Annotated in this window: 50 protein-coding genes and 1 CRISPR repeat array (2 of these 51 cut by a window edge); of the genes, 32 read left to right on the forward strand and 18 right to left on the reverse strand. The window is 53.7% G+C overall.

From position 1 onward, the window contains the following. Positions 1 to 516, reverse strand: the 5' portion of a protein-coding gene (gene prpB, locus ACW44H_RS12360; protein WP_457504770.1) for a methylisocitrate lyase. It extends 375 nt beyond the left edge of the window; 516 of the gene's 891 nt are visible here — the first part of the coding sequence; the start codon lies at positions 514 to 516; its stop codon lies beyond the left edge, outside the window. 35 nt (positions 517 to 551) lie between these two features. Then, on the reverse strand, positions 552 to 1325 hold the full coding sequence (locus tag ACW44H_RS12365; protein ID WP_457504772.1) for a GntR family transcriptional regulator: 774 nt from the start codon (positions 1323 to 1325) through the stop codon (positions 552 to 554). Positions 1326 to 1579: 254 nt separating this feature from the next. Between ACW44H_RS12365 and pabB the strand changes: the two genes are divergently transcribed. Both pabB and ACW44H_RS12375 read left to right on the forward strand, forming a co-directional pair. Beyond that, positions 1580 to 2935, forward strand: coding sequence for an aminodeoxychorismate synthase component I (pabB, locus tag ACW44H_RS12370; RefSeq protein ID WP_457504774.1), 1356 nt, complete (start codon positions 1580 to 1582; stop codon positions 2933 to 2935). Positions 2936 to 3050: 115 nt separating this feature from the next. After that, a complete protein-coding gene (locus ACW44H_RS12375; protein WP_457504775.1) occupies positions 3051 to 3671 on the forward strand; it encodes a phosphoadenosine phosphosulfate reductase domain-containing protein in 621 nt (206 codons plus the stop codon). Between the two features lie 3 nt (positions 3672 to 3674). Here the strand turns inward: ACW44H_RS12375 and cysB are convergent, their stop codons facing one another. Then, on the reverse strand, positions 3675 to 4649 hold the full coding sequence (gene cysB / locus ACW44H_RS12380; protein WP_113270892.1) for an HTH-type transcriptional regulator CysB: 975 nt from the start codon (positions 4647 to 4649) through the stop codon (positions 3675 to 3677). A gap of 381 nt (positions 4650 to 5030) precedes the next feature. Here cysB and trxA point away from each other — a divergent pair, with 381 nt between their 5' ends. Then, entirely contained in the window at positions 5031 to 5354 is a 324-nt protein-coding gene (trxA, locus tag ACW44H_RS12385; RefSeq protein ID WP_113270891.1) for a thioredoxin, read from the forward strand. Between the two features lie 71 nt (positions 5355 to 5425). Here the strand turns inward: trxA and ACW44H_RS12390 are convergent, their stop codons facing one another. Continuing rightward, a complete protein-coding gene (locus ACW44H_RS12390) occupies positions 5426 to 6523 on the reverse strand; it encodes an AI-2E family transporter (protein ID WP_113270890.1) in 1098 nt (365 codons plus the stop codon). 190 nt (positions 6524 to 6713) lie between these two features. On the opposite strand from ACW44H_RS12390, the gene ACW44H_RS12395 reads away from it, so the two are divergent. Beyond that, the gene (locus ACW44H_RS12395; RefSeq protein ID WP_457504777.1) at positions 6714 to 7556 is read left to right on the forward strand and encodes an SIMPL domain-containing protein; all 843 of its coding nucleotides are present in this window, start codon (positions 6714 to 6716) and stop codon (positions 7554 to 7556) included. Here ACW44H_RS12395 and serS read toward each other — a convergent pair. Beyond that, the gene (serS, locus tag ACW44H_RS12400; RefSeq protein ID WP_457504779.1) at positions 7501 to 8778 is read right to left on the reverse strand and encodes a serine--tRNA ligase; all 1278 of its coding nucleotides are present in this window, start codon (positions 8776 to 8778) and stop codon (positions 7501 to 7503) included. The genes ACW44H_RS12395 and serS overlap by 56 nt on opposite strands. 208 nt (positions 8779 to 8986) lie before the next feature. Here serS and cas3 point away from each other — a divergent pair, with 208 nt between their 5' ends. The 12 genes from cas3 to ACW44H_RS12460 all read left to right on the forward strand — a co-directional run bounded on the left by cas3 (position 8987) and on the right by ACW44H_RS12460 (position 28573). Then, positions 8987 to 11239 (forward strand): CRISPR-associated helicase Cas3', encoded by a 2253-nt coding sequence (gene cas3, locus ACW44H_RS12405; protein ID WP_457504781.1) that lies wholly within the window; start codon positions 8987 to 8989, stop codon positions 11237 to 11239. A 26-nt stretch (positions 11240 to 11265) separates the two neighbouring features. Next, positions 11266 to 11934: a type I-C CRISPR-associated protein Cas5c gene (cas5c, locus tag ACW44H_RS12410; RefSeq protein WP_457504782.1), complete on the forward strand. Its 669-nt coding sequence runs from the start codon at positions 11266 to 11268 to the stop codon at positions 11932 to 11934. Next, a complete protein-coding gene (cas8c, locus tag ACW44H_RS12415; RefSeq protein WP_457504783.1) occupies positions 11931 to 13754 on the forward strand; it encodes a type I-C CRISPR-associated protein Cas8c/Csd1 in 1824 nt (607 codons plus the stop codon). Before cas5c ends, cas8c begins: the two co-directional genes overlap by 4 nt. Then, a complete protein-coding gene (gene cas7c / locus ACW44H_RS12420; RefSeq protein ID WP_457504785.1) occupies positions 13751 to 14620 on the forward strand; it encodes a type I-C CRISPR-associated protein Cas7/Csd2 in 870 nt (289 codons plus the stop codon). The genes cas8c and cas7c overlap by 4 nt, the downstream gene beginning before the upstream one ends. Positions 14621 to 14630: 10 nt before the next feature. After that, the gene (cas4, locus tag ACW44H_RS12425; RefSeq protein WP_113270884.1) at positions 14631 to 15269 is read left to right on the forward strand and encodes a CRISPR-associated protein Cas4; all 639 of its coding nucleotides are present in this window, start codon (positions 14631 to 14633) and stop codon (positions 15267 to 15269) included. A 5-nt stretch (positions 15270 to 15274) separates the two neighbouring features. Then, on the forward strand, positions 15275 to 16315 hold the full coding sequence (gene cas1c, locus ACW44H_RS12430; RefSeq protein ID WP_457504787.1) for a type I-C CRISPR-associated endonuclease Cas1c: 1041 nt from the start codon (positions 15275 to 15277) through the stop codon (positions 16313 to 16315). An 18-nt stretch (positions 16316 to 16333) separates the two neighbouring features. Further along, positions 16334 to 16624, forward strand: a complete 291-nt coding sequence (gene cas2, locus ACW44H_RS12435) for a CRISPR-associated endonuclease Cas2 (RefSeq protein ID WP_113270882.1) — start codon at positions 16334 to 16336, stop codon at positions 16622 to 16624. Positions 16625 to 16812: 188 nt separating this feature from the next. Then, a CRISPR array of direct repeats spans positions 16813 to 19216; the repeat unit is 33 nt; unit sequence GTCGCGCCCTGCCCGGGGCGTGCGGATAGAAAC. A 230-nt stretch (positions 19217 to 19446) separates the two neighbouring features. Further along, positions 19447 to 20283, forward strand: a complete 837-nt coding sequence (locus ACW44H_RS12440; protein WP_457504790.1) for an Rpn family recombination-promoting nuclease/putative transposase — start codon at positions 19447 to 19449, stop codon at positions 20281 to 20283. 169 nt (positions 20284 to 20452) lie between these two features. Beyond that, on the forward strand, positions 20453 to 21043 hold the full coding sequence (locus ACW44H_RS12445; protein WP_457504791.1) for a DUF4202 domain-containing protein: 591 nt from the start codon (positions 20453 to 20455) through the stop codon (positions 21041 to 21043). 102 nt (positions 21044 to 21145) lie between these two features. Further along, a complete protein-coding gene (gene ydiJ / locus ACW44H_RS12450; RefSeq protein ID WP_457504792.1) occupies positions 21146 to 24247 on the forward strand; it encodes a D-2-hydroxyglutarate dehydrogenase YdiJ in 3102 nt (1033 codons plus the stop codon). 103 nt (positions 24248 to 24350) lie between these two features. After that, on the forward strand, positions 24351 to 25412 hold the full coding sequence (locus tag ACW44H_RS12455; RefSeq protein WP_457504794.1) for an efflux RND transporter periplasmic adaptor subunit: 1062 nt from the start codon (positions 24351 to 24353) through the stop codon (positions 25410 to 25412). Positions 25413 to 25429: 17 nt separating this feature from the next. Beyond that, positions 25430 to 28573 (forward strand): efflux RND transporter permease subunit, encoded by a 3144-nt coding sequence (locus tag ACW44H_RS12460; RefSeq protein WP_457504795.1) that lies wholly within the window; start codon positions 25430 to 25432, stop codon positions 28571 to 28573. Positions 28574 to 28601: 28 nt separating this feature from the next. On the opposite strand, the gene trpC is transcribed toward ACW44H_RS12460, so the two are convergent. From trpC to ACW44H_RS12480, 4 genes are all read right to left on the reverse strand, one after another. Continuing rightward, positions 28602 to 29405 (reverse strand): indole-3-glycerol phosphate synthase TrpC, encoded by an 804-nt coding sequence (gene trpC, locus ACW44H_RS12465; RefSeq protein ID WP_447046054.1) that lies wholly within the window; start codon positions 29403 to 29405, stop codon positions 28602 to 28604. A 41-nt stretch (positions 29406 to 29446) separates the two neighbouring features. Then, entirely contained in the window at positions 29447 to 30463 is a 1017-nt protein-coding gene (trpD, locus tag ACW44H_RS12470; RefSeq protein ID WP_457504797.1) for an anthranilate phosphoribosyltransferase, read from the reverse strand. 36 nt (positions 30464 to 30499) lie between these two features. Beyond that, positions 30500 to 31090, reverse strand: a complete 591-nt coding sequence (locus ACW44H_RS12475; RefSeq protein ID WP_457504799.1) for an anthranilate synthase component II — start codon at positions 31088 to 31090, stop codon at positions 30500 to 30502. A gap of 256 nt (positions 31091 to 31346) precedes the next feature. Continuing rightward, the gene (locus ACW44H_RS12480; protein ID WP_457504800.1) at positions 31347 to 31520 is read right to left on the reverse strand and encodes a hypothetical protein; all 174 of its coding nucleotides are present in this window, start codon (positions 31518 to 31520) and stop codon (positions 31347 to 31349) included. 262 nt (positions 31521 to 31782) lie between these two features. Here ACW44H_RS12480 and ACW44H_RS12485 point away from each other — a divergent pair, with 262 nt between their 5' ends. After that, entirely contained in the window at positions 31783 to 32697 is a 915-nt protein-coding gene (locus tag ACW44H_RS12485) for a metal ABC transporter substrate-binding protein (RefSeq protein WP_457504801.1), read from the forward strand. Positions 32698 to 32711: 14 nt separating this feature from the next. Here ACW44H_RS12485 and trpE read toward each other — a convergent pair whose 3' ends face one another. Together trpE and ACW44H_RS12495 are read right to left on the reverse strand one after the other, a co-directional pair. Then, entirely contained in the window at positions 32712 to 34199 is a 1488-nt protein-coding gene (gene trpE / locus ACW44H_RS12490; protein ID WP_113271177.1) for an anthranilate synthase component I, read from the reverse strand. Positions 34200 to 34201: 2 nt separating this feature from the next. Beyond that, positions 34202 to 34921: a phosphoglycolate phosphatase gene (locus tag ACW44H_RS12495; protein ID WP_457504803.1), complete on the reverse strand. Its 720-nt coding sequence runs from the start codon at positions 34919 to 34921 to the stop codon at positions 34202 to 34204. Positions 34922 to 35085: 164 nt separating this feature from the next. On the opposite strand from ACW44H_RS12495, the gene ACW44H_RS12500 reads away from it, so the two are divergent. Next, the gene (locus ACW44H_RS12500) at positions 35086 to 36384 is read left to right on the forward strand and encodes an NAD(P)/FAD-dependent oxidoreductase (protein ID WP_457504805.1); all 1299 of its coding nucleotides are present in this window, start codon (positions 35086 to 35088) and stop codon (positions 36382 to 36384) included. A 13-nt stretch (positions 36385 to 36397) separates the two neighbouring features. Here ACW44H_RS12500 and rpe read toward each other — a convergent pair whose 3' ends face one another. Next, positions 36398 to 37093, reverse strand: coding sequence for a ribulose-phosphate 3-epimerase (gene rpe / locus ACW44H_RS12505; protein WP_113271163.1), 696 nt, complete (start codon positions 37091 to 37093; stop codon positions 36398 to 36400). A gap of 248 nt (positions 37094 to 37341) precedes the next feature. Here rpe and cysP point away from each other — a divergent pair, with 248 nt between their 5' ends. Genes cysP through ACW44H_RS12525 form a run of 4 tightly spaced genes read left to right on the forward strand, consistent with a single transcriptional unit; the run spans position 37342 to position 41151 of the window. Next, complete coding sequence (gene cysP / locus ACW44H_RS12510) at positions 37342 to 38352, forward strand: thiosulfate ABC transporter substrate-binding protein CysP (protein ID WP_457504807.1); 1011 nt, start codon at positions 37342 to 37344, stop codon at positions 38350 to 38352. 26 nt (positions 38353 to 38378) lie between these two features. Further along, positions 38379 to 39233, forward strand: a complete 855-nt coding sequence (gene cysT / locus ACW44H_RS12515; protein WP_447046063.1) for a sulfate ABC transporter permease subunit CysT — start codon at positions 38379 to 38381, stop codon at positions 39231 to 39233. Next, complete coding sequence (gene cysW / locus ACW44H_RS12520; RefSeq protein WP_457504808.1) at positions 39233 to 40060, forward strand: sulfate ABC transporter permease subunit CysW; 828 nt, start codon at positions 39233 to 39235, stop codon at positions 40058 to 40060. The genes cysT and cysW overlap by 1 nt, the downstream gene beginning before the upstream one ends. Continuing rightward, a complete protein-coding gene (locus tag ACW44H_RS12525) occupies positions 40057 to 41151 on the forward strand; it encodes a sulfate/molybdate ABC transporter ATP-binding protein (RefSeq protein WP_457504810.1) in 1095 nt (364 codons plus the stop codon). Before cysW ends, ACW44H_RS12525 begins: the two co-directional genes overlap by 4 nt. Before the next feature lie 57 nt (positions 41152 to 41208). On the opposite strand, the gene ACW44H_RS12530 is transcribed toward ACW44H_RS12525, so the two are convergent. Beyond that, a complete protein-coding gene (locus tag ACW44H_RS12530; protein WP_457504812.1) occupies positions 41209 to 41826 on the reverse strand; it encodes an alpha-ketoglutarate-dependent dioxygenase AlkB family protein in 618 nt (205 codons plus the stop codon). A 146-nt stretch (positions 41827 to 41972) separates the two neighbouring features. Here ACW44H_RS12530 and ACW44H_RS12535 point away from each other — a divergent pair, with 146 nt between their 5' ends. Together ACW44H_RS12535 and ACW44H_RS12540 are read left to right on the forward strand one after the other, a co-directional pair. Beyond that, positions 41973 to 42875 carry a DMT family transporter gene (locus ACW44H_RS12535; protein ID WP_457504813.1) on the forward strand — a complete coding sequence of 301 codons (903 nt, stop codon included), beginning with the start codon at positions 41973 to 41975 and terminating at the stop codon, positions 42873 to 42875. A 150-nt stretch (positions 42876 to 43025) separates the two neighbouring features. Further along, positions 43026 to 43619, forward strand: a complete 594-nt coding sequence (locus ACW44H_RS12540) for a YajG family lipoprotein (RefSeq protein ID WP_113271158.1) — start codon at positions 43026 to 43028, stop codon at positions 43617 to 43619. A 73-nt stretch (positions 43620 to 43692) separates the two neighbouring features. Here ACW44H_RS12540 and ACW44H_RS12545 read toward each other — a convergent pair whose 3' ends face one another. The 3 genes from ACW44H_RS12545 to ACW44H_RS12555 form a co-directional block, all read right to left on the reverse strand. Beyond that, positions 43693 to 44325 (reverse strand): thiopurine S-methyltransferase, encoded by a 633-nt coding sequence (locus ACW44H_RS12545; protein WP_457504815.1) that lies wholly within the window; start codon positions 44323 to 44325, stop codon positions 43693 to 43695. A 55-nt stretch (positions 44326 to 44380) separates the two neighbouring features. Beyond that, positions 44381 to 45016, reverse strand: coding sequence for a TIGR04211 family SH3 domain-containing protein (locus ACW44H_RS12550; RefSeq protein ID WP_457504817.1), 636 nt, complete (start codon positions 45014 to 45016; stop codon positions 44381 to 44383). Positions 45017 to 45102: 86 nt separating this feature from the next. Further along, on the reverse strand, positions 45103 to 45432 hold the full coding sequence (locus ACW44H_RS12555; RefSeq protein ID WP_113271155.1) for a DUF1820 family protein: 330 nt from the start codon (positions 45430 to 45432) through the stop codon (positions 45103 to 45105). 518 nt (positions 45433 to 45950) lie between these two features. Here ACW44H_RS12555 and ACW44H_RS12560 point away from each other — a divergent pair. After that, complete coding sequence (locus ACW44H_RS12560; protein WP_457504818.1) at positions 45951 to 47993, forward strand: hypothetical protein; 2043 nt, start codon at positions 45951 to 45953, stop codon at positions 47991 to 47993. 30 nt (positions 47994 to 48023) lie between these two features. Continuing rightward, complete coding sequence (locus ACW44H_RS12565) at positions 48024 to 48782, forward strand: TlyA family RNA methyltransferase (RefSeq protein WP_457504820.1); 759 nt, start codon at positions 48024 to 48026, stop codon at positions 48780 to 48782. Here ACW44H_RS12565 and mscK read toward each other — a convergent pair. Beyond that, a complete protein-coding gene (gene mscK / locus ACW44H_RS12570; RefSeq protein ID WP_457504821.1) occupies positions 48779 to 52087 on the reverse strand; it encodes a mechanosensitive channel MscK in 3309 nt (1102 codons plus the stop codon). The two genes, ACW44H_RS12565 and mscK, sit on opposite strands and share 4 nt — an antisense overlap. A gap of 205 nt (positions 52088 to 52292) precedes the next feature. Between mscK and ACW44H_RS12575 the strand changes: the two genes are divergently transcribed. The 4 genes from ACW44H_RS12575 to ACW44H_RS12590 all read left to right on the forward strand — a co-directional run bounded on the left by ACW44H_RS12575 (position 52293) and on the right by ACW44H_RS12590 (position 54423). Next, positions 52293 to 53324, forward strand: coding sequence for a phospholipase A (locus ACW44H_RS12575; RefSeq protein ID WP_457504823.1), 1032 nt, complete (start codon positions 52293 to 52295; stop codon positions 53322 to 53324). Between the two features lie 76 nt (positions 53325 to 53400). Continuing rightward, on the forward strand, positions 53401 to 53733 hold the full coding sequence (locus ACW44H_RS12580; RefSeq protein WP_113271151.1) for a DUF883 family protein: 333 nt from the start codon (positions 53401 to 53403) through the stop codon (positions 53731 to 53733). Continuing rightward, positions 53733 to 54137: a phage holin family protein gene (locus ACW44H_RS12585; RefSeq protein WP_457504824.1), complete on the forward strand. Its 405-nt coding sequence runs from the start codon at positions 53733 to 53735 to the stop codon at positions 54135 to 54137. The genes ACW44H_RS12580 and ACW44H_RS12585 overlap by 1 nt, the downstream gene beginning before the upstream one ends. Beyond that, positions 54112 to 54423 (forward strand): hypothetical protein, encoded by a 312-nt coding sequence (locus ACW44H_RS12590; protein WP_457504825.1) that lies wholly within the window; start codon positions 54112 to 54114, stop codon positions 54421 to 54423. The genes ACW44H_RS12585 and ACW44H_RS12590 overlap by 26 nt, the downstream gene beginning before the upstream one ends. A 34-nt stretch (positions 54424 to 54457) precedes the next feature. Here ACW44H_RS12590 and ACW44H_RS12595 read toward each other — a convergent pair whose 3' ends face one another. Continuing rightward, positions 54458 to 55645 carry an NAD(P)/FAD-dependent oxidoreductase gene (locus tag ACW44H_RS12595; RefSeq protein WP_457504827.1) on the reverse strand — a complete coding sequence of 396 codons (1188 nt, stop codon included), beginning with the start codon at positions 55643 to 55645 and terminating at the stop codon, positions 54458 to 54460. A gap of 146 nt (positions 55646 to 55791) precedes the next feature. On the opposite strand from ACW44H_RS12595, the gene ACW44H_RS12600 reads away from it, so the two are divergent. Together ACW44H_RS12600 and ACW44H_RS12605 are read left to right on the forward strand one after the other, a co-directional pair. Beyond that, entirely contained in the window at positions 55792 to 56868 is a 1077-nt protein-coding gene (locus ACW44H_RS12600) for an efflux RND transporter periplasmic adaptor subunit (RefSeq protein WP_457504828.1), read from the forward strand. Continuing rightward, positions 56868 to 57671 carry the beginning of an efflux RND transporter permease subunit gene (locus tag ACW44H_RS12605; protein WP_457504830.1) on the forward strand. Its footprint extends 2331 nt past the window's final position, so only the first 804 of its 3135 coding nucleotides appear in the window; it begins with the start codon at positions 56868 to 56870; its stop codon lies beyond the right edge, outside the window. The genes ACW44H_RS12600 and ACW44H_RS12605 overlap by 1 nt, the downstream gene beginning before the upstream one ends.

Below are 57671 nucleotides of genomic sequence, written 5' to 3' on the forward strand. Positions count from 1 at the left end.
GCGTTCAATGGCCGCATCAAGCCCCTCTTTTTGGAAAGCGTCAGTGCGGGCAATTAAATAGAAATCGGGGTCGATCTTGGCATCTGCTGCCGCTTTAATGCGATCCACCATTTCTTGCTGGGTAACAATCGCCTTGTTGGGACGATGGCCACAACGCTTTTGGGCGACTTGATCTTCCATATGCACCGCCGCCACGCCGGCACGCTGCATCTCTTTAACGGTGCGGGCGATATTAAAGGCGCCGCCCCAGCCGGTATCGATATCCACCAGCAGCGGCAGCTCGGTGGCACCGCAGATACGGTGGGCATCTTCGACGACGTCATTCATGGTCGTCATGCCCAGATCCGGCAAGCCGAAGGAAGCGTTGGCAACACCGCCGCCGGAAAGATAAATTGCCTGGTGGCCCACTTTTTCGGCCATCAGCGCAGTGTACGCATTTATAGTGCCTAAGATCGGCAGTGGCCGGTTCGCCTCTAGCGCAGCCCGAAAACGCGCACCGGGAGTCATCTGGGACATGAGGAGTTACTCCTGTTGTTAATTTTAGTTATGTTTTAACTTTCTGATGTTAAAGCTGTCTGTGCGAGGGTCGCCGCATAGCGGTCCGCCACATTGGCACGTGAGGCGCTAACATGGCGTCGCATCAATAGCTCGGCTAACTCTGCGTCTCCCGCTTCGATGGCATCCACAATACGGTGGTGTTCCACAAAAGCACGCTGCGGTCGTGTGCCGCTGGCACTAAACTGGGTGCGATAAAGACGCACAAGGTAGTAAAGATCGTCGCATAGCAGGTTCATCAACATCTTGTTATGACTGCCCTGAACGATGCAGTAATGAAAATCGAGATCACCTTCACGCTGGTAGTAGGCTTCGCCACGCTTCAGGTCCGCTTGGCCTTCATGCAGTGCCAATACATCACGCAACCCTTGAATTTCATTGGGCGACATGTGCTCTGCAGCCAGCCGGGCAGCCATGCTCTCTAAGGCTTCACGCAGGTCAAAGAGCTCTAAAAGCTCTTTCATGGAAAGCTGAACCACCCTCGCGCCCACATGAGGAACGCGTTCAATTAATCGGTGCGCTTCAAGGCGTCGCATCGCTTCGCGCAGCGGCCCTCGTGAAATACCGTAGGTTTTAGATAGTCCGGGCTCGGTAATTTTACTGCCGGGAGCGAGTTCGCCGCGCACGATGGCATCCTGCAACTGATGAAATACCCGCTCTGCGAGCGTGCGTACTTCGGGCACAGCTGTCTCAGGGGGGGTAGCCTCACCCCCCTCTGTTTCAGATAAAACATTGGCGGCTGTTAGCGAGTTAGAAGCAAGTGTTGCCATGATTAATTGTCGACAATTGGAAAGTAAGCAAACTCTAGCGCGTGCCAATTGAGCCGTCAACTAACCTCGTTTACCGATTTTATACGCCTTTCGTTGTACTCGCAGGCGAAATCCGCCTTAGCCTGTCAACAATTAGCCCTTAATGGTAGGTAGTCCTCTAGCGGTACGTGAGAAAGGCGTCAAAGGTTAGCGCTGGTGTCATTGTCTACGCCCCTCTAAAATGGCTCGCCCTTACCTGGCCAGGCATTTGCTTAATGAACAAGGCGTTGACGATAACTCCCTTGCCCTACTCACCCGACCCCCTGGGAGTATTCGCTTGCCTGCGCGCCAGACCCGGCGCGGTATTGCTTGACAGTGGCCGCCCGGTTGCTACCGGCCGCTTTGACATCATCAGTAGCGACCCCATTGCCATGTTGGAAGTGTTCAGTGATGGCAATGCCCAGCTCTTGTCGGACCAGCTCAGCCCCCCGCTGTCTTTATCCAACGATGCATTTGCGCTTCAGCAATGGTTACTGGACCAGCTTGATATCCCAAACGAACCCAGTGAACTGCCCTTTCTAGGCGGACTAATTGGTTATTGGGGCTATGATTTAGGCCGCGAATCACAAGCTATCTCCAGCCTTCAAGCGAGAGCCGTTTTATTACCTCACGCACGGCTAGGGCTTTATGACTGGTGTATTTCCCTTGATCACGTGACCCAGCAGGCATGGTTAATCGCCACACCGGAACGCCGTGAGCAGGTAGAGGACTGGCTGACCCAGGCGCCAGTAGAAACTAGCTCTTTTACTTTAAATAGCGCCTTCAAAGCCGAGCTTAGCCATGCCCAATACATCAACCGCTTTAACGTTGTGCAATGTTACATTCGGGAAGGCGACTGCTATCAGATCAATTTGGCTCAGCGCTTCTATGCCGACTATCAGGGGGATGAATGGCAGGCGTATTTAAGGTTACGTCAAGCAACCCCCACGCCCTTTTCAGGTTTTATGGCCTGGGATGACAAGGCCGTTCTCTCTCTCTCGCCAGAACGCTTTATTCAATGCCGCAACGGCGAGGTTGAAACACGGCCCATCAAGGGCACTCGCCCCCGCGGGGCGACACTTGAAGAAGACCAGGCGCTAGCGGAGCAGTTATTGAACAGCCGAAAAGATCGCGCTGAGAATGTGATGATCGTTGATTTACTACGCAACGATCTTGGGCGAGTGTGCCAGCCTGGCTCCATTACCGTGCCGCAACTGTGCCGATTAGAAAGCTATCCGAACGTGCATCACCTGGTTAGCGTGGTAAAAGGGATACTCGCCGACAGCTATACGCCACTGGCACTTCTCAAGGCGGCATTTCCCGGCGGCTCAATTACTGGCGCACCCAAAATTCGCGCCATGCAGATTATTGATGAATTAGAACCCTGCCAGCGCAGTGTCTATTGCGGCAGCCTGGGCTATGTCGATGTACGCGGCAGCATGGATACGTCAATTGCTATTCGCACCATGGTTGCCGAAGCGGGAAGATTGCATGTGTGGGGCGGCGGAGGCTTGGTGGCAGACTCTCAAGCGGACGAAGAGTACACCGAGACATTGGATAAAATCCGCCATCTCATCAGCGCTTTGGAATAAGCGGCGTAAATTATAAGTCAAAAAGGAATATAAAAGCCTAACCAAACGGTATTGGGGGAACATGGCTTGGGTTTGGTAGCCTAGGGCTGACTTTTACCTATTAATAGGAGGCGACATGTCCTCAGCGCTTGAAGCGATAAACCGCGACTTTGCTAATAATCCCCAAGGCCTAGTTGAATGGGCGCTGGCCCAGGGTTCACGCCCAATTTGTACTACTAACTTTCGCCCCTTTGAGGCGGTCATTCTCCACATGGTTAGCCAAGTGCGCCCGGACATTCCCATTGTTTGGATGGACAGCGGTTACAACACCGAGGCAACCTATCAGTTCGCCGACGAGGTGATACAACAGCTGAATCTGAATATCGTGAGCTTTGTGCCCCGGCGCACCCGCGCCCACCGCGAAGCGCTGGATGGCCCCATGCCTGGGATAGACGACCCACGCCATGCGGCCTTTACGCAGGAGGTTAAGCTTGAACCCTTCGAGCGTGCATTGCGTGAAATGCAGCCCGATGTCTGGTTCACCGCGCTACGCGCCGAAGACACGCCGGAGCGCGCCAAAATGCAGCCGGTTAGCCGCAACACCGACGGGCTTCTAAAAGTAGCGCCACTTCTGCAGTGGAGCGCTAAGGAGATGTACCAGTATTTACAAGCGCATAACCTGCCTAACAATTTCGACTATTTTGACCCCACCAAGGTAGAAGAAAAGCGCGAATGCGGTCTGCATTTACAACACTAACGATTAATACTCAGGCAGGTCCAGATCATCGAACAGAGACTGCTCATGACGCGGGCCTGCCGTTAGCGCTTCATCTACACGGTCGCGCGTTAAGTGGGGTGCAAAGCGCTCCAGGAAGTCATACATATAGCCGCGCATAAAGGTGCCACGGCGAATACCGATTTTGGTTGTAGAACTGGCAAACAAATGACTGGCCTCCAGTGCCACCAAATCATCGTCGAGTGCCTCATCGACGGCCATATGGGCCACAATACCAACCCCCATGCCCAACCTCACGTAGGTTTTAATCACGTCCGCATCGGCGGCCGTCAGTACCACGTTAGGCGTTAACCCCTTGGCTTTAAAGGCGTCATCTAACTGAGAACGACCGGTAAATCCAAAGACATAGGTCACTATAGGGTGTTCACCGAGTGCCTCAAGGGTTAACGGGCCTTGATGCGTTGCTAAAGGATGCCCCTTAGGTACCAGTACGCAACGGTTCCAGCGATAGCACGGCAATAGCACCAAGTCGGTAAATAACTCTAACGACTCAGTCGCAATGGCAAAATCCGCCTGTCCTTCACTGACCATTTGAGCGATCTGCTTTGGCGTGCCCTGCTGCATATGCAGCGCCACATCAGGATATTTTAAGGTAAATTCGCTAATAATAGGCGGCAGCGCATAGCGGGCTTGAGTATGGGTCGTGGCAATGGCCAAACTGCCACGGCGTTCGTCGCTATGCTCCTGGGCTACTTGTTTAATATTATCGGTTAGGCGCAGCACTTGCCCTGCCAGATCGATAATGGATTGTCCGGCTGGCGTTACGCGGGTGAGATGCTTGCCACTGCGGGCAAAAATCTCAACGCCAAGCTCATCTTCCAATAACCGAATTTGTTTGGAGATCCCCGGCTGTGAGGTAAATAAACTTTGCGCTGTGGCTGAGACGTTCAAGTTATGACGATTGACTTCCCAGATATAGCGTAGCTGTTGTAGCTTCATATCCTCACCTTATTTATTGTCTATTCAGGTTCATGCAAACCACGCAAGCCGCACTTTGACGTACCACCATGTGTAGCTAATACAATGTGTCTGAAAGGCTGTGTTAGCGATACGGCAGCCCCAGCACTAAATAGAATAAAAATCACACTAACAATACTTTTATATTATAAAAAAATCTCCCTACCAGCATCCAGTAATTTCTGCTATTCAGTTAAATCACCACGCGTGAAATTTGCCAGCAACCTTCGCGCCCGCTAACATCTGCCCACGCTTATCGCGATAGACATGAGGCGCGGTGATAGAGCGCTAATTAATCGCGTAATGACCGTTGCTCCATTTGAGGCAACGAAACAGTAAGAGCAACGCAAACGGGAGAAGCAAATGGCTAATAATGTTGATGTCACCAACGCCAATTTTGAGCAAGAAGTCCTCAACGCTGAACAGCCTGTGCTAATGAAATTCTGGGCGCCTTGGTGTGGCCCGTGCAAAGTCATGGCCCCGGTCGTTGATGAAGTGGCTGCTGAACGCCAGGACAACCTGAAAGTGGTTAGCGTCAACGTAGATGACGCACCTGAAATTGCTGCCGAACAAGGGGTACGCGGCGTCCCGACTGTAATGCTGTTCAAATCCGGCACCAAAGTCGCTTCATTGGTTGGTGCACAATCTAAATCTCAACTGACGCAGTTCATCGAACAAAACGCTTGATGAATGCAGCTAACCTGCAAAAGCCGCCGACTCTGTCGGCGGTAATATTTTCACTACTTCCTATCTTAACTTCAGCGCTTCCACGGCGGCAGTTTTGGATCGCTCGCCGGGCTCCTTTTTAAGCGTTGCCTTCCAGGCCCCAACAACCGAGCAATCCAACGCGTCTGCGGGTGGCTATCCAGAGCAATCTTCAGCGTCATCGTGAGCACCACTGAAAGCAGCATCCCCGCCGCACCAAAGATCCATCCCCACACTACCAGTGATAGAAACGCCACAAACGTCGAGAGCCCGAGCGCTTGCCCCATGACTCTTGGCTCAATCAGATTGCCAAGTACAAAGTTGATCACTAGATAAGCAGAAGCCAGTAGCAGCGCCTGAAAAGGGCCGCCATCTTGTGCAATCAGCAGTAACAACACGGGGGGTATCGCGGCTAACGCTGAACCAATATTGGGAATAAAATTGAGTGCAAAGGCTAATACGCCCCACAGCAAAGGAAACTCCACGCCTACGATCATGCAAGAGAGCCAAACGAGCGCCCCTGTTGCCAGACTGATCATGGTTTTAACGGCCAAATAGCGCTTCAATGTTAAACTAAATTCACTGAATCGCTTTAAGCTAGGTGCGGGGTTTTCAAGTGCACGAGAGATTTTTTCGCGCACGTTAAGCGTCTCGAACAGCATGAAGATAACCAGCAGGCCGACAATAATGCTCTGCATGAAGAAGTTACCAAGCTGGCCCAATAGCGCTGGCATCCACGAGCCTTCATCCTCGCCTTCAAATAGTGAATTGATCTGGTCAGGATTTATCGCCAATCCGCGTGAAGACAGCGCATTAAGCAAGTCCCAATATTGCTCATAAAGCCGCGACTCGATTTCCGGCAACGCCGTCAAAAAAGTACTAAAACTATTAACTACCAGTAGGCCAATAAGCGATATAAACGCCAGTAATACCATCAACGTCAGAAATGCCGACACCCGCATGCTCAAGCCGCAGCGATGCAACCACTGCACGGGTGAGGTGCACACGACCGCAATAAATATTGCCAGCAGCAACGGCACTAGCAAGTCAGCGCCGACTTTCATTCCAGCAATAATCACCACCAGCGCGGCGAGTGCCAAGGTGGCATTGAGTGGAATACTGCGGTAATCCTCGTCCGACAATTTCGACATAATCCTTCCCTAGCGTGTTATCCATCTATAATGGCTGCATTCGTCATATTGCACAAACCGTGCAAACAATAAGCAACTGTTTTAGGTCTACTCTTTAGTGCTGAACTTTATTTTCCTCTACGCTTCCAAACAAAGTCTTCTTATTCATCTACATGGCGGCGCTTAGCCTCCATTATCAAGGAAGTAACTTATGCCAACGACTCTGCTTTGTGCTCAACGACTACGATACGGCCTGCTAGGTGGCGCCCTTCTGGCACTGCTCAGTGCTCCTCTAGCTCAAGCTTCACCTTCGCACCAAGCGCCGCCCAGCCTGCACGTTCAAGCGCAGTCGTGGGTTGAGGTAGAGCCCGACAAAGCCACCTTGAATGCACGTCTCTGGGAAAACACCCCTGCCCTATCCACCATGGAAGAGAGCGATAGTAGCGCACTTAGTGAGGCGCGCGAGCGTTTAGAAACCCGCGCCAGCGAATTAATCGAAGAAATGGAAGCCACGGGCCTTGAACGCAATGCCATCAATGCGGGGTCGCTGAATGTCTACCCCGAACATGTTCAAGGTCAGCGCAACGACGATGGTGAACACGAAACCCTCCAGCGCACACGCCTGGAGCGACCGATTACCGTCGAACTCACTGACCTTGATCAACTAAGCGAAGTGCTAGACGCCCTGATTGCAGCGGGTGTTAACTCGCTGGACGGCGTGCAATTCGACCTGCAAGACCGCGATGCAGCCACTGACGAAGCCTTGGTCAAAGCGCTGGAAAAAGCCCAGCACAAGGCAAACCTGATGGCTGACAGCCTGGATGCCGAACTAGGCCATGTACAGCGTATCGAAGAAACACAATCGCCCATTTTCCAACCACGCATGATGTCAATGCGGGCAGAGAGCGATGCCGCTGGCGCCAGCCAGTCCGGTGTTAGCAGTGATTACAACCCCGGCACCATTCGTATCGATGCCGGGGTCAGCGTTGAATGGGCGCTTAAAGGGACAGACGCTCCACACCGCCCAGGTAACGACGTAGCGGCTCAGGAATAGTCACCGAGCCATCCGCCTGCTGGTGGTTTTCAAGCACCGCCAGCAGGCAGCGGCCTACCGCCAGGCCCGAACCGTTCAAGGTATGCAGCAAATGTGGCTTTTTTGAATCCGGGTGGCGGAAACGCGCCTGCATGCGCCGCGCCTGGAAATCTTCACAGTTGGAAACCGACGAGATCTCGCGATACGTCTCCTGGCTAGGCAGCCACACTTCCAAGTCGTAGGTTTTCGTGGCTCCAAAACCCATATCCCCGGTGCACAGCGTCACCACACGATACGGCAGTTCAAGCGCCTGCAGAATTGCCTCCGCATGGCCACGCATTTCCTCCAGTGCTTCGTAACTCTTCTCTGGCTCGACGATTTGCACCATCTCGACCTTATCGAACTGATGCTGACGGATCATGCCGCGAGTATCGCGGCCATGTGAGCCCGCCTCAGAGCGGAAACAGGGGGTATGTGCGGTAAGCTTCATTGGCAGCGCCGACAGTTCAACGATTTCATCGCGCACGAAGTTGGTAAGAGGCACTTCCGAAGTGGGAATCAGATGGTACTCACGCTCATCGTCCAGCTTGAACAGATCTTCGCCGAACTTCGGTAGCTGACCGGTACCCATGAGCGAGTCGCGGTTGACCATATACGGCACGTAGCACTCTTCGTAACCGTGCTGCTCGGTTTGGGTATCCAGCATAAACTGCGCCAGCGCCCGGTGAAGGCGCGCAATCGGACCACGCATTACCGCAAAGCGAGCGCCGGTGATCTTGGCCGCCAGCTCGAAATCGAGATACCCCGACTTCTTACCCAGATCGACATGATCCAGCACCTCGAAATCAAATTCCCGCGGCGTGCCCCAGCGGTGCAGTTCGACATTATCGGCTTCTTTTTCGCCTTCCGGCACACTTGCATGGGGCAAGTTAGGAATACCACTAATGGCGTCGTCCCACTCCTCCTGCACCTCAGCCAGTTCGACTTTCGCTTTGTCCAGGCGATCACCCAAATCGCTGACTTCATCCAACAGCGGCTGAATGTCTTCACCGTTGCTCTTGGCTTTACCAATCGCTTTGGAGCGCATATTACGCTCATTCTGCAGTTGCTCGGTTTGAGTTTGTAGCTCGCGGCGGCGCGACTCCAGCGCCTGCAGCCCCGCTTTATCAAGCACAAAGCCCCGGCGGGCCAGTTGTTGAGCAACCGTGTCAAGATCACCGCGCAGCAGTTTCGGATCGAGCATGAATCCTGTCCCTTGGCCTGAAAACAATAAGAGCAACGCGCCAACGCACGTGCATAAAGGCACCTATTGTAGGCAAAAGCGCGTGTGGGGGCTATGGGTGGCCTCAGGGTCTAAGCAATGGCTTACACGGTTCAAGCATTTAGCTATAGAAAAAGGGGACACTTTAAGGCTAAGGTGACTAAATAATTAATCATGTTGAGCCATGCAAATGCCACCTAAATCGTCGCACTTTTACGCTCACTCGATCCCAGAAACAGACAAGCAAGCCTGGCAAACACTAGACGATCACTTACAGTGTGTCGCCGAAATGGCGGCAACACGCGCTGATCGCTTTGGTATGACAGATGCTGGATATACTGCGGGTCTTTTACATGATTTAGGTAAATACAGCGCGCCTTTTCAACGGCGGCTGGAAGGCTCTCCGGAACGTGTCGATCATTCAACTGCAGGCGCTATTGTCGCTAAACAACGCTTCAAAGGAGGGATCGGTGACCTACTGGCCTACTGTATTGCGGGCCATCATGCGGGGCTTGCCAATGGCCGTGATTCAGGCGAACGCTCCCCGCTTAGTGAACGCCTTAAAGCAGATATCCCTGGGATAGATAACGCTTGGCAAGATGCGCTTACGCTTCCACAGGAGTTACGTCCTCCTGGCACGTTTACCCAACGTCCAGAACGGGGGTTCTTTCAACTCGCGTTTCTCACCAGAATGCTATTTTCATGCTTAGTCGATGCAGACTACATTGATACCGAAACCTTCTACGCCCAGCATGAAAGCGGCCTAGCACAGCAACGCGGTGGCGGCGCTTCGCTACCGCATCTTCGCGCAGCACTGAATCAACACTTAGCAACCTTCGACACCGAAACAGGCATTAACCAATTACGTGGGCATATCCTACGTGAAGTACGTAATAAAGCAGGAATGACACCCGGCTGTTTCAGCCTCACGGTGCCCACCGGCGGTGGCAAAACGCTAGCCTCCCTCGCCTTCGCGCTGGATCACGCCATCACCCATGGCATGGATCGCGTTATCTACGTTATTCCCTTTACCAGCATCGTCGAGCAGAACGCTGCGGTGTTTCGGAAGGCGTTGGGTAAGTATGGCGCTGATGCAGTGCTCGAAAACCACAGCACCTTTGATGCTGAAAAATCGTCAAAAGGCGACAAGGATAGTCTTGATAAACTCAGACGCGACAGTGAGAACTGGGACGCACCCATTATCGTAACAACATCTGTGCAATTCCTTGAAAGCCTCTTTGCCGCTAAAACATCACGCTGCCGCAAATTACATAATATTGCCCGTAGCGTCGTCATTCTGGATGAAGCACAGACAATGCCCCTGCCCTTGCTGCGCCCAAGCGTTGCCGCACTGGATGAACTCGCGCTGAATTATCACACAAGCATTGTGCTCTGCACCGCTACCCAACCAGCCCTTATTGAAACCGATGATGCAGAGCATAGCTTCGCGGGTGGGTTTAAAGGCGTAGAGGAGCTAGCTCCCGATCCCAAAAAACTATACCGAGAACTAAAGCGGGTGACAGTACGGCATACCGGCAGCTTAGATGACGCTCAATTACGCGACGAACTGTTAGACGTCGAACAGGTACTGTGCATTGTCAATAATCGCCGCCATGCCAGAGCCCTTTACGAATCCATTGCCGAGCAACCAGGCGCTTTTCACCTCACTACCGCCATGTGTGCCGTTCATCGACGGCAGGTCTTACATCATATTCGTGAAACGCTTGAAAAAGGCAAGCCATGCCGCGTTGTATCTACGTCGTTAATAGAAGCTGGCGTCGATGTAGACTTTCCAAGGGTGCTTCGCGCCGAGGCGGGGCTAGACTCTATCGCCCAAGCTGCTGGGCGCTGTAACCGTGAAGGCAGACGAACCGTTGAAGAAAGCGAAGTGCGTATTTTTGCCACGGCGAATGAAGAGTGGGCACCACCACCCGAGCTAAAACAATTCGCCCAAGCCACCTGTGAAGTGCTACGCCAACACGGTCACGACCCGCTTTCGCTGGAAGCGATAGAGGCGTATTTCACGCTACTTTACTGGCAGCAAGGGCCTGACCAACTCGACAAGCACCAACTGCTCTCGCTGATTGAAAAAGGGCGGCTTGACGGTCTGCCCTTTGAAACCCTCGAACAGAAATTTCGCCTCATCGACAACAATCAACGGAGTGTCATTATTCCCAGAGACGATGACGCACGCAAAGCGATTAAAGATCTCGCCTTTGCCACAAGCCCTGGCGGCATCGCCCGAAAACTGCAGCTCTATACAGTGCAAGTGCCTCATAACGGCTTTAGAGCCTTAGAAAAAGTCGGTGCCATTGCGCCTATCGAGCCGGATAAATTTAATGACCAATTCATGCTACTGGTCAATGAAGACCTCTACGATGACGCGCTAGGGTTGAACTGGAGCGACCCAACCTTTATGCGGGCAGAAAGCTTACAGTGGTAAACATACAATATTATTAGGGAGCAATTATGTCATACGGGGTTCGGCTACATATCTGGGGTGATAGGGCCTGTTTTACGCGGCCAGAGATGAAAGTAGAGCGTGTATCCTATGATGTGATTACACCCTCGGCGGCACGTGGCATTCTGGAAGCCATCCACTGGAAACCCGCCATTCGCTGGTGTGTAGACCGTATTCACGTGCTCAAGCCAATTCAATTTGAGTCGCTGCGGCGCAATGAAGTCGGCGGCAAGCTCTCAGCTGCCTCTGTAACCAAGGCCATGAAAACGGGGCGCGTTGATGATGTGGCCTATTTTGTTGACCAGAACCGCCAACAGCGCGCCGCCACTATTTTACGCAATGTTGCTTACGTTATTGAGGCTCACTTTGAATTTACCCCACGTGCGGATGATAGCGATACGCCCGGCAAACACCTGGATATTTTCAATCGCCGCGCCCGCCAAGGTCAATGCTTTCACACCCCCTGTATGGGCACCCGCGAGTTCCCGGCGAATTTTGAGCTAATTGAGCCAGAACAGCCTCTCCCCTCTTTTGATCCAACATTAACCGGTGAGAAAGACCTTGGCTATATGCTGCACGATATTGATTTTGCAAACGGCAAAACATCGCGATTTTTCCGCGCTAAGATGCAAGATGGCGTGATTGAAGTGCCTCCTTTCCAGGAGGCACTCGCATGATACTGACCGCCCTCAATGACTACTATCAGCGGCTCTCCAAAGAAAACAAAGTACCGCAGCCCGGTTTTAGTACCGAGCAAATAAGCTATGAAATTCTTATAAACCAGTCAGGCACACCCATTCAGGTTAATTTTATAGGGTCATCAGAAGGGAGTAGGCAAATACCACGACCTTTAAAAGTACCTCAATCATTTAAGCGGCCAGGTACAACCCCAAAGCCTTTTTTTCTTTGGGATAAAACCTCTTACTTGCTAGGAGTCAAAAAAAACAAAGATGCCACTGAGGATATGCCGCAGCATATTATTTCTGAAAAAGAGCACCAAGCGTTTAAAAAACTTCATCAAGAGTTATTAAAGAACACTGAAAATGAGCGTCTACGTGCATTTGTTGCATTCCTTGCACACTGGAAACCAGAAATGTTCGAAGATGGCTTATTTTCATCCGACATGTTAGATAAAAACTTTGTTATGCGTCTGGATGGAGACAAATATCATATTCATGCGACAGAAGCCGCTGAAGATATTCAGAAAAATTTGGTTCTTGGAAACGACGTACCTAAAGGTCTTTGCCTAGTCACTGGCAAATGGGCTCCTATTGCACGTCTTCATGCTTCTATCAAAAATATCGAAGGTGCCCATACGGCTGGTGCATCTATCGTGACCTTCAATAAAGATGCCTTCGAGTCCTATGGAAAAAAGCAAGGCGAGAATGCTCCGGTTTCTGAAGATGCAGCCTTTGGCTACACGACTGCTCTCAACTATCTTTTAAGGCGATCACCTAGCAACCAACAACGCCTACAAATAGCCGATACCACAGTAGTTTTCTGGGCAACTGCGCAAACATCAAAGGCAGCCAAAGCGGCGGAAAGCTTCTTCGCAATACTCAACCAACCTCCCAGCGATGAACAGGAAGCTACCAAGCTAGGCTCTTTGCTTGCTCAAGTGGCTGATGGCCGCCCATTAAAGGATGTTGCACCAGAACTGGAACCCGAAACACAATTTTGCGTGCTTGGGCTTACGCCCTCTGGCCCCAGGCTATCAATTCGTTTTTGGCTGGTAGATAGCCTGGAACGGTTAACAAAGCATTATGCCCAACATTATAGGGATCTAAACATTCAGCCTGCGCCATGGAAGGGAATTGCCCCAAGCGTTTGGTGGTTAACCCTGCAAACAGCGCCTATTCATGGCGCACGACCAAAATCAGAAGATGTACTGCCACAGCTTGCTGGCGAAATGATGCGCGCCATTATCACTGGGCAGCGCTATCCCCGACCGCTACTTACCAGTGTTGTTATGCGTTTTCGCAGTGATGGCAATATCAACGGCTTACGCGTCGCACTTTGCAAAGCGGTGTTAGCCCGAGAGGCTCGCTTAACCACGCACTTAAACTCGAACAAACAGGAGGTTTCCGTGAGTCTTGATAAAAGCTCCACTCATCCAGGTTACTTATTGGGCCGCTTATTTGCCGAATTAGAAAACGCCCAACGCGGCGCACTTGGTAGAGAGTTAAATGCCACCATTAAGGATCGCTACTACGGTGCCGCCTCCGCTACGCCCGCCAGCGTTTTTCCTATGCTGCTGCGCAATGTGCAGAACCACCTTTCATCCATGCGTAAAAAAGACAAAGGCGGTATTGCATACACTATTGAAAGCGAAATCAGCCAAATTATTGATGGGCTAGGCGATACCTTCCCAAGTAGTCTGCGCATCGAAGAGCAAGGCCGTTTTGCCATTGGTTACTACCACCAATCACAAACGCGATTCGCTAAAAAAGACAACACGAATAGCGATGAACAATCTGAACAGGGAGACACAGAATGAGCGCTATTGCTAACCGTTACGAATTTGTCCTTTTATTTGATGTCACCAACGGCAACCCCAACGGCGACCCTGATGCAGGCAACTTGCCACGGCTCGACCCAGAAACAAACCAGGGGCTTATCACGGATGTTTGCCTAAAACGTAAAATTCGCAATTACGTGGCACTCGAAAAAGAGCAAGACGCTGGCTATGCCATCTATATGCAAGAAAAGTCAGTGCTCAACAACCAGCATAAAAAAGCCTATGAAGCGCTGAATATTAAACCTGAATCTAAAAAGCTTCCCAAGGAAGCGGAAAAAGCGCGCCAAGTAACCGAATGGATGTGCAATAACTTTTTCGACGTGCGCACCTTCGGCGCAGTCATGACAACTGAAGTAAACTCCGGCCAAGTACGGGGCCCTGTCCAGGTGGCCTTTGCCAGCTCTATCGATCCCGTCATACCCATGGAAGTCTCCATTACCCGTATGGCAGTTACCAACGAAAAGGATCTTGAAAAAGAGCGCACCATGGGGCGCAAGCACATCATTCCTTATGGCCTATACCGCGTACATGGCTACGTCTCTGCAAAACTAGCTGAACGTACCGGTTTTTCAGAAGACGATTTAGCTCTTTTATGGCGCTCTCTAATCAATATGTTTGAACACGACCGCTCTGCCGCGCGTGGTGAGATGTCCACCCGAAAACTTGTTGTTTTCAAGCATGATCACCCTATGGGTAACGCGCCCGCCCATGTGCTCTTCGATAGTGTTCAAGTGAAGCGTGTTGAGGGGAAAGAAGATACACCGGCACGCCACTACAGCGACTATCAAGTCAACATCGCCAGCGAGTCACTGCCGTCTGGTGTGACGGTAGAAGAACATCTATAGGTGAAACGCCATGGAAGAAGAGGCACGCCCTATTCCGCTTTCGGCCCTGCAGCATACGCTGTTCTGCCCGCGCCAATGCGCGCTGATCCATGTAGAGCAGCAATGGGCCGAAAACCGTTATACCGCTGAAGGCCGTTTATTACATGAACGCGCTGACCAGTTGGGGCATCAGCGTCGCCGGGGCGTACACACTTCCATGGCCTTGCCTTTGGCAAGTGAAGAGCTGGGCTTGAGCGGTATTGCCGATGTTGTAGAGTTTGATGAACGTCAATCACCTTTGACTGTCCGGCCTATTGAGTACAAACGCGGACGACCTAAAGCGCACCGAGCGGATGAGGTGCAGCTTTGCGCTCAGGCGCTCTGCCTGGAAGAGATGCTAGATATCCATATCGACTCTGGTGCCCTATTTTATGGCAAAACACGACGGCGCAAAGACGTCGTCTTTGATGCCACGCTACGCACGTTAACTCATCGTATTATTGAGCAAACCCGCGCTATTTTTGATGAGCAGCAGACGCCACAAGCTATTTACGACGCCAAAAAGTGTGATCACTGCTCCCTTGTCGATATTTGCCAACCTCAAGTGTTTAGCAAGCAGCGCTCCGCAAGCCAATGGCTTACCCGCCAACTTGATGCCCTGGATGAGTAACGCCAATGCGACGACAGTTAAATTCACTGTACATCACCACCGAAGGTGCTTGGCTTAAAAAAGAAGGCGCCAATATTGTCATGCAGGTAGAAGGGAAAGAGCGCGCCAGGCTTCCCATTCATATGCTGGAATCCCTTGTATGCTTTGGCCGTGTGCTTGTGTCTCCACCGTTAATGGGATTCTGCGCTGAACAAGGCGTTACCATCACCCACCTGTCACCGAACGGGAAATTCTTGGCGCGTATTGAAGGCCCCGTCTCTGGCAATGTATTACTCAGGCGCACTCAATATCGTGTCAGTGATAACGAAGCTTCCTGTTCGAGCCTAGTCAGTAGCCTTTTGATTGGTAAAGTCCATAACCAGCGCGCTGTTCTCGCCCGGGGCATTCGCGATTACGGCAGCAAGATGCCACCTCATGATCGCCAGCGTCTGGAAGCGGCTCGTGACCGGCTAAGTCGCATCGCACGTAATTTACTGCAACCTGCCACAACCAATGAGCTACGGGGCCTAGAAGGAGAAGCCGCCCAAGTATATTTCAGCGTCTTCAATTTATTAGTGCGTCAAGAAGGTGATGCCTTTGAGTTTAAGGGCCGCAATCGACGCCCGCCGAGAGACCGCATTAATGCGTTATTGTCGTTTTTGTATACGCTGCTCACCCACGACTGCCGTTCAGCACTAGAGAGCGTCGGCTTAGACCCTGCCGTGGGCTTTTTACACCGGGATCGCCCAGGCCGCCCAAGCCTTGCGCTTGACCTCGCAGAAGAGTTTCGCCCTTTGTTGGGTGATCGACTAGCCCTGTCGCTCATCAATCGCCGTCAGTTACGCGAAAAAGACTTTAACATTACTGAAAGCAATGGCGTCGTTATGACAGATGATGCCCGCAAGCTGGTGCTGACTGCTTACCAGGAGCGAAAGCGTGAAGAGCTGTTGCATACGTTTATTGATGAAAAAGCCCCTATAGGCATGCTGCCCATACTGCAATCTCAATTAATAGCACGTCATCTGCGGGGTGACTTAGATGCTTACCCACCTTTCCTTTGGAAATAGCATACTGGGGGCAATATCATGATGGTACTGGTCAGTTACGATGTCAGCACCTCTTCAGAGGGCGGTGAAGGCAGGCTGCGGCGAGTAGCAAAAGCGTGTCGAGATGTAGGGCAGCGAGTACAATTTTCCGTGTTTGAAATTGAAGTAGATCCCGATCAATGGGTACGCTTTCGTCAACGCTTGATCGACTTGATTGATGACGAGGTGGACAGCTTACGCTTTTACTTCTTAGGCCGAAATTGGAAAAACCGCATCGAACATATTGGTGCCAAGCCCGCCTTAGATATGAATGGCCCTTTAGTTTTTTAATGTTCCTCTTGTTTGCGAACCCTAAGTGTCTTGCCAAATCCCGTCAGGTTCGCAGCTCTTTAATAAATTGATTTTAATAATAAATTCTTTCGTCTACTCCTTTGCACCCAGCAAAATCGGTTAATGCTCTGTGTTTCGCAAAAGCATGTCTTTTTGCTTTTATTTTTCATGATGTTATAAACAGAACGGTCGCGCCCTGCCCGGGGCGTGCGGATAGAAACCCTGTCAGCATGCAGTTCGACAATGAGTGGATCGTCGCGCCCTGCCCGGGGCGTGCGGATAGAAACAGTTCTTGCGCCTGCGTCGTCGTGCTGGCATGGGGTCGCGCCCTGCCCGGGGCGTGCGGATAGAAACGATGCGCTTACGCTTGGGGTTGTCCAGCACGTAGCGTCGCGCCCTGCCCGGGGCGTGCGGATAGAAACGTTGCCAACGAGCTTGAACCGCTTCAAGCGACCATGTCGCGCCCTGCCCGGGGCGTGCGGATAGAAACCAGCTCTACCTGGATCGCCGCCGCCGGTACAAAAACGTCGCGCCCTGCCCGGGGCGTGCGGATAGAAACCTGTACTTGATGACCACGCTCGTACTTGTTGCGGGTCGCGCCCTGCCCGGGGCGTGCGGATAGAAACTCGTCTACGCCCGCCATCAGCGTTTTAATCTGACGTCGCGCCCTGCCCGGGGCGTGCGGATAGAAACGTTCAATGCATCAATCATAACATCTGTTTGGTCATGTCGCGCCCTGCCCGGGGCGTGCGGATAGAAACTTTGATCTATGGGAAGATGCCAAGCAAACGCTAGGGTCGCGCCCTGCCCGGGGCGTGCGGATAGAAACGCTAGCCACTTGTTACAGTAAGGCCGGGAGAGTGCCGTCGCGCCCTGCCCGGGGCGTGCGGATAGAAACACCGGGTCATGGAACAGCGCAGCGGCATTGACAGCGTCGCGCCCTGCCCGGGGCGTGCGGATAGAAACAAGCAGCGTAATGATGCCCGAAAAGAATCAGCAGCGGTCGCGCCCTGCCCGGGGCGTGCGGATAGAAACGTTTGCCCATATTGCCCTGCATGATATAGCGCAAGTCGCGCCCTGCCCGGGGCGTGCGGATAGAAACCTGCCGAGGAGTTCAAGGCCGCCGCTGCGGATAAGTCGCGCCCTGCCCGGGGCGTGCGGATAGAAACAAGAAGTTGGTGGTGCCGATGCCATTCTTGATGATGTCGCGCCCTGCCCGGGGCGTGCGGATAGAAACAATACTGTTCTGGACCGCCGCGCTCATATCGCCCACGTCGCGCCCTGCCCGGGGCGTGCGGATAGAAACTTTACTGGTGAGCGTGTTAGCCAGCATTACCGTGGGTCGCGCCCTGCCCGGGGCGTGCGGATAGAAACGCCTACACCCGCCCGGTATCGCCAATAGTTAAACGTCGCGCCCTGCCCGGGGCGTGCGGATAGAAACTCGAGCGCGGCCTCGATCAGGTCGAGCATCCGGCGTCGCGCCCTGCCCGGGGCGTGCGGATAGAAACGCCGTGGATCCGGTAGAGGTGTAGGTGTTTGAACCGTCGCGCCCTGCCCGGGGCGTGCGGATAGAAACACTCACAGGCGAACGATAGTGGCGGCGATAGCGGTCGCGCCCTGCCCGGGGCGTGCGGATAGAAACTCAAGCGTGGCTATCTCACTGGCTGAAACTAGCGTCGCGCCCTGCCCGGGGCGTGCGGATAGAAACAACATGAAGCGGATTCACGCCCTGATAGTGAGCGGTCGCGCCCTGCCCGGGGCGTGCGGATAGAAACGATTCCTGATTAATCACTGGCGCCTCTTCGCGATGGTCGCGCCCTGCCCGGGGCGTGCGGATAGAAACAGCGTGGGTAGATCGACTTGCACCACACGGCCAGGGTCGCGCCCTGCCCGGGGCGTGCGGATAGAAACAATCGTGCGCGTGCGCAAAGCCACCGCCCTGAACGTCGCGCCCTGCCCGGGGCGTGCGGATAGAAACCACATTATCCACCAGGGTAAGCTTTATAGCGGCCGGGTCGCGCCCTGCCCGGGGCGTGCGGATAGAAACTCTAACAGGGCGGCAAGGTGTGTGCTGCCCGTCCGGTCGCGCCCCGCCCGGGGCGTGCGGATAGAAACGCCTCTTTCTTTGAGTCGAACGTGTGCCCGTGAATGTCGCGCCCCGCACAGGGCGTGCGGATAGAAACCATGGGGAGCGCGTAGAGCTAAATGATGAGACTGCGTCGCGCCCCGCCCGGGGCGTGCGGATAGAAACACCTACAAATCGGATATCTGGCAACGCTGCACTGAGTCGCGCCCCGCCCGGGGCGTGCGGATAGAAACAAGATCACGCCAACGCTTAATAACAGCCATACGTGCGTCGCGCCCCGCCCGGGGCGTGCGGATAGAAACAAATGCCGCCAGCATGTGCTTGTCGATGATCGACTGTCGCGCCCCGCACGGGGCGTGCGGATAGAAACTGTCCGGGTATCAGCATTAGACGCCCACCTCGAAAGTCGCGCCCCGCACGGGGCGTGCGGATAGAAACCATGGGGAGCGCGTAGAGCTAAATGATGAGACTGCGTCGCGCCCCGCACGGGGCGTGCGGATAGAAAGTTGGCGCGATGGTTAGCGATCTTTGCCAGCGTTTTGTCGCGCCCCACACGGGCGTGCGGATAGAAACTCATGCAATCGCTGCGCTCGCCAGCATCCTGGTAGGCCGCGCCACGCTAGGGGCGTGCGGTTATAAAAATGACCTAAGTTGGCTAGGCTAAAGACTCTCATTAAGTCGCATAACGCCTGCCATTTTTTCTTAATCAAATTTTATCAATCAAACAAGGTGATTTATGGCTGAACTACTCGATCCTACTAACGACTATGTGTTTAAACGACTCTTCGCAGAAGCACCTGAGCTACTTGTCAATTTGATTAACGATCTCCGTCCTGACCTGCCCGATATAGCTTCAGTAGAGATTTTAAATCCCAATATTGAACCGAGCGAGCTAACGGGAAAATACATCATTCTTGATGTGCTTGCGCGTGATGGTAGTGGTCACTGCTATAATGTGGAAATACAGGTACGCCGTTATGGCGCATGGCACAAGCGTGGATTATTTTATCTTACCCGCATGCTTGGTTCTCAACTCAACATAGGTGAGGATTATCGAGAATTAAGGGCTTCAGTAGGCCTGCATTTATTAGATTTTGATCTATTTACAGATACCGAGGAACAACGCGAACAAGCCATATGGCGATTTGAAATGCGCGATGAATGCCAACCCAATGTTTCGCTCGGGAACATTCTTCAAATGAATTTGATCGAACTTAGTAAGGCTGATCGTTTAGGGCTCCCATCCGACCCACTTGCGGCATGGATCACCTTTTTCAAACATTGGCAGGAGGAATTGACCATGGCTAATATTGCCCACGAGCCTGTAAAAAAGGCAATGAACCGTATCAAACAACTCAGTGCCGATGAAGAAACCCGCCGCCTCGCTTTTGTCCGTGAACGCGCCTTGCGTGATGAGGTTTCTTTTATCAACGACGCAGAGCAGCGTGGAATCGAAAAAGGCCGTGAGAACGTCGCTCAGAAGCTCATTGAGATGAATGTGCTAACTGATGACCAAATTGCCACTGCGTCAGGCTTGACTACTGCAGAGGTTAAAGCCCTGCGCAATGGCTAGTTTCCAGGCCAGCGGTGAAGCGGCCGGCCGCAGTAGGTCTCTAGTTATGTAATTTTCAAAATTGCATTGTCCATAAGCGTTACGTGTACCTACTTCCATACTGTAGTTGTGATTCCTACGTTTTCTCGGCAACCTAGTCCTTATTCACTCGACGCCGAGCACTGCCACCATGCCTACTGCCTTTGATCAAACGCTCGCGGCCATTGACGCCCTGCATGCTGAGGATCCGCGCGCCACTAACCTCGCCGATGGCACATCCATGCCCCAGGAACTGGCCTACGCCCAGCGCATGAGTGAGTGGCTAGAGCGTGTCCATGATGCTCCGGATGAGGTACTGCGCCTCGCCGTGCGTGCCCAGCACTTGCAGCGCTGGCTAGTGCCCCGTGATGAGTATCCCGAAGGGCGTGTGGGTTATTTGACCTGGCGACGCGACCAGGGCAAGCGAGCGGGCGAAACTACTGCCCAGTTAATGCGCGATGCGGGCTATGCAGCCGAAGAGGCCGACCGCGCAGCGACGATAATTGGCAAAAAAGGCCTGGGCCGCGATCCTGACGTTCAAGCGCTGGAAGATTGCGCCTGTCTGGTATTTCTGGAGAACTACTTTGCCGACTTCTCGCGTAAGATCGAACACGACCACATGGTGCGTATTGTGCAGATGACGTGGCGCAAAATGTCACCCCGCGCCCACGAGCTAGCCCTCGCACTGCCGATGTCGGACGCCTCCTTAGCGCTGGTCAAAGAAGCGCTGGGCGCAGAGTAAGCGACAGCGTAAAGCGTGACGGTGAGATGCAGCCAGACAGCCGCTGCGGTAAAGTAGCGGTCTTCTTTTATTGCGCCCCCGGCACTGACGGCTTGATCAACTATGATTGCATCCTTGGACACCCGTACCGCCCCGTTTGAACGTTTGGGCAAAGACTACGTGCGATTTCTACAAGCTCTCAAAACCCGCGGATTTGAGGGCGAAATAGCGCCTGACTATGCCAACCGCACGGTGCTGGCAACGGATAACTCGATTTACCAGCGTTTGCCCCAGGCGGCGGTTTATCCCAAGCATGCTGAAGATCTCGAACGGCTAACCCGACTGGCTGCGCAAACTACCCATCGCGCGATCGTACTAACACCGCGTGGCGGCGGCACGGGCACTAATGGGCAGTCGCTAACCGACGGCATCGTGGTGGATGTTTCCCGCTATATGAACCGGATTTTAGAGATCGATGTGGAGAAACGCCGTGTGCGGGTTCAAGCCGGCGTGGTGAAAGACCAGCTCAACGCTGCGCTCAAACCCCATGGGTTGTTCTTCGCCCCTGACCTTTCGACCTCCAATCGCGCCACCATTGGCGGCATGATCTCGACCGACGCCAGCGGCCAGGGCAGCTGTGAATACGGCAAGACCCGTAACCATGTGCTGGAACTGGATACCGTTCTGCTCGGTGGAAAGCATCTGCATAGCCGTGCGCTGACCCCGGAGGAGGAGCAGGCTGAACGTCAGCAAGAGGGCATTCTTGGTCGCGTCCATACCACCGCTGCCGAGATTATCGATCAACAGCGTGCATTGATTGAGACTACCTTTCCGCCGCTCAATCGCTGCTTGACCGGCTATGACTTGGCCCACCTGCGCAATGATCAAGGCCAGCTTGATCTCAATAGCTTGCTGTGCGGTTCGGAAGGCTCGCTGGGCTTTTTGAACGAAGCCGTGCTCAACGTACTGCCGATTCCCAAGCACGCCACCCTGGTCAACGTTCGTTACACCAGCTTTATGGACGCCCTCCGGGATGCCAAGGCGCTGATGGCGTCCAGCGCTCGTCCAACGTCCATCGAAACGGTGGATGACACTGTCCTCAAGCTCGCCATGGAGGATTTCGTATGGGATAGCGTGGCGGCCTTCTTCCCCGCTCACGCGAGTACCCCCATTGGCGGTATCAACCTGATCGAGTTCAATGACGATGACGAGGCTACCCTAGCTGAGCGGGTGAAGGCATTTACCGACCATCTCAGCCAGGATGCCAGCGTCGAACGCCTGGGCTACACCCTGGCGGAAGGGCGCGGTCAGATTCAAAAAGTCTATGCCATGCGTAAACGCTCGGTTGGCCTGCTTGGCAACGTGCAAGGCGAGAAGCGCCCCCTGCCATTCGTGGAAGACACCGCAGTGCCGCCGGAACATCTGGCAGATTTCATCGCCGAGTTCCGCGCTGCCCTGGACGCCCGCGGGCTCTCCTACGGAATGTTTGGGCACGTAGATGCAGGCGTACTCCATGTGCGCCCCGCTATCGATATGAAAGACCCCGAACAGGAAAAACTGATTCGCGCGGTATCCGATGAGGTCGCGGCACTCACCCAAAAATATGGCGGGCTGCTTTGGGGCGAACACGGCAAAGGCGTGCGCTCTGAATACGCGCCGACGTTTTTCGGCGAGCTCTACCCTAGCCTACAGCGGGTAAAAGCAGCATTTGACCCTTACAACCAGTTGAATCCCGGTAAAATCGCGACCCCTGCTGAAGAAGACCAACTGATTGCCAAAGATAGCGATCCTGATTTATTAACGGTCGATGGCGTTCCGATGCGCGGACAGTTTGATCGCACCATTGATGAACGTGCCTGGCAGGCGTATGACGCAGCTGTCTACTGTAACGGTAACGGCACCTGCTACAACTACGATGTTGACGACCCCATGTGCCCATCGTGGAAAGCGACCCGGGATCGCCGCCACTCGCCCAAAGGCCGCGCCAGCCTTATTCGCGAGTGGCTGCGCCTGCAATCACAGGCAGGGATCGATGTGGTGGAAGAGTCGCGCAAGAAAAAGGCCGAAGGCGGCTGGGGCTTTATCAAAAGCTTTCCGCGGCGTGTGGTCAACACACTGAGTCGCAAACAGCATCATGACTACTCCCACGAAGTATATGATGCCATGGCGGGCTGTCTGGCGTGCAAATCCTGCGCGGGGCAGTGCCCGGTGAAAGTTAACGTTCCCCAGTTCCGTTCGCAGTTTTTAGAGGTTTACCACGGCCGCTACCTTCGCCCGCTGCGCGACTACGTGATTGGCGGCACCGAGTTTATGGTGCCCACCCTGGCCAAAGCCGCACCGCTGTATAACGCAGTCATTGGTCAGCGCTGGGTAGAGCAGCTGATGCGCCGCACCTTGGGTATGAGCGATTCACCGGCGCTTTCACGGTCCAGCGTCAAAAAGCAGCTCAACGCCTGGGGCGTCGCCGAGGCAACGCCGCTCTCGCTGGCCCTGTTAACCGAACAGCAGCGCGCCAACAGCGTGATTATTGTGCAGGATGCTTTCACCACCCATTTTGAAGCCAAACTGGTGATGGACGTGGTGGAACTGCTCTCGCGTCTCAATCTACGCGTATTTGTGATGCACTATTCGGCGAACGGCAAACCGCTCCAGGTGCAAGGTTTCTTGGGCGCCTTCGAGCGTACCGCCGCCAAGCAGGCCGAACGGCTGCGCACCTTGGCCCGCTTTGATATCCCCATGGTGGGCATTGATCCGGCGATGACGCTCACCTACCGTCAGGAGTACGTCAAAGCCCTGGGCAATGAAGCAGTGCCGGAAGTTCTCATGCTCCAAGAGTGGCTCGCCACGCGTATTAATACCCTGGCGCCTAGCGCATTAACGCTCCCCGACCCTGGCTTTAAACTGCTTTCCCACTGCACGGAAAAAACCAACGCCCCCGGCAGCCCCAAAGCGTGGCAGCAGGTATTTGCCGCGTTTGGTTTAGAGCTTGAATTGGTGGTCACTGGCTGCTGCGGCATGTCCGGCACCTACGGCCACGAGACCCGCAACGCCGCCACCTCAAAAACGATCTACGCCCAGTCCTGGCAGCCCCAGGTGGAAGCAAAGGAAAACGCAGGCAAGCTACTGGCGACCGGCTACTCCTGCCGCAGCCAGGTGAAGCGTTATTCTGAACAAGTTCTGCTGCACCCTTTGCAGGCGCTACTCATTACCCTAAAACACGGCTAAAGTTTGTACAAACACTAAACCTTGTATAACGTTGAGGGAGCTAACGGCGTGCAGTGCAGAAAGCTGTCACGCTGTTTATTGACTGTTATTTTCAGGAGCTGCCTTGTTATCTCTACTTTCCTCCTTGACTCGCCTAGGCGCAGGTGCTGTTTTAACCCTGAGCCTGGCGGCCATGGCTGTCGCTCAGGAAAACCGTGTTGAGACACAGACAGTGGCCAACGCACCGCGAATAGAAATACTGCCTCTCACGGGCAGTGTTACCGCTCTGCGTACCTCACAACTTTCGAGCGCGGAAGCAGGCTTGGTCAGTGAGCTGGCGGTTGAAATGGGCGACAACGTCACCCAAGGCGAGCCGTTGCTATCGCTCGATACCCGCGATATCACCTTAGAAAACCAGCGCGCCCGCGCCGATCTGGCCCAGGCAGAAGCTGAGCGCGACGAAGCTCAACGGTTGGTTAACGAGGCGAATCAGCTCTCGGCGCAAAACTTTGCTGCCAGCGATCGGCGCCAACGTGAAAGCAGGCTGGCCGCCGCACAGGCCACGCTTGAAGCGCGCCGCGCAGACTATGCACTCACTCAGCTGCAGTTAGAGCGTCATCAAATACGTGCCCCCTTTGACGGTATGGTTACCCAACGAGAGAGCAACGTTGGCGAGTGGGTCAACCCAGGTGATGCCCTGCTCACGCTGGTTGACTTAGCGTCGCTTAGGCTCGATTTTTCGGTACCGCTGTCGGCTTACCAACGCTTTGAAGGTTCCACCTTAGCGGTGCGCCTGGAAGGCGATGAGCAGTGGCACACGGCACGCACCTTGGCACGTATTCCTCTGGACGCCAGTTCACGGCAGTTTTTACTTCGCGCCGTGACAGATACTCCGCTTGAGATGTTGCCGGGCATGGCCGTCGAGGGGCGGTTACAGGTTAACGGCGAGAGCGGGCCCAGCGTACCGCGGGATGCACTGATTCGCCGCCCCGATGGCAGCGTCAGCGTTTGGCTCGCCCGCCAAACCGACGATACTTGGCAAGCCTTTGAGCAACGCGTTGAAATCGGCAGCAGCCATCAGGGAGAAGTGGCTGTGAATGAGGGGCTATCAGCGGGAGACCGCGTCATCGTCGTCGGTAATGAGCGCCTCGAAGAAGGGCAGAACGTGACCCTAAGCGACGACTAAAGGAGCACCCCTCACCTATGTTTGCCGCCATTATTCGTCACGGCATTTTGGTCAGTGTGATTACCCTGATCCTGCTGATTTTAGGCATCGCGGCCATCTGGCGGATCCCGGTGCAGATGATTCCCGACCTTGAAACCCGCGTGGTGGGCATTGAGACCCAGTGGCCGGGCGCGACGCCGCAGGATATCGAAAAAGATATCTTGATCGAGCAGGAGGAATTCCTGCGCAACGTGCCCAACCTTCAGCGCATGGAGTCCACTGCCAGCAGCGGTAGCGCCGAAATCGAGCTGGAGTTCCCGTTTGGGGTCGATCTCACCGAGACCTTGATTCGGGTTAACAACGCGCTAAGCCAAGTGCCCTCCTACCCCAACAACGTCGACCAGCCCCGCATCGTCGCCAACTCCTTTTCCGCCAACGCCTTTATGTACTTTAACGTTGGCCCCCGGGAGGGCAACCCACGCCAGCTCGATATGCCCGCCATGCGTGACTACCTGGAGGACAATGTCAGACCGCGGCTGGAGAGTGTGGCGGGTGTTTCGGAAGTCACGGTGTCCGGTGGTGCCGAGCGGCAAATGCAGCTACTGATCGACCCTGAGGCACTGGCCGCCCGTGAACTAAGTATCCCCGATATTCAGGCCGCGCTTCAGGCACGCAACCAGGATGTGTCCGGTGGTAATCTGGAGAGCGGCAAACGCCGCTACCTGCTGCGCACCGTCGGTCGGTTTGAAGACGTTGAAAGCCTTGAAGCGCTCATTCTTAAGCGCGAGGGGGACGCCGTGACCCGGCTTGGCGATATCGCCAAGGTGCAACAATCCTACGCCGAACTGACCTCCCGGGCTTACAGCTCGGATGGTCAGCCGGTATTGAGCGTGCAGGTGCGCCGGGAGCCGGGTGCCAATGTGATCGATATCAAGCGCGCGATGCTGGATGAAGTCGCGGCGCTGAACGAAGGGCTCCTGGCAGAACAAGGCATGCGCATGACGCTTTCCAGCGATGACGTGCGTTATGTCGAATCATCGATTGCTAACGTGTGGGTCAACTTGGGCCTCGGTGCACTGTTTGCCACTCTGGTGATGTACGCGTTTTTGCGCTCGGCACGCGCCACCATGGCCGGGATCATCGGCATCCCTATCTGCACCATCGCGGCTTTTCTTGGCCTGCTGCTGGCGGGTCGTACGCTCAACGTCATTTCGCTGGCGGGCGTCGCTTTCGCCATTGGCATGACGATAGACAACACCATCGTGGTGCTGGAGAGCGTAGAAACCCAGCGCCGCCGTGGTTTGGCGCGCTTTGAAGCAGCGCTCGAGGGTGTCAAGCAAGTATGGCCGGCGGTGCTCGCCTCAACGCTGACCACTATCTTGGTATTTGTGCCGATCTTCTTTATTCAGCAGGAAGCCGGTCAGCTCTATTCGGATATTGCGGTAGCCATCTCCACCTCGATTATCATTTCGATGGTGGTGGCGATAACGGTCATTCCCACCCTCGGCGCGCATATCGACTTTCGCGGTAAAGAGAGCGCTTCAACGGCAGCGCCGCGCTGGGTACGTGGCTGCCTATGGGTGGTGAATTGCATGATTCACACTGCGTTCCGGCGGTTAATGGCCATCGTGCTAGGCATTGCCGGTGGCATTGGGATTTTTGTGTGGCTGACGCCCCCAGCGGAGTACTTGCCCGAAGGCGAAGAGGCCAAAACCTTCGTAAGCATGAACGCCCCGGCGAGCTATAACCTAGCCACCATGGATGCGATTGCCCAAACCCTGCAGCAAGAGCTCGAGCCCCATGTAGGCGCCGATCCTGAACGCTTTGAGCGTGGCGATACCGATATTCCGCCGATTAGCACCATGGGCATTCAAGCCGAAGCTCAAAGCCTGCGGATCATTGCTGAAACCAGCGATCCCACCCATATTGAAGCCTTGATGGATGCACTCACCCAGCGTTTTGAAGCCTACCCGGATATGCGCGCCTTTGCCGCCCGGGGCTCGATTATTTCCAGCAATGACGGCGGTACACGCAGTATCACGCTGGATATCGCCGGTAACGATTTAAACGAGCTTTACACCACCGCCAATGCCATTTACCAACGCGCTCAAGACGTTTTCGACAACCCACGCATTCAGTCCCGCCCTTCCGCCCTGGATCTCGGCCAACCGTTGATTGAAGTGTATCCCGACTGGGAACGCGCTGCTGAGGTGGGTATGGACACCAGCGCCCTAGGCACCACCGTGGCAGTGCTCACCAACGGCGCCTACCTGGATGATTTTTACCTCGATGACGAGAAAATCGATCTCTACGGCTACGGCCCTGGCGCGGGGAATATCGCGCTGGATGACCTCGCCACCCTGCCTATCCACACACCGTCAGGCATCAACGTGCCGCTTAATACCCTTGCGGAGATTCGTGAAACCGTAGGGACGGCTACCCTGCGGCGCGTCGATGGGCGTCGCAGTGTCACGCTGGACGTCATTCCACCGCGCAGCGTGGCGCTGGAAGCGGGTATCGAGCGCATGCAGCGCGAAGTGATAGAGGCCATGAGCGACGAAGGTACGCTGCCAGCTAACATTAATGTCACCGTCAGCGGCGCAGGCGACCAATTAGACGCTACCCGCCAAGCCCTTACTGGCAATGCCTTGATTGCCTTGGCGATCGTCTATTTGTTACTGGTGGCCATTTTTGCCCATTGGGGTTACCCATTGCTGATTCTGGCGACCATTCCACTCGGCGCCGCGGGAGGCATTGTGGGGCTATGGTTAATGAATACCGTGGGCGCGCAACTGCCGAAAATTGGCTTGAACGCCATCAGCCAGCCGTTCGACATGATCACCATGCTAGGCTTTTTAATTCTGATGGGAACGGTAGTCAATAACCCTATCCTGGTGGTTCATCAGGCGAGAGAGAATCTGCGCACGGCGAGCATGAGCGTTCGCGACGCCGTACATCAAGCCGTAGAGAGCCGGTTACGGCCCATTGCGATGACCACGCTGACGACCCTGTGCGGCCTTTCACCGCTGGTGTTTTTGCCGGGGGAAGGCACCGAGCTTTACCGCGGCGTCGGTGCCATTGTGCTCTTTGGGCTGCTTGGCACGGCGATTGTCACCGTTACCTTCTTACCTGCCCTGACGGTGGCCGTGCTGAGTTGGAAAAAACCAAAACGATCGGCCTAAGCGAGGGTTTTATTAGGCTAGGCTTCGATTAGAAGAAGAGGCGTTTGAGCGCTAAGCCGGGGTCGCTTTCGCGCATAAACGCTTCGCCCACCAAAAAGCCGTTAACGTTATGGTCGCGCATTAGCTCTACGTCATCGCGAGTGTGAATGCCTGATTCGGTAATCACAGTAACGCTCTCTGGTATACGCGGCAGCAGATCCAGTGTGGTATTGAGACTGGTGTCAAAGGTGTGCAAATTGCGGTTGTTGATACCCACCAGCTTTAGCTCCAACGCCAAGGCGCGCTCCAGCTCGTCTGCATCGTGCACCTCGACCAACACATCCATTCCCAGTTGATTGGCCTGCTGGTGTAGATCACGCAGCTGTGCGTCATCCAGGGCGGCGACGATCAATAGGATGCAGTCGGCACCAATGGCTCGCGCTTCACTGACCTGATAACCATGGGTGATAAAGTCTTTACGAATCACCGGTAGCGTACACACATCCCGCGCGGCAATTAGATAGTCTTCGTGGCCCTGGAAGAAGTCGGCATCGGTGAGCACCGATAGACAGGCAGCGCCCCCTTGCGCATAGCTTTTGGCGATATCGGACGGATGAAACTCTTCACGAATAACGCCTTTTGAGGGAGAGGCTTTTTTCACTTCGGCGATAATGGCAGCATCCCCAGTAGCGATGCGCGTATTGAGGGCCTCAATAAAACCACGCGGCGCGCTCTGCTGCTCTCCTAGCGCGAGTAAATCCGCTTCAGAGACGGCTTGGCGGCGCTCAGCCACTTCCTGATCTTTACGGGCCAGAATGCGGGTTAAAATAGTCGGCGTTGACTGTTGAGTCATAGTGGTCTCTTCTTATTTAAAAGCGTGCTGCTGAAAACGGACTATTTAAACACGCTGGTAAAGTGCGAAAGCTCTTTGAGTTTTTCCAGCGGCAGTTTGGACGCCTGGGCGTCTTGGGCGACCATCACGCCCTCTTTCAATGTGTCGGCCACCCCCGCACAGTAAAGTGCAGCGCCTGCGTTCAGCGCGACCATATCAGCCGCCGCACCTTCACCTGAAAGCGCTGCCTTGACCAAGCGCAGGCTGTCCTCGGCGCTGTTGGCTTTCAGCGTCGCCAAGCTTTGGCGCTCGATGCCCAGTTCCTCGGGTGTAATGGTGTACTGAGTAATCACACCCTCTTTTAGCTCGGCGACTAACGTCGGGCTGGCCAGCGATATTTCATCCAGCCCCTCCTCGGAGTGCACGACCATCACGTGGCGGCTACCCAAGGTTTTAAGCACTTCTGCCATTAACGGCACCAGTTCGGGTGCATAAACACCGAGCACTTGGTTGGGCGCGCCAGCGGGGTTGGTCAACGGGCCTAGAATATTGAACAGGGTGCGCACGCCCATTTCGCGACGTGGGCCAATGGCGTAGCGCATGGCCGGATGGTGGTTGGGGGCAAACATAAAGCCCACACCCACCTGCTCGATGCAGCGCGCCACCTGATCAGGTTTGAGGTCGAGATAGATACCAGCCACATCGAATAAATCCGCACTGCCAGAAGACGACGAAACGCTGCGGTTACCGTGCTTAGCCACATGGGCACCAGCGGCGGCAGCCACAAAACTGGCCGCAGTGGAAACGTTAAACAGGTTAGCGCCATCGCCACCGGTGCCGACGATATCCACCACGTTCTCAGCGTTAAGCTCAACGCGCTTCATCAGTTCGCGCATTACCTGGGCGGCAGCGCTAATTTCGATGGCACTTTCGCCCTTCATGGCCAAGCCGACCAGCAGCCCGCCAATTTGTGCGTCAGAGGCATCGCCGGTCATGATTTGACGCATCAAAGCGTGCATGGCATCGAAAGAGAGGTCTTCGCGGCGCATCACCGCATTAATCGCGTCTCGCATTTGCATAAGCAGTGGAGCCCTTAAAGCGTTTGAAACCGGCCGTCAGCCGCGTTTTAAAAAATTGGCCAAAAGCTCATGGCCTTGGCGGGTAAGAATGGATTCAGGGTGAAACTGGACCCCTTCGATATCCAGCTCGCGGTGGCGCAACCCCATGATCAAGCCGGGGGTCACGTCGCCTTCGCCGGTCCAGGCGGTAATTTCCAAGCAATCCGGCAGCGTCTCTTTATCGACGACAAGGGAGTGATAACGGGTCACTTCCACGGGGTTATCCAACCCTTCGAACACGCCTTGGCTATCGTGCAGTACGACTGATGTTTTGCCGTGCATCACCTGTGGAGCGCGCACCACCTTGCCACCGTAGACTTGGCCAATGGCCTGATGACCAAGGCAAACACCCAAGATAGGCAGTTTGCCCGCGAAGTGCTCAATGGCAGCCATGGAAATACCCGCCTCATTGGGCGTGCAGGGCCCTGGCGATACCACTAGGTGTGTCGGCGCCAGCGCTTCGATCTGCTCAATGGTGATCTCGTCATTACGGTGAGTGATGACGTCTGCGCCCAGCTCACCTAGGTACTGCACGATGTTGAACGTGAAACTATCGTAGTTATCGAGCATTAAGACTGTTTGAGCCATAACCCCTTGATACTCCTATAATCGCCTGTGCAATGGCTCTTTTGTCATCCAGGCGGTTACCCAGATTAGTCATCGATTGCCATCCGCTTCATGCGTTCGATGATACCGCAACCCGAGCCTCTCTTGCAGGGGTTAAGTGCCATCCTGGATGAGTCGACAGGCGGCGTACTTAAACTCAGGGATTTTGCCATAGGGATCGAGTGCCGGATTGGTGAGTAGATTCGCGACGGCTTCGGCCAACTGGCAGGAGAGCGAATCACACACCCGCACTGTGTAAATGCTCAGGTAACTGATCGCGTTGGCGTAAACTAGGCTGTTGTCGCTCGTCATCCAGCAGTGCCCGCAGAGCGACCAGCGCTACAGGGGATAAATCGAGGCCTTGTGGGTGGCCACGCCGCCGACGCAAAGAAGAAACCGTTCGGTCAGTCATAAGGCACGCTATGATGAGGGGAATATTATTCAGCATAGTGGCACTTGCCCCTGGAGGAAATCCTCCCTTAGGCAACACCCTCTCGAATTACCGGTGCATTGGAACTAGCAACTGTCCGCCGCAGTCTTTATTATCTGCCGTCTTTTTTGGATAGCTTTGCGGGCAGCTTTTGGGATAGTTTTTAAGTTAGTTTTTATGATAGCTATTACGATCGTTTTTAAGACAATTTTTTAGATACTTTCTAGCCAGTTAGGAGCGTGGGATGTTAAAGCGGGTTACCTGGATGTGTACGCTCTTATTCGTCGCATTAATAAGCACAGCACCATCCTATGCCAACACAACACTGCGCGTTATGGCCTCGTTTTCAGTGATAGAAGACTTGGTCAACCGGATTGCTGGTGACGCAGTCAGCGTCAACGTCATTGTTCCCCGGGGTGAAGATGTTCACCGCTGGGAGTTAACGCCGCCCAACGTGCTTGCGTTAGAAGAAACCCATATCGTGTTTTATAACGGGCTGGGCTTAGAACCGTGGATACGCCATGTTGAAGCGATGTCGGACGACCAAATCACCTTAATCGAAGTAGCCCAAAAGGCCGACTACGCCCCCTTGATGGTCTCTACCGGGCAGTATAAAGGCGAACCAGATCCGCATATTTGGATGGATCCTGCCGGAGCCGCAGCCTACATTGATGTTATTGCTGAGACCTTAGCTGAGCATATGCCCGACCAGGCAGAAGCATTTTATGCCCGTGCCGAAGAAGCCCGCAGGGCATTGAGTGATCTCAGCCAAGCGGTTAAGGAGCGGCTCGAAGGCATCCCAAAAACCAACCGCACCTTACTGACCAGCGAAGCTAGCTTTGGTTATTTTGCGGACGCCTTTGACTTCGAAGCGCTGGGATTGTGGGGGTTGAATAACGAGACCCAAGGCAGTGCCCAAGCAATGGCCAAGATGAGCGAGCATCTTGGCGAGAATCGCCCACCAGCGCTGCTCTATGAGAGCACCACACCTAGCATTCATATGGACGCATTGTCACGGGAGACATCGCTCCCCCTGGCAGGGCCACTGTATGTCGACACACTGAGTGGTGCAGACGGCCCGGCTGCCACTTACTCGGCCATGCTGCACCATAACGCTGAAATACTGCACTCAGCCCTGGGAGGCGCTACCGCCGAGTAATAGGATCGTCGTCATTAAAGATTATCCAAACCGCGCTCGGCCATGGCCACTGCGCGGAAAATCGCCCGGCCTTTGTTGAGGGTTTCTTGCCACTCCATATCAGGCACCGAATCAGCCACAATGCCCGCGCCAGCCTGAACGTGGAGTTGGCCGTCTTTGATCACCGCGGTACGAATGGCAATTGCGGTATCCATGTTGCCGTGCCAGGAGAGATAGCCAACTGCCCCGGAGTAAATTCCACGCTTAACCGGCTCAACTTCATCGATAATCTCCAGCGCACGAATTTTAGGCGCTCCCGAAACAGTACCGGCCGGGAATGTGGCCCGCAGCGCGTCCATGGCGGTTAAACCTGGCTTTAGCTTCCCCGTTACGTTAGAGACGATATGCATGACGTGGGAGTAGCGTTCAACCACCATCTGGTCGGTGACTTCCACGCTGCCCGTTTGGCAAATACGGCCAACGTCGTTACGCCCCAAATCGATCAACATAAGATGCTCGGCTAGCTCTTTCGGGTCGGCGAGCAGGTCTGCTTCCAGGGCGTCGTCTTCTTCCTCTGTTTTACCGCGCTTACGTGTTCCGGCAATGGGGCGCACGGTCACTTCGCCCTCTTCCATACGGGTCAGAATTTCCGGCGAAGAACCCACTACGTGATGATCATCCAAATTAAAGAAGAACATATAAGGCGATGGGTTGAGGCTACGCAGCGCGCGATAGAGATCCAGCGGCGAGGCCTGATAAGGAATCGACATACGCTGAGAGGGTACGCACTGCATGATGTCCCCCGCCAACACATACTCTTTGATTTTATCGACGGCGGCTTTGAAGCCCTGTTCCGTAAAACCAGAGTTAAAGTCACTCTCTTGCACCGGCTGCTTGCCGCTGCCAGCGTTATTAGGACTAATGTGCGCTTCACGTAGACGGGTTTCAAGATGCTTTAAATGCCCCTGGGCGCGTTCAAACGCGTCTGGCTCGGCAGGGTCAACGTGGGTCCAGATCGTCAGACGGCCTGAGAGATTGTCGAATACGACAAAGTCGTTGCATACCATTAACAGAATATCAGGCACGTTCAGCGGATCAGGCTTGTCCGCTCCACCGCGCAGGCGTGGTTCGATATAGCGAATGGTGTCGTAACCAAAGTACCCCACCAGACCACCATCGAAGCGTGGCTGATCATCCAGCTTAGGCACCTTAAAGCGGCTTTGGAATTTTTCGATCCACGCTAGCGGGTCCTCCACTTCGGTGACACCAACCGTTTCACCCTCTTTAATGTGGCGCACCGTAAAATCACGTACTTCAATACGTTCATGACTCGGCAAGCCAATCATTGAATACCGACCCCATTTTTCCCCCCCCTGTACCGACTCGAACAAGAAGGTCCAGGGAGTGTTCGCCAGCTTTAAATAAGTAGATAACGGCGTATCTAAATCAGCGAGGACATCACGCGAAACAGGAATTCGGTTGTAACCTGCTTGGCTAAGCTCGTGAAAATGTTCCGGGGTCATCATTAAGCGGTCCTTGTCGCATGGGGTACAGTCATCAACAGCTCTGTTAACGAAGAGAGCACTAAGTCAGGGTGGCTATCTTCGATGGGTTCGCCGTGATTATAGCCGTAGGGTAACGCCACAGTCGTAAAGCCCGCTGCTTTTCCCGCTGCGATATCATGGCGCGAGTCACCCACCATCACACACTCAGAAGGTGGTATTTGAGATGTTTGCGCAGCGTGCAGTAGCGGCAATGCACTGGGCTTTTTTTCGGCCAGTGAATCACCACCGACCCATAACGTAAAATAGTCCAGCAGTTCGAAGTGTTTTAAGAGTGGCTCAATAAAACGCTCGGGCTTATTGGTGATCAGTACTAATGTCATGCCCTGCTTATGCAGCGCCTGAAGCGCTGGCTGAACCCCAGGATAAAGAGTCGTGAGGACGCTGGGCGCTGCGCCATAATACGTCATAAAAGCATCATAGCCGCGCCGCTGAAGCGCTGGATCAGGCGCCGCTTGCAAGGCCCAAGCCAGGGCTCTTTCGACTAACACTGGCGCGCCATTGCCAACCCAGTCGCGCACATCGGATTCGCTCGGTTCAGGCAGATCAAGCTCCCGGAGTGCGCACGCCACCGCAGCAGCAAGGTCCGGTACGGAATCAATCAGCGTACCATCCAAGTCGAAAGCAATCAGCCGTTTACCCTGCAGTACTGGATGCAGGTCAGAATATCGTATTGAATCCACCTTCAATGCCCTCTAGCTATTGCCTTCTAGCGTCATCCACCGCTAAAAATACTTTATCTTCCTTCGCATTAGGCAACCATCTTACCTGCTCATGGCAAATTTTCGCATTAGTCAGAAGCGTAAGAAGCTTCTATGCTGGAGCTAATTTAGCCAAGGAGATAATGATGGCCATACCCAGAATCGTGATTGTCGGCGGTGGCGCAGGCGGGCTAGCCCTTGCCACGCGTCTAGGACATACATTAGGCAAGCGTAAACGCGCAGAGATTGTGCTGCTAGATCGTAATGCCACCCATGTTTGGAAACCGTTGCTCCATGAACTGGCGACCGGCGTACTGAATTCCAGCATGGACGAGGTAGATTACCGTGGCCATTCCACTGCACATTATTATCGCTATCAGCGTGGTTCGTTAACGGGAGTGGATCGTCAACAGCGCGTACTGCACTTAGCCCCCGTCGAAGACGAGGATGGCGACGAGGTACTGCCTGCTCGCGAGCTGACATATGACTATGTAGTGATGGCCCTGGGCAGTGTTTCAAATGACTTCGGCACGCCCGGCGTAGCAGAGCACTGTCACTTTATTGATTCGCCGCAGCAAGCCAAAGCATTTCAGCGCGATATGATTAATACCTTCCTGCGCTACACCGATCCCACGCTACGCCAACACGTCCAGTTGACTATCGGGATCGTGGGGGGCGGCGCAACAGGCGTGGAGCTTGCCGCCGAGCTATTTGATGCTTCGCGCATACTCAACGCCTACGGCGTTACCGCTATCGACCATCAGCACATCAGCGTGCACTTGCTGGAAGCGGCGCCGCGCTTACTGCCGGGGCTCTCTGAACGGGTCAGCCAAACAGTCAAAACCGAGCTTGAAAGCATGGGCGTGACCATCCACACCGATACCGCCATCAAGGAAGCACAGGCGTACAAGCTGATTACTGGCGACGGTGAAGAGATCGAAACGGATATTAATGTGTGGGCAGCGGGTATTAAAGCACCTTCGTTTCTAACGGAACTCGGCCTGACGACAAATAAGAAAAATCAGATCGAAGTGAAACGCACCCTGCAAAGTGTCGACGATGATAGGGTATTCGCGCTTGGTGACTGCGCCAGTTGCCCGATGGGAGAAGACAGTACCGTTCCACCTCGTGCACAAGCGGCGCATCAACAAGCGAAGCTATTAGCCAAAAACTTGGTTCACGAACTTGACGGCAAGCCACTGCAGGATTTCCGCTACCGCGATCATGGCTCGCTGGTATCGCTGGCCCGCTACGATGCGGTGGGCAATTTAATGCGTAGCTCCGCATCCAGAGGCCTATTTTTAGAGGGCTGGCTGGCACGTCAAGCTTACGCTTCGCTATACCGTATGCACCAGCTGGCTATTCATGGCGCGATAAAAACAGGGCTAGCGTGGCTAGTGGATAAACTCAACCGGTACTTAAAACCGCGTATGAAGCTTCACTAACCACCCTGGCTTGTTAGGCCTTCGCCAGCGCCTCGCGCATTTGCTGAATGACGCTATCGTATCCGTGCGGGTCGCTGGCCTGGTGAGCACTAAAGATGGCTGAACCGGCCACAAAGGTATCAGCGCCTGCAGCGGCAATCTCGGCGATGTTGTCCACTTTTACCCCGCCATCGATTTCCAAACGAATATCATATTTCGAGGCATCGATGCGCGCCCGCGCTTCGCGCAGCTTGTTCATCGTACCGGGAATAAATGACTGGCCTCCAAAACCTGGGTTGACGCTCATCAGTAGCACCATATCGACCTTATCCATGACGTAGTCGAGGTAAGAAAGCGGCGTCGCCGGATTAAATACCAGGCCTGCTTTACAACCGCCATCACGGATTAACTGCAGCGAACGGTCAACGTGCTCTGACGCTTCCGGGTGAAAGGTGATATAGCTGGCGCCCGCCTCGATAAAATCGCTGATCATGCGATCGACTGGTTTAACCATCAGATGCACGTCAATCGGCGCAGTCACGCCGTGCTTGCGCAGTGCTTTACACACCATCGGGCCAATGGTCAGGTTGGGCACGTAGTGATTATCCATGACATCGAAGTGCACCACATCCGCGCCTGCAGCCAGCACGTTATCGACTTCCTCGCCCAGCCGGGCAAAGTCAGCCGATAAAATAGAGGGGGCAATCAAGAAATCCTGCGCAGCGGTCATATTCCATTCCTGCTTATCAATCAGTAGACGAAGGGGCTCACTCGATATACCTGCGATTGAGCAGGCAAGAGCAAAGCCAGGCCGCTATCTTATCAGAGCCGCTTAACAGAACCACGTATCCGCGTATTCGCAACTCATCACACATATATTCTTAAATAGAATATAAAACAAGATTGTAATTCCACATTGATAGTTTTAACCTTGGCAATATTGCGCCACGACGTGCTTATTGATTTAAGGAGTTCCCTATGACATTACCGACAATTTTCCGCCGCAGCCTGATTGCGGTTGCATTGGGCGTCACGGTCAGTGGCACCGCCGCTGCACAAGAGCGGGAGCTGCTCAACTCATCCTATGATATTGCTCGCGAGCTGTTTGCCGCGATCAACCCTGAATTTCAAGCGTGGTGGCAGGAAGAGCACGGTGAAGAGATTGAGATTAGCCAATCTCACGGCGGTTCTTCTGCCCAAGCACGCGCCATTCTCCAGGGTCTGCGTGCCGATGTTGTCACCTTTAATCAGGTAACCGACGTGCAAGTACTCGCGGATGCCGGGCTAGTAGCTGAAGATTGGCAGGACGCGTTTGAGAATAATGCCTCGCCCTACTACTCCACCACTGCCTTCTTGGTGCGTAAAGGCAACCCTAAAGGCATTGAAAGCTGGGACGACCTGGTACAAGAAGATGTCGAGATGGTCTTTCCTAACCCGAAAACCTCGGGTAACGGACGCTACACCTACTTGGCTGCCTGGGGCTTTGCCGAGAATGAATTCGACGGTGATGAAGAGAAAATTGAAGAATTCATGCGCACCTTCTTAGCCAACGTAGCGGTTTTCGATACCGGCGGCCGTGGTGCGACCACCAGTTTTATCGAGCGTGAAATTGGCGATGTACTGATTAGCTTCGAGTCTGAAGTGAATAATATTCGCAGCGAGTACGGCAGCGACGACTACGAAGTGATCGTACCGCCAGTGAGCATCCTGGCTGAATTCCCCGTCGCGGTTGTCGAGGAAAACGCTGAGCGCAACGGCAATAGCGATTTGGCCCAAAGCTATCTTGAGTATCTCTACACCGAAGAAATCCAGCGCCTGCTTGCGGGTTTCAACTACCGGGTACATAACGAAGCCGTGGTTGAAGAATTCGCTGACCAGTTCCCGGAAACCGAGTTGCTTGAAGTAGATGAAGTATTTGGTAGCTGGGATGAAGCTATGGAAACTCACTTCGAAGGTGGCGCCCTTCTCGACCAGTTGCAGCGCCGCTAATACTTACTCATGAGCCAACCTGAATTATGAGTCAACTTGCCTCGTGGCGAACCGGCAGCACACGTGTGCTGCCGGGTTTTGGCCTTTCTATGGGTATCAGCGTGCTGTTTATCTCGCTGGTGCTGTTATTGCCGATTACTGGCCTGTTCGGACAGTTAGCGGAGCTTAGTCTTGCCGAGTATTGGGCGATCATTACCGAGGGCCGTGTCGTAGCAAGCTATATGGTGACTATTGGCGCTGCGGCCGTCGCAGCACTGATTAACGCCGTGTTTGGTTTGTTACTAGCCTGGGTATTAGTACGCTATGAGTTTCCCGGCAAGCGCCTACTTGATGCATTAATGGACCTGCCCTTTGCACTGCCCACTGCCGTAGCCGGTATTACGCTAGCAACGCTATATGCCAGCAGCGGCTGGATGGGCCAACTTCTTGAGCCGCTGGGTTTTCAAGTCGCCTACACATGGGTGGGTATCGCGCTGGCCATGGCGTTTACTAGCATTCCCTTTGTAGTGCGTACGGTGCAACCGGTACTGGAAGACCTGCCCGCCGAAGTGGATGAAGCCGCCATGTCGCTGGGAGCTACCGACGGTGTCGCCTTTCGCCGTGTGATCATGCCGCATATCTGGCCCGCCTTAGTGACCGGTACCGGGCTTGCCTTTGTGCGCTCGTTGGGTGAATTCGGTGCCATCATCTTTATCGCTGGCAATATGCCCTACGAAACAGAGATCACTGCGCTAATGATTTTCGTCAAGCTACAGGAGTATGACTATGCAGGCGCGTCGGCAATTGCCTCGGTTGTACTGTTTGTCTCGCTGGCGCTATTACTGGCTATCAACATTTGGCAGGGCCGTTTTGTACGCCGCCTGCATGGAGGTAAGGGGTAATGCGTCGAATTGGTGATGCGCCGCTTATCCGGCGTCTGCTGATAGGGGCTGCCTTGCTGCTATCAGCGCTCTTTTTATTACTACCGCTGGTAGCCATTTTTGCCCAAGCATTTTCCCAGGGCGTCATGGTTTTCTGGGCCAACGTTAGTAACACTTTTACGCTGCATGCGATTGGCTTAACGCTGGTTATCGCACTAATGACCATTCCGGTATGTTTGGTTTTTGGTGTCGCACTGGCGTGGCTGGTCACGCGCTTTAGCTTTCCTGGGCGGCGCATTTTGCAAACGTTGATTGATATTCCGTTTGCAGTATCCCCCGTGGTAGCGGGTCTTATTTATCTGCTGCTCTATGGCCGTAACGGCTGGATCGGCAGTTGGCTGGATGGCCATGACATTCAGTTAATGTTCTCTTGGCCGGGCATTCTGATGGTGACCATTTTTGTTACTTGCCCATTTGTTGCACGGGAGCTGATCCCGTTGATGCAGGCGCAAGGCTCCCGGGAAGAGGAAGCCGCCGTGACGCTTGGCGCTTCCGGCTGGACAACCTTCCGCCGGGTTACCCTGCCCAATATTCGCTGGGCACTGCTGTATGGCGTCATTCTTACCAACGCCCGTGCGGTCGGTGAATTTGGTGCCGTTTCAGTAGTCTCAGGGGCCATTCGCGGCAAAACCAATACGCTGCCACTGCACCTTGAGCAGCTCTATCAGGATTATAACGCCGTGGGCGCTTTCGCTTGCGCGGCCTTACTTGCATTTATTGCCCTATTGACGCTCGCTGCCAAGGCCGGGCTGGAGTGGCGCGCATCACGTCGGGAGGCTTTTGTATGAGTATTCATTTACATAACATCGGTAAACACTTTGGCAACACCCAAGCATTAGAACCGATCGACCTGGATATTCACGAAGGCGAACTGGTGGGGTTGCTCGGCCCGTCGGGCTCAGGCAAGACCACGCTGCTACGGATTATCGCAGGGTTGGAAAATGCCGATCGCACCGCCCAACCGGGCAAAATCATGTTTGGCGACCGCGATGTCACCAACGTGCATGTGCGAGACCGCCGCATTGGCTTCGTGTTTCAGCACTATGCGTTGTTCCGCCATATGAGTGTATATGACAACGTGGCGTTTGGGCTGACCGTGCTATCGCGTAAGCGCCGCCCCAGCAGCAGTGAGATTCGCGCTCGGGTATTCAGGCTGCTTGAAATGGTTAAGCTGGAGCACTTGGCTAATCGCTACCCTGCTCAGCTCTCAGGCGGTCAGCAGCAGCGTGTGTCCCTGGCCCGCGCGCTGGCCGTGGAGCCGGAAGTACTGTTATTGGACGAGCCTTTTGGCGCGCTTGATGCCAAGGTGCGTCAAGAGCTTCGCCGCTGGCTACGCCACCTGCATGACGAGTTCAATTTCACCAGCGTCTTTGTCACCCACGACCAGGAGGAAGCGCTGGAGCTTTCCGACCGTGTGGTGGTGATGAGCAATGGCCGCATTGAGCAGATAGACACCCCCGATGAGCTCTACCGGGAGCCCAAAAACCGCTTTGTGTTTGAGTTTTTAGGCGATGTGAATCACCTTGAAGGCAAAGTGACCAACGGCGTACTCACCTGTGGCGACGCCTATTGGCACGTAGATCTACCCGATGGCCATGAAGAGCTGTTGCTGCGCCCTCATGAGGTGCGGCTAACCGAGCAACCCACCTCTGAGAGCCATTTGCCAGTCACCATCACCGCAATATCGCCGGTGGGCGCCGAAGTACGCGTAGAGCTAGAGGCGGATTGGCTAGCACAGCCGTGGCTGGCGACCGTCCGCCATACTGACTTTGAGCACTTGGCGCTACGCCGTGGTCAGCGCTTATTCGCCCATCCGCGCCACTGGCGACGCTTCTCCGAAACAGAGGCGAAAGCCGCAGAACAAAGTCGCGTTGCATAAAGCCTAAATAGCCGCCCCCTCACGGGGCGGCTATTATTAATCACCTACCCCTTTATTTTAAAAGCGCATTTGCCTAAAGGTTAGACTCACCCGCGGCTCGATATCTTTCTTGGTTTTAGGCAGGCTATGTAGCCAGTTTTGCTGAGTAGTACCTTTCATAATTAACAGACTGCCGTGCTCTAGCGTAAGCGACACACTCTCCCCTGTTTGTTTATGTTTAAACGAGAATTTCCTTTCGCCGCCTAAGGTCAACGCCCCGATTGCCCCATTCTCAACAAGGTCTTTTTCGGCATCACTGTGCCAGCTCATGCCTTCCTCGCCTGAATTATAAAAATTACCCAGGCACGAATTAAACCCCTCTCCGCAGTGGCTCTCCACGACCTGTTTAAGCTCACGCAAAAAGTCTGGCCACACTAACGCCATTTTTGTATAGCCAGAGTAGATATAGGAAACCGGCTTATCTGCATACCAGGCTATTTTCCTCTTTGTAACAATCTCCTTGCCGTAAATAAACGCGCGATCATGCTCCCAGCTTAGTTTGCTCATGCATTTATCTAAATACATAGCAGCTATGGGCGTATCAAGGATTTTACCGTGGTAATAAGCCGCCCCATCCTGTGGAAGCAGATTAATCAATTTCATATCATCGTTTTCAAACAGATCTGTATACGTCATAGCGATGCCTATTGCGTGCCCATTACAAAGACAGCAAGAAACGGGTTTTTCTCACACTAATAAGGAAGCAATACTGAGCGCCATGGGACCACACACCCGTGCCTATGGCCTGCTGGCTAATAGAAAACCTTGAAAAGGAAAATAAAATGAGAGCAGTAGACTATATACGGCTACTTTCGCTAGCCGCAATTTGGGGAGCTAGTTTCCTTTTTATGCGAATTTCATCACCAGCAATAGGAGCAATCAATACAGCTTTTTTCAGGGTCTTTTTTGGACTAGTTGGCTTGGCTGTTATCATCGTAATTATACGTAAAAGCCTGGCGTTCAGAGGCAAACTAGGCAAAATTTTTGTTTTGGGAATCATTAACTCAGGCATCCCATTTCTTATGTACAGCATAGCAGCAACATTACTACCTGCTGGCTATTCAGCGATTCTAAATGCAACAACGCCTTTAACAGGGGCCATGATTGGCTTTTTCATCTTTAGCGAGAGCTTAACTATAAAAAAATGGCTGGGCGTAACGCTAGGAATTATCGGCATTACGGTTATTACCACAGTGGGTGATTCAAATATTGTTGGTAACATCTATATTGGCGTTGCTGCCTGTATGATAGCCACTATTGGTTACGGCTTTGCTGGCTTTTTGACCCGAAAGTGGATAACCCAACAGGGCGGTCTGGATTCAACGCTGGTTGCGTTTGGCAGTCAAATAGGCGCTACCGCTTTTCTCAGCCCCTTTTTGCTTTGGAACATTTCATCTGGCCCCAGCATTGATTGGTTTCAAGGTGATGTATGGATCAGCCTGCTCGCCGTCGGCTTTTTATGCACCTCCCTCGCTTATATCCTCTATTTTAGATTGATCGCTGACATTGGGCCGTTACGTTCGCTCACCGTTACCTTCTTGGTGCCACCCTTCGCTGTGTTGTGGGGGTTTTTAGTCCTTGATGAAACGATTTCTAGCGGATTCTTACTTGGCTCTTTTATTGTTTTACTTTCAGTTTGGCTAATCGTAAGTCCAGATTCTCAAAAAAATAGCCTTGCGCACTAGCTTGCTTCACTTATCTCACAATGAAGATGGCGCGCTATGGTAATAAACAATGAAGTATTGGACATAGCTAAGAAAAGTCGCGTCGCCTGACCATACCGCCAGTGCGCTACCCGCGTTATACTGGCGTTTTAGCCATAGCGGAGGAAGACCATGCTTCGGCGTCACTTTTTACGACTTTCAGGTGTCCTACTTGCCAGCGCATGGCTAGCCGGTTGCACCAGCCCGCAATACTTACAGCTCAGTCCTGAACGTAACGCTCAGGTACCCCAGGTGGGTTCCGGCCAGCAGGTGACGGTGATAGCCCAGGATGGCCGCGAAAGCGATATTATTGGTAATCGTGCTGGCGGAGGAATGTCGACGGCGCATATTACCGTCAGTAGCCACGAGCTGATCCCACGTCTGCAGCAAGAAGCTGAGCGTGCGGTACGCGACATGGGCTTCAACCCTACCACTGAACAGGCTGAGGGACGTCCGTCCTTAACGTTGGAACTTGCCAGTCTCAATTACGCGCGTGGCGACAGCGGCCAGCCGTTGGTAGACGAAGCACGCCTTGAAGGGGTTTTTCGCGCTATTGCTCAAAACAAGGGCACCACTTATACGGGCACTTACACATCGCGCCGCACCCAGGGCTATGCCCTTAAACCCGATGCTGATAGCAACGCACGCATGCTGAGTGACTTGCTTAGCGATGGCTTGAACCGCGCCTTTAGTGACCCTGAGTTGGGGCGCCTCTTAGCACGTTAGGCTGATTTCCACTCCGATATGGGCCGCATCTGTATTGCCCCCCTGTGTTTATTCTCTATAACCACAGCGGCATTTACAGGCGCGGCCCGCGTCGTTCTAGCGCCCATACGCTCTCTATATAGCCACGCTCATCAGGGCTTTCCTCCTCCAGAAAGGTCAAAGCGAAGTTAGCCGAAAACAGGTTGTCGAGCTCATCAGCGGTCACACTATAAGGAGGCCCTGCGTCACCCTCGTCATGCGACAAGCTAATCAGCAGGCCTTTGGCGCCAGGCGGGACTAACTGCGCAAGGTGAAAGGCATAGCGCTGGCGAGTGGCAGGCGGCAGCGCTATCAGCGATGCACGATCATAAAACGCACCAATCTCGGCCGCATGCTGAATATGTAAGTGAAAAAAATCGCCACACCAGAGTTCAACATTACCCTGGCGGGAGATAGTAAATCCTGCCTGTCGGTAACGTGATACCGGTGTGCTGCGCTGCGCCAAAAACTGCTCAATGGCCTCAGGAGCAAATTCAATGCCTAGCACGGGATGCCCCTGATCGGCCAACCAGCGCATATCAAGACTTTTACCGCACAGCGGCACAAGCACCTTGGTACGATCAGTAACGCCAAGCGAGCCCCAATGACGCTGCAGCGCCGGGTGCGTCTGCTGCAGGTGGAAACCAATGCGCCCTTCTTGCCAGCGCTTGCGCCATTGATCGCTCATTATTTAGCCACCTTCGTATCGATTCCGCTATTCGTTTATTTGTCCAAACGCGTGGCTAGAACCAGCGGTCACGCTTCTTCTGCCGACGTGGCAAGTGAGGCACAATCAGACCCACCAATAATCCCGCGCCAGCCACACCGCCACCGTACATGAAATACCGCATTAGGAGGTCTTCTTCTTGCGTTTCCAAACGCGCCTGGAGTCCTCTTACCTGCTGACGCGACTGCTCTGCCTGGCTGTCGAGCTCTTGATTGCTTGCCTCAAGCTCGGCAATGCGACGTTCACGCACATCAAGAGTCTCCGTCATTGAGGAAACACGCTGCTCCCAGGTATCGTTGATCCCTTCAAGCTCAGCAGTTAACTCCTCAACTCGCGCTTCTAACTCGGGTAACTGCTCGATCGCGCTCGGCGTTTGCTGAAGCTCATCACTCAACACCCAGACCGTATTGCCGTCGCTATTGCGCACCCGTGTGTAGTCTCCACTGGTTTCCAGCACAGCAACCTGTTCACCGGCATTCAATGTGCCAATAATGCGATAGCCATCGGTCGGACCACTACGCACGTAAGTGCTAAGCTCATCGGTCACCCAGGCTTGATTGTCGGCCTGAGCATGGGCCTGGATACTGGCAACGCTGAGCAAAATTCCAGCCGCAGCGGCGTAGTAATGAAAACGAAATCTATTTACGTGCATGACATCATGTCCTGATTTAAAACGCCGCAAGGCGGACGAAGCCAGCAGCGCTTACCGCTTAACTTAGCGGCGCGCATCTCATACGTTTACCCTTCTCCGCGTGGTGGCAACGGAAAGGGACGGGGGAACTCAGCTACACGAGCGTCAGTCTTTACCGCCTTCAAAGGCCCTTCTCTCTCCACTTCGTCGATGCGCACAATGGCATTCAACGGCAGATAACTTCGCTTAACGCCTTCAAAGGTTCGCTGCAGCTTTTCGCTTACAGGGTCGACGACTACACGTGAAGAATCTTCAAAGACAAACTCCTCGACTTCAATAAAGCCCCAGAGTTCGCTTTGAAATATTTCTCTGACATATAAATCCCAAATTTCACCCTGCTGGTGAACCACCACACGGTAGATCGGCTTGGCCGCCATCTTGGCCTATTCCTCTTGCCACTTGTACATGAAGTTGAACCGCCTAGCTTACCATATTCGTATCACTACGCCTTTAGCTAACCCTGCGTTTGCACGGGGACACTACATCCGTTGGCCAGCCACAAATCCCTTGTGTACGGTAACGATGAGCGGCTTGCTAGGTTTCATCACTCTTTCAGATTGAAGCTTCAATGCGAGTGAAGCCGCTTTACGCTTCCATAAGCACAATAAACAAACGCTCATAAAATCAAAGAATTAATCGAAAAATTCATTAAAGCGTTTGATATTGAGTTGGGCTTAATTCATTCTCAACGCATCATCACCCTCGATGGTAGCTAGAGAGCATATACGTTTCGTCCCTAGAGGAAACAGTCACTGAGCGTACTGCAATTTGGTACCTACTAGGGATTGATCTACTTTAAAGCGATGATTCACCCACATTTCGCGATCTACTAAAACGCCAAGAAGATCTCGACTTCTATGTATAATCCCTGTTGATGCTGGGATAAGGAGTCACCGTGAAGACAGATCAACTCACGTCTTCTCATGAAGATAGTAAGCTCAATGGCCTGTTGAGCAAGTTTGATGACGCCGTGAGCCTGCTTGCGCAGGCGCCCGCGCTCTCGAAGCCCGCCCAGTTACCGTATGTGATGGACACTGCACGGCATGTACTACTTCAAGATGGCGGTTGTGAAGCGCTAGAGTCGCGTGCACAAGCATTTGAAAATTCCGGTTTGTTTTCCGGTTCCGACTGGGAAACCCCCCAGTATTTAGTCCCAACGCTGACCACATTTTCGCTGAAAAGCCCCGACGCCAACGTGGTCGTGATTGAAGCGTTAAGTGAGCTGAGGCTACTGGCCGTTGCCAAAGGGGCCTATCCACATCCGCTTATTTCAGCAGAACATGCTCATCACTACCTAACCCAGGTAATGGCGATTAATTTATGGCTGCTTTTCTTGCCGCCGAGCGAGGCTGAGCGCGAAACCCAAGGACAACTGGCCACTATTCCACGCCAGCTTTTTCAGCATTTAGCCGATCGAATCGGCTACGAGCATATCGTCGACCAACTGATTGATGAGATTTGGCGCATTTTGAAGCAGCGTCCAATCCAAGTCGATGCGATCAAGCAAATGATCACTCAGATTGCGCTCTGCCAAGTCAATCCTGACATTGATCTTGGCATTAGCGGCCAAGGTGCCGATCGGCTGGTCAGTTCGCTCTACGGGCCGACTCAAGCGTGCCGTGAAGATCCAGGTGTGGATATTTATCGCGAGCGCTTGGAGCGTATGGACCAAGCCGCGCTTCAGGCAGAATCCACTGGTTTTGCTCGGGCAATGCACGATACCGGGCTGGTGTCACCTTATCATGCCGTATTACTACGCCACTTACTCGAGGAAGGTGACCACTTACTTTCTGAGGCGCTCGGCCTTTCGTCTACCGGGCGGGATTGTTTGCTCTGTTACCGCGAACTGGTCCAAGCGCTTATTCGTGGCGGTGTATATCCTGCTACTTCCCAAGCGGTTTACGGCCTAGCCCTAATGCTTGAGCGCGGCATCCTTTATCAGCCGCCGGTAGCGCCAGCAATGTGGCGACAACTTAACCTACCGCTCTCTGAATGGGCGCAGTCGCGTCTGCAAATGGCCTATGGCGACATTGCTTCTCCCCGTGCACGGCTGATCGAAGGTGTACTCTGCATGCTGGGGCTGCCCCTAGGGGTTGGTCAGGGGAATAACCCAACCTGCCAGTCGGCTCGGGCGCTCTCCATGTGGGCGTACAACGACCCAGACTACCTACTGCAAATGGTGGCGTGGGCGGCACGCGACGATGAAATCATTATGCACTTTGAAGGACAAGCGATCTCATCAATGGAGAGCTTGTCTGGGGTCGCCACAGAACTACCCATGGATCTAGACCCGGTCTCGCTAATTGTCGTGCCGCATCTGGATCGTATCTATGCAGAAATGGGACGACGCTGTATTGGTCGCGAAGGAGACCCTCACCGCTGGGTTAACCCTGAATTTCATGGCTGGTGGTCGGGCCGCGGCTTTCGTATTAATGTCGATGTGGCAACTGGCCAACTAAGCGATGTGGACGATTTTGTACGTCACTTTTACGCCTGTTATCACCCCTATTACAATGGCAACCAGCCGCTTATTCACCCGCAGCCGGCGGGTATTGCGGTCACCGATAGCGCGGCACGCTTTATCGGCTGGCACGCGATTACGATTTTGCGGGCGTCGCTAGATCCTTCTGATGTCATGCGGGTTTACTTCTATAATCCCAACAATGATAGCGGTCAGGATTGGGGTGACGGCGTTATTGTCAGCACCTCAGGCAATGGTGAACGCTTTGGTGAAGCCTCGTTGACGTTTGAGCGCTTTGCATCGCGGCTATATATTTACCATTACGACCCACTTGAGCGTGGCGAATTGGTTTCAGTCACTAGCGATGAGCTGGATAATGTTAAACGCTATCTACACCGTAGCTGGGGAGCCTCGCGCCTACCACCTACTGAACTGCAGGCTGATCAAGGCCCGAATGCGCCTTTAGACGAGGGTTAAGTAGCCCTCACAACGACACGTTTAATTATTATGATGCGACTCGATCAACTGTTAGTCAGCCAAGGGCTGACCAGCTCGCGCACCCGTGCTCAACGGCTTATTCGCCACGGGCGGGTACGCCTCGCCGAGAACGGCAAGCCACTCACCAAAGTGTCGGAAAAATGGCCTGAAGATACCTGTTTTGAGATGGAAGATGACGCCGAAGAGCGCTATGTGTCCCGTGCAGGTTTGAAGCTTGAGGCAGTGCTGATAGCGCTTGAGCTGCGTTTTGAAGACTGCATTGTCCTCGATATCGGCCAGTCCACCGGCGGTTTCACCGATTGCGCACTGCGCTTTGGCGCTTGCCATGTAATTGGCGTGGAAGTCGGCCATGGTCAGCTCGCGGCTGAACTTCGTAACGACCCTCGCGTGACCTGCCTGGAAGGATTAAACGCGCGCTCGATGAGCAACGCTAAAGCGCTCAACAGTCTACTGACGGTTCAGCCTATCGATAGCGCTGTAATGGACGTTTCGTTTATATCTCAAACGCTGATAATCCCCGAAATCGCCGCCTTGCTCCCTGCGGGCGGGCAGTTGATCTCGCTGGTTAAACCCCAGTTTGAGCTGACCCCCGGCGCACTGGATAAACGCGGCATTGTACGCAATGCCAAACATTATGCAGAGGTTGAAGCCAATATTCGTAGCGCCTGCGCCGCCTGCGCACTCGCCATTCACCATTGGCAGGAGAGCCCCATCACCGGCGGCGACGGCAACCGCGAGTTCCTCCTCCACGCTGTAAAAGTGGCTTAACTCGACGCGGGGGGCGTTAGCTCGCTAGCCGACTGTACTTTAACCGCTTCACCCTGCTCCGGGTGCAGCCACACATCCATCTGCTCAAAGGCCACACGAACATTCGCTTCGCGAAACAGCTGGTCTACCCTGCAATTAATTTCATCGGCAGCAAATAGCCGATCGAGCAGATCGTTGACAAAAATACGCAACTCAAAGTTAAGGCTATGTTGTCCATAGCTCAAGCAGAAAACCTGGGGTTCCGGGTCGGTGAGTACGCGGGGGTTTTCATCCGCTGCTTTACGAAGCAACTGGTGCACCTTAGGCATATCTGAACCGTGGGCCACGCCATAGGTGAGAACGACACGAGTAATATTATCCGACAGCGACCAGTTAATCAGTTGGTCGGTCACGAACGTTTTATTGGGGATAATGATCTCTTTGCGATCAAAGTCAGTCACGGTGGTCGCACGGATGCGGATACGGCTGACAGTGCCGTGCAAATTACCAAGCGTAATGGTATCGCCAATACGAATGGGGCGTTCAAACAGAATGATCAAGCCCGATATAAAGTTGGCAAAAATCTCCTGTAGACCAAACCCTAACCCGACACTTAACGCTGCCACCAGCCACTGAAGCTTGTCCCAGGAAACGCCCAGCGTCGAAAGCCCCATGACGATCCCGGTGCCCACAATCGTATAGGAGAGCAGCGAACTAATCGCGTAGGCACTGCCCTGCTTTAATGACAGCCGAGACAGCACCATCACTTCCAGCAGGCCGGGTAAATTGCCTGCCATAATAAACGTGATGGCGACAATCAGCAGCGCCGCAAAGATATCGGATATCGAGAGCGCATTATCAACCAGGTCACCCTCTTGTGCTTCCCACAGTGACACATTATCTAAATAGCCGAGTACCGATAGCAAATCGGACCAAACCAGGTAAAGCAGCGCACTAAAGCCAATCAGCAAAATCAATTTGGAAAGACGTAGTGATTGGCTATTGATCTGTTCCATATCTAGCGGCGGCTCTTCTACCACTTCCAAGCCACCTTCGGCGCCCTCTTGCACCTGAGCCCGGCGACGCGCTAACGCACGGCGGTAGGCAAGACGCCGTGCGGCGACGGCTAAGCTCCTGACCAGGGTAGCTTCCACTACGACCCACAGCCCCAGCAAGTAAAGCGTGATAACAAATCGCGCCACTAAGCGCAGCGCTGTGTATTCATATCCCCACACCACCAAGCCCAGCAGGATCAAAGGCACCGACGCCATCGCCAACCCTAGCAGTAAGCGAAACAGACGAACGCCAAAGATAGGAACATGTGCCAGTATCAGCTGTGCTAGCCACCAACTCATGGCTAACAAGCCACACGATAACAACATCAGCGCCACAGGGCGTAGCGCCAACGGGGTTTCCATTTCCCCTGACATAGCCGCAATGCCGATTACCGGCACCAAGGAGATGCCTAAGCCACGTAAGAGTTGGCGTAAACGGGCACTGTATTGCGGTGACCAGGTGAAGTGGCGCTCAGCCACGCCATCGGCCACCAGCAGCCTGCGCGCCCATGCAATTACGGCCCAGCTTAAGGCCAATTGAAGCATCGCGGGGGCGGCACTATCTGCCAACGGCCCCGCCGCCCCGAGCAGTCCAACACCAACGCCTGCTAGCACTAAGGGACCAGAGAGCGCCAATAATGCATTTAGCAGCACCGCCTTCGGCGTGTGCAGTTGAGTGTCACTTTTTAGCCGGCCAATTTGCGAATGAATCTTGGCTAGGCGCGCTTTAATCTGTCGCCTCAACCCCATAAGCAGCAGGCCCAACACCACTAGCGGTGCTCCTTTTAGCACTTCCCAAGAGAACCCTTGCCAACGAGCGGGCAAAATGGCACGCCACTCCCCCTCCTGCCACTCTAAACGTAAATTATTGGGCAATTGACGCAGCCAGTTAAAGTCCAGAGGGCGACTATTGGCGACCCAAAAAAGTTGTTCATCAATGGTTTCGCGTAGCTCACTGGTGGTCGTCAAAAGCTGCTGTTGATTCAGCTGTAGCTCAATCGCCGCACTCAACAAGCTGCCGTAAGACTGTTCCAACTGTTCGACGAGCTCACGACGGGATTGATAGAGCCGCGAGAGGGAGTCTACTAGGCCTGGCGTTGCCTCTATGCCTGCCTCCGATAGTCGTCTAACGGCAAACTGCTCGCTTTGGCGTAACTGGTCACGCTGGCGGACTAAATCAAACTGTTTAAGGCGTAGATCGGCAATTTCGTCTTGCAAATTACGCGGTGTCGCTAACGGGGGTAGTGATTTACGTTGTTCACGCAGAATTCGCGACAGTAGTTGACTGCCACGAATAGCCTCAATCTGCTCATTAAGGCTGCGCTGCAGTTGGCGTACATGTTCCAACTGGCGCTGGGCTTCGATATTTTCGCGCACGATACTGTTAGCGCGGTCTGTCGCTCGCAATAATTCAAGGCTTAATGCCTGGTTGGTTTGCTGTGCTTGCACCACCACAGGATGCCCTGCAGCAATGAGCGGATTGTCCCGAGCTGCATCGGCAATGGCTTGCTCGGAGGCCAGCCGACGCTGCCGATCAATCACCCCTTGAAGCATGCTTAGTTGCTGCTCTTGATAATCAATCTGTAGCATCAACACATCGCGACGCTGCTGCGCTAATTCACGCAGGCGGCTGTTAGCGCTTAGCTCACGCTGGTAAAAGCTTACTTCGCGGTCGGCAAGTGCCCGTTCTAGGCGTAATTGAATAAGGCGCGGGTCGTTCAACGCAGAAAGTTGGCGATCCGCCAGCAAAGCCTCGCGCTCATCGTGCTGTCGGCGTAAACTCTCTGCGCGCTGAAGGGTTTCAGCGATAGATTGTTGAGCACGCTCAGGAAGTGTTTGGGCAGCCAGCAGTTGGGAGTTCACTTCTGCTAGCTGGCTCTGCAACTCTTGAAGCTCGACCACTGCGCCCGTTTGCAGAGTTTCCAGTTCGTCGAGAGGCAGGTCGCTTAAGTCGGCAACTGAAAGCTGCTGCGAGGCGTCTTCAGCTTCGTTCAGCTCACGCTGAAGGCGTGCCAGCAGCTCGGGGGCTTGTTCTACACGCGTATCTAATGCAGCTAGACGCTCCTCAAGAGAGGTTAGCCGCTCATAAGCGTCAAGGGACGCCTCTAGGGCTTCTTTGTCACTAGTTTGCTGAGCCGTTAATGACCCTTCAAGCGTTTCCAACTGAGCAAGCCTTGAGGCCAACTCAGCCTGCTCAGGTACTCGTTCAAGCATATTGGCTTGGAGCGCGGCGCGGGCTGGGTTAGCGTTACCGCTGATAATGAACAGCAACAATAAACACGTTATAAACCAATTACAGGTGTGTCTCACCACGTTACTTATGCCTCATTGACATCAATCGCTCCGTAGATACGGATAATGAGGCTATTGTCAGGCGTTCTGATAACAAGCGCAATCAGAGGTGTTGACTTCCTTAGGCGGCGTGATAGAAACAAACTTGGCTTTTGCCTCTTCATTCATTTTGCGAGTCACCTCGATGGTCACCCGAAAACTGCCGTTCACAAAACTTATTATCCTACTAAGCTTTGCTACTTTTAGTGCCGATGCCTTCGCTGCTTCTCAACAAGAGATTGAAGAGCGTATACGCGCCCTCAATGCTGAGCTATACGATTTACATCAGCAGCTGCAGCAGGTAGAGAGCCCCGAAGACGCCGCTCAAGGCGTCCCATTTGAGCCATTGCCTGAAGAAGCGGCGCGGGAAGATTTAAGTGAGCGCCGTGAACTTGAGCAGGAATCTAGCCGGAATCCGTTCTCAATCACGACGCACCGCACTAATTATCTGTTTCCGGTTAGCTTCAATGCGAATAAGAACCGCGAAAGCTTTCGCAATATTTCAGGCGATGGCGAAGTGAGTAGCGTAGAGCTTAAATTCCAGTTCAGCGCCAAGGTGAATCTAATTGAGGAAGTATTCGGCAACTACGGCGACGTCTATTTTGGCTACACCCAGCGCAGTTGGTGGCAGGCTTACAACACTGACGCCTCATCACCATTCAGGGAAACTAACTACGAGCCCGAAGTTTTTATCGACTTCGACAATGCATGGGGCGCGCTAGGCTGGGTGAACACGCGTAATAGAGTGGCGTTGAATCATCAGTCTAATGGCCGCTCAGATCCTCTTTCACGTAGCTGGAATCGCGTTTATCTTGAAAGTACTTTCCAGCGGGGTGATTGGGCGTTCACTCTCGCACCCCATTGGCGCATACCAGAATCCTCAGAAGATGATGACAACCCTGATATCGAACGCTACATGGGCTATGGGGATATTCGCCTCGCCAAACGTCTCAATAATAACCATGAAGTAAGCGGGCTACTGCGCGGCAACCCAAGTGCTGGCAATATAGGCACACAGATCGATTACAGCTGGCCCGCTTTCAACAGCTTACGTGCCCATGTACAGTATTACTACGGCTACGGTGAGAGCATGATAGATTACGACCATCGTGTTCATCGCTTAAGCCTTGGGTTTAGTCTTAACCCCTTATTTAGTGCGACAGGACTGAACCGATAGATGCTTTTGCTTGTCTGTAAGCAAGTGGCTGCTATCTTTATTGTAGCTTATCATTCATTCGCCCAAGGAAGACTCCATGGCTAAACGTCAAACCACTTACTCTACTCAAGCTGATCAACTCAAAGATGATTTGCGCCACTTAAGTGAAACCGTTGAAGAGCTTGTCAATGCGACAGCTAAAGACGCCAGCGGAGAGATGAACGATCTACGTAGTCGCGCCGAGCGCCGTTTAAAAGATACCCGGGCACGTCTTGAAGCTCGTGGTGAGCGTATCTATGACGACACCCGTGATTCATTGACTCAACAAGCTGACGCTTGTGACCGCTACGTTCATGAAAACCCCTGGACGAGCATTGGTATTGGTACCGCAGTGGGTATGGTTGTGGGTATGCTGCTCGGTCGCCGCTAATGGCTTTGGGTCCAACCCAAAGCGTCTTCGCTGCTGCCAAACGCTTACTGAAATCGCTGATAGCTAATAGCGAAACCCGTCTGCGTTTGGCGGTGTTTGAGTTAGAAGAAGAACGCTCTCGTATATTGGTCCTCTTTCTTCTTGCAGGAGCAAGCTTACTGTTGCTCTTGTTAGGAATTGCCACGCTGACAGCGCTGGTAGTAGTACTGTTCTGGGATACCTATCGCTTAACAGCGATTGCTATTAGTGCAGGGGTGTTGATAGGGGCTAGTTTGCTGCTTGCATGGATGGCTATTCGCCAGTCCAAGCGACATTCTCTTTTAAAAGAGACTCTCAAACAACTTGCCGCTGACCGAGCACTGCTTGAGGAGCCAAGTGATGAAACCATCCGCAGACACCGCTAAAACGCTACCTAAGCCACCAAGTCGTGCCGAGCGCAAGGCGCTGCTGCTGGCTGAATTAGAACAGCAGCGTATAGATATTTTGGTGGATAGCGAATATCTGCAACAAGCCGCTTCACCACTGGATAAGAACTGGCAAAGCGTCAAATTGCCTCTCTATGCAGTCGGCGGCTTTGCCGCATTCAAGCTGATGCGCCACCCAGGCGGTGCAATGGCGTCAGGCAGAAAAGTACTTGCGGGCTACATGCTACTCAAGAAACTTAAATTATTAGCTAAAGTGGCTACTTAAGCATAATGCTAATAGCCTGGGCTAGTGGGGTCGTCTAGCAGGATTGCCCGCAGGCTACGCCACTCGCCCACGCCCATTGAAAATTATACCCGCCTAGCTCCCCTGTCACATCCAGCACTTCACCGATAAAGCGCAATTGCGGCAATCCTTTAACTTCAAATGTTTTTGACGATAGTTGATCGGTATTAACCCCACCCATGGTCACTTCAGCGGTGCGCCAGCCTTCAGTTCCCGCTGGCTTTAGTTGCCATGTATTGAGCCTGCCTGCCCACTCATCCAGCGCCTGGTTTGCATATTGGGCCAAGGGGCGTGCTGGGTCATGATCGGGATACCACTCCAACAGGGCCTGGGCCAAGCGCTTCGGAAAGCGTTCCGTAAGCCACGTAGAAAGCTGGCGTTTGGGAGTCGCTTGACGTGCCTCACGCAGCGACTCCACCACATTTTCTTCGGGCAACAGATCAATCGTTATTGGCTTTCCAGGCTGCCAAACACTGGATACCTGGAGCATCGCCGGTCCTGATAAGCCACGATGAGTAAACAACATAGGGTCGACAAAGCGATGGTGGCCTTCAGCACTAACCGCCACCGGCACGCTCAATCCAGAAAGCTCCGCCGCTCGCGCCTTCCAGGTATCACTCAAGGTAAAGGGCACCAGCCCAGGTCGGGTCTCAAAAACTTCCAAGCCAAATTGACCGGCAAGCTCGTAGCCAAACCCCGTCGCCCCCATAGTGGGAATAGAAAGCCCACCACTGGCCACCACCACCACACCCGCATCTATCTTCCCTATAGAGGTCGTTAACTGCATGGCATCGCCCTGCTGCTCGACACGGCTGATCTGTGTACTCAGCGCTATTTCAACCCCAGCCCACTCACATTCGGTGAGTAGTGTGCGGACAATTTCTTTGGCGGATGTCGCACAAAATAGCTGTCCCGGTGTTTTTTCCACATACTCAACCCCATGGCGCTCAACGAGCTCCACAAAGTGTTCAGGACGGTAACGTTTAAGCGCCGAAATACAAAAGTAAGGATTTGAAGAGTAAAAATGCTGTGGCGTAGTGCCGAGATTGGTAAAGTTGCAGCGGCCACCACCGGACATCAGGATTTTTTTGCCCGCTTTGTTAGCATGATCAAGCACTAAAACCCGCTTGCCAGTATAGCCCGCTTGTGCAGCACACATTAGACCTGCGGCGCCAGCACCGATGATAACGACATCATAAATCATAAAGAAAAGCTCATAAGAAAAGGCATCAAGGAGCGGCTCCGAGGGCAAAAGACGGGCATTCTATCAGGGATAAGCTAGATAAATTATTATATTTAAAAATCATCCTATACAATAATTGTATAAATATTTACCACACAGGGACCACTATGGATTTAACTGTTTGGCGACGACTGCGCTTTGCACTTCTCACTCTTGGCCTGCTATTAACGCAGGTGGCGTTTGCCCAATCAGCGCCCTCGGTCATCGGCACACGAGCAATAATGACCACCTGGTCAGACCCGCTTGAAGCCTTGGGCACGCTAAGTGCCGATGAAAGCGTCACGCTATCGACCACCGTCACGGAAATTGTCGCCGAAATCAATTTCCAGGACGGTGAGCAGGTGGAAGCGGGGCAACGGCTTATTCAACTAGAGGATGGAGAAGAGCAGGCACTGCTGAGAGCTTCACAGGCGCTTCGTGAAGAGCGTCGCAACGCCTCGAACCGTTCCTCGCAGCTGCAGGAACGTAACTTAGCGGCCCGCGCCGACGTGGAAGATAGCCAATCCCGCCTACGCCAAGCAGAAGCTGATATACAAGCGATTGAAGCCCAGCTAGCCAATTACCAAATAAAAGCGCCCTTCAGCGGACGCGTTGGATTCCGCAATATCAGCGTTGGTGCCCTGGTCACACCGGGCATGAACTTAGTGACCCTCGATAAACTGGATGTCATGAAGCTCGACTTCAGCGTACCCGAGGTGTTTCTAGGTCGCCTTTCGCCAGGATTAATGTTAAATGCCACTACTGCCGCCTACCCTGACGACATTTTTAGCGGTGAAATCGCCACCATCGGTACGCGGGTCGACCCGGTAACGCGCAGCATCAATGTGCGTGCTGAGCTTGATAATGCAGATGGACGACTGCGCCCTGGCATGCTGATGGAGGTTGTCGTTCAGCAACACGTACGCGACACCATTGTCATCCCTGAGGCAGCCATTGAACCCAGTGGAGACCGTCATTTTGTGATGCTAATCGAACAAGGTGATGACGCGACACGTTTAACACGACGCGAAATTGTGATCGGTGAGCGGCGTAATGGTGAAGTGGAAATTCTAGAGGGGCTATCCGCTGGCGATTTAATCGTCGTCCATGGCTTACAGCTAGCCCGAGATGGCCAAGAGGCGAGATTGATCGGCATTACCGATGACGAGACCGGTATTCGAGCCTTACTGGAGGCTGACCGCTAATGCGTCTTTCGGATATTTCCGTTCAGCGTCCCGTCTTGGCAATGGTGATTGCAGCCTTGATTATCGCGTTTGGCTCATTAGCACTCAACCGCCTGCCGCTGCAAGAGTACCCGACGATTGATCCGCCGATAGTCACCATTGACACCCGCTACCCGGGGGCATCCGCTAGCGTTGTTGAAACGCGAATCACCCAAGTACTTGAAGACCGTATCGCGGGCGTTGAAGGCATTGAGCTAATTACCTCGCAAAGCGAGGACGGCCGCTCTCAGATTGAAATCGAATTTGGCATTGATGTGGACATTAATGCCGCCGCCAATGATATTCGTGATCGCATATCCGGCGCCCTTCGCAACCTACCCGATGATGCTGATAACCCTGAGGTGACCAAAGCCGATAGCAGTGAAGAGATTGTGGTGTGGCTCAGCCTTTCTGGTGAAGAGTACTCCATCACCGAACTTACCGACTACGCTAACCGCTTCTTGGTCGACAGCCTTTCTGTTCAGCCGGGTGTCGCACGGGTGCGTGTGGGCGGTGGCAGCGACTACGCCATGCGGGTATGGGTGGACCGTAATGCGCTAGCCGCGCGCGGCCTCACTGTGAGCGATATCGAAGATGCACTACGGGCAGAAAACGTTGAACTGCCAGCAGGCTCGATTGAGTCCGAAGATAGGCAGTTTATTGTTCGCCTTCCCCGCAGCTTTGCCAACGCCGAGGATTTTCAGCGTTTGGCTCTTAATGCTCCCCGTACCCCTTCCCTCAATCAGGGCGAAAGCGGCTATCTGGTTCGCCTTGCCGATGTAGCA

This window comes from Vreelandella sulfidaeris Esulfide1 (assembly GCF_054072535.1).

Bases quoted from the DNA above. Each gene is read 5' to 3' on its own strand.
- cas2 (WP_113270882.1), top strand. From the start codon at position 16,334: ATGATGGTACTGGTCAGTTACGATGTCAGCACCTCTTCAGAGGGCGGT.
- ACW44H_RS12375 (WP_457504775.1), top strand. From the start codon at position 3,051: ATGTCCTCAGCGCTTGAAGCGATAAACCGCGACTTTGCTAATAATCCC.
- cas1c (WP_457504787.1), top strand. From the start codon at position 15,275: ATGCGACGACAGTTAAATTCACTGTACATCACCACCGAAGGTGCTTGG.
- ACW44H_RS12365 (WP_457504772.1), bottom strand. From the start codon at position 1,325: ATGGCAACACTTGCTTCTAACTCGCTAACAGCCGCCAATGTTTTATCT.
- ACW44H_RS12575 (WP_457504823.1), top strand. From the start codon at position 52,293: ATGGTCACCCGAAAACTGCCGTTCACAAAACTTATTATCCTACTAAGC.
- ACW44H_RS12530 (WP_457504812.1), bottom strand. From the start codon at position 41,826: ATGACGTATACAGATCTGTTTGAAAACGATGATATGAAATTGATTAAT.
- ACW44H_RS12585 (WP_457504824.1), top strand. From the start codon at position 53,733: ATGGCTTTGGGTCCAACCCAAAGCGTCTTCGCTGCTGCCAAACGCTTA.
- cysB (WP_113270892.1), bottom strand. From the start codon at position 4,649: ATGAAGCTACAACAGCTACGCTATATCTGGGAAGTCAATCGTCATAAC.
- ACW44H_RS12445 (WP_457504791.1), top strand. From the start codon at position 20,453: ATGCCTACTGCCTTTGATCAAACGCTCGCGGCCATTGACGCCCTGCAT.
- cas4 (WP_113270884.1), top strand. From the start codon at position 14,631: ATGGAAGAAGAGGCACGCCCTATTCCGCTTTCGGCCCTGCAGCATACG.
- ACW44H_RS12600 (WP_457504828.1), top strand. From the start codon at position 55,792: ATGGATTTAACTGTTTGGCGACGACTGCGCTTTGCACTTCTCACTCTT.
- trpE (WP_113271177.1), bottom strand. From the start codon at position 34,199: ATGACCCCGGAACATTTTCACGAGCTTAGCCAAGCAGGTTACAACCGA.
- ydiJ (WP_457504792.1), top strand. From the start codon at position 21,146: ATGATTGCATCCTTGGACACCCGTACCGCCCCGTTTGAACGTTTGGGC.
- ACW44H_RS12555 (WP_113271155.1), bottom strand. From the start codon at position 45,432: ATGGCGGCCAAGCCGATCTACCGTGTGGTGGTTCACCAGCAGGGTGAA.
- ACW44H_RS12500 (WP_457504805.1), top strand. From the start codon at position 35,086: ATGGCCATACCCAGAATCGTGATTGTCGGCGGTGGCGCAGGCGGGCTA.
- ACW44H_RS12595 (WP_457504827.1), bottom strand. From the start codon at position 55,645: ATGATTTATGATGTCGTTATCATCGGTGCTGGCGCCGCAGGTCTAATG.
- ACW44H_RS12440 (WP_457504790.1), top strand. From the start codon at position 19,447: ATGGCTGAACTACTCGATCCTACTAACGACTATGTGTTTAAACGACTC.
- trpD (WP_457504797.1), bottom strand. From the start codon at position 30,463: ATGCAAATGCGAGACGCGATTAATGCGGTGATGCGCCGCGAAGACCTC.
- ACW44H_RS12590 (WP_457504825.1), top strand. From the start codon at position 54,112: ATGAAACCATCCGCAGACACCGCTAAAACGCTACCTAAGCCACCAAGT.
- ACW44H_RS12580 (WP_113271151.1), top strand. From the start codon at position 53,401: ATGGCTAAACGTCAAACCACTTACTCTACTCAAGCTGATCAACTCAAA.
- ACW44H_RS12485 (WP_457504801.1), top strand. From the start codon at position 31,783: ATGTTAAAGCGGGTTACCTGGATGTGTACGCTCTTATTCGTCGCATTA.
- trxA (WP_113270891.1), top strand. From the start codon at position 5,031: ATGGCTAATAATGTTGATGTCACCAACGCCAATTTTGAGCAAGAAGTC.
- ACW44H_RS12540 (WP_113271158.1), top strand. From the start codon at position 43,026: ATGCTTCGGCGTCACTTTTTACGACTTTCAGGTGTCCTACTTGCCAGC.
- cysP (WP_457504807.1), top strand. From the start codon at position 37,342: ATGACATTACCGACAATTTTCCGCCGCAGCCTGATTGCGGTTGCATTG.
- ACW44H_RS12550 (WP_457504817.1), bottom strand. From the start codon at position 45,016: ATGCACGTAAATAGATTTCGTTTTCATTACTACGCCGCTGCGGCTGGA.
- cas5c (WP_457504782.1), top strand. From the start codon at position 11,266: ATGTCATACGGGGTTCGGCTACATATCTGGGGTGATAGGGCCTGTTTT.
- trpC (WP_447046054.1), bottom strand. From the start codon at position 29,405: ATGACTCAACAGTCAACGCCGACTATTTTAACCCGCATTCTGGCCCGT.
- cysT (WP_447046063.1), top strand. From the start codon at position 38,379: ATGAGTCAACTTGCCTCGTGGCGAACCGGCAGCACACGTGTGCTGCCG.
- cas8c (WP_457504783.1), top strand. From the start codon at position 11,931: ATGATACTGACCGCCCTCAATGACTACTATCAGCGGCTCTCCAAAGAA.
- ACW44H_RS12545 (WP_457504815.1), bottom strand. From the start codon at position 44,325: ATGAGCGATCAATGGCGCAAGCGCTGGCAAGAAGGGCGCATTGGTTTC.
- serS (WP_457504779.1), bottom strand. From the start codon at position 8,778: ATGCTCGATCCGAAACTGCTGCGCGGTGATCTTGACACGGTTGCTCAA.
- cas7c (WP_457504785.1), top strand. From the start codon at position 13,751: ATGAGCGCTATTGCTAACCGTTACGAATTTGTCCTTTTATTTGATGTC.
- pabB (WP_457504774.1), top strand. From the start codon at position 1,580: ATGAACAAGGCGTTGACGATAACTCCCTTGCCCTACTCACCCGACCCC.
- ACW44H_RS12565 (WP_457504820.1), top strand. From the start codon at position 48,024: ATGATGCGACTCGATCAACTGTTAGTCAGCCAAGGGCTGACCAGCTCG.
- ACW44H_RS12535 (WP_457504813.1), top strand. From the start codon at position 41,973: ATGAGAGCAGTAGACTATATACGGCTACTTTCGCTAGCCGCAATTTGG.
- ACW44H_RS12475 (WP_457504799.1), bottom strand. From the start codon at position 31,090: ATGGCTCAAACAGTCTTAATGCTCGATAACTACGATAGTTTCACGTTC.
- rpe (WP_113271163.1), bottom strand. From the start codon at position 37,093: ATGACCGCTGCGCAGGATTTCTTGATTGCCCCCTCTATTTTATCGGCT.
- ACW44H_RS12390 (WP_113270890.1), bottom strand. From the start codon at position 6,523: ATGTCGAAATTGTCGGACGAGGATTACCGCAGTATTCCACTCAATGCC.
- ACW44H_RS12525 (WP_457504810.1), top strand. From the start codon at position 40,057: ATGAGTATTCATTTACATAACATCGGTAAACACTTTGGCAACACCCAA.
- cysW (WP_457504808.1), top strand. From the start codon at position 39,233: ATGCGTCGAATTGGTGATGCGCCGCTTATCCGGCGTCTGCTGATAGGG.
- ACW44H_RS12395 (WP_457504777.1), top strand. From the start codon at position 6,714: ATGCCAACGACTCTGCTTTGTGCTCAACGACTACGATACGGCCTGCTA.
- ACW44H_RS12460 (WP_457504795.1), top strand. From the start codon at position 25,430: ATGTTTGCCGCCATTATTCGTCACGGCATTTTGGTCAGTGTGATTACC.
- cas3 (WP_457504781.1), top strand. From the start codon at position 8,987: ATGCCACCTAAATCGTCGCACTTTTACGCTCACTCGATCCCAGAAACA.
- ACW44H_RS12480 (WP_457504800.1), bottom strand. From the start codon at position 31,520: ATGACTGACCGAACGGTTTCTTCTTTGCGTCGGCGGCGTGGCCACCCA.